The organism is Micromonospora sp. BQ11 (assembly GCF_052068135.1).
Classification (GTDB): domain Bacteria; phylum Actinomycetota; class Actinomycetes; order Mycobacteriales; family Micromonosporaceae; genus Micromonospora.
In genome coordinates, this window is record NZ_JBQHDB010000011.1 from 169,286 (window position 1) to 224,802 (window position 55,517).

General features: G+C 73.4%; 57 protein-coding genes (2 of these 57 running past the window's edge). 31 read left to right on the forward strand and 26 right to left on the reverse strand.

Annotated features, from left to right (window positions below):
* A protein-coding gene (locus tag ACTMSW_RS22820; RefSeq protein ID WP_441182710.1) for a phosphoribosylaminoimidazolesuccinocarboxamide synthase crosses the window boundary here: on the forward strand, positions 1 to 289 show its 3' portion. The gene continues 545 nt to the left of window position 1, outside the view; 289 of the gene's 834 nt are visible here — the last part of the coding sequence; its start codon lies off the left edge, out of view; the stop codon is at positions 287 to 289.
* A 58-nt stretch (positions 290 to 347) separates the two neighbouring features.
* On the forward strand, positions 348 to 1,286 hold the full coding sequence (locus tag ACTMSW_RS22825) for a ribose-phosphate diphosphokinase (RefSeq protein ID WP_441182711.1): 939 nt from the start codon (positions 348 to 350) through the stop codon (positions 1,284 to 1,286).
* Positions 1,287 to 1,422: 136 nt separating this feature from the next.
* On the opposite strand, the gene ACTMSW_RS22830 is transcribed toward ACTMSW_RS22825, so the two are convergent.
* Entirely contained in the window at positions 1,423 to 1,884 is a 462-nt protein-coding gene (locus ACTMSW_RS22830; RefSeq protein WP_441182712.1) for an ATP-binding protein, read from the reverse strand.
* A gap of 120 nt (positions 1,885 to 2,004) precedes the next feature.
* Here ACTMSW_RS22830 and macS point away from each other — a divergent pair, with 120 nt between their 5' ends.
* Positions 2,005 to 3,132: a MacS family sensor histidine kinase gene (gene macS / locus ACTMSW_RS22835; RefSeq protein WP_441182713.1), complete on the forward strand. Its 1,128-nt coding sequence runs from the start codon at positions 2,005 to 2,007 to the stop codon at positions 3,130 to 3,132.
* A 67-nt stretch (positions 3,133 to 3,199) separates the two neighbouring features.
* A complete protein-coding gene (locus tag ACTMSW_RS22840) occupies positions 3,200 to 3,856 on the forward strand; it encodes a response regulator (RefSeq protein WP_441182774.1) in 657 nt (218 codons plus the stop codon).
* Positions 3,857 to 3,906: 50 nt separating this feature from the next.
* On the opposite strand, the gene ACTMSW_RS22845 is transcribed toward ACTMSW_RS22840, so the two are convergent.
* The 3 genes from ACTMSW_RS22845 to ACTMSW_RS22855 all read right to left on the reverse strand — a co-directional run bounded on the left by ACTMSW_RS22845 (position 3,907) and on the right by ACTMSW_RS22855 (position 6,374).
* Entirely contained in the window at positions 3,907 to 4,479 is a 573-nt protein-coding gene (locus ACTMSW_RS22845) for a DUF5709 domain-containing protein (RefSeq protein ID WP_441182714.1), read from the reverse strand.
* 111 nt (positions 4,480 to 4,590) lie between these two features.
* Positions 4,591 to 5,316: an ATP-binding protein gene (locus ACTMSW_RS22850; protein WP_441182715.1), complete on the reverse strand. Its 726-nt coding sequence runs from the start codon at positions 5,314 to 5,316 to the stop codon at positions 4,591 to 4,593.
* Between the two features lie 59 nt (positions 5,317 to 5,375).
* Positions 5,376 to 6,374, reverse strand: coding sequence for an SDR family oxidoreductase (locus tag ACTMSW_RS22855; RefSeq protein WP_441182716.1), 999 nt, complete (start codon positions 6,372 to 6,374; stop codon positions 5,376 to 5,378).
* A gap of 220 nt (positions 6,375 to 6,594) precedes the next feature.
* Between ACTMSW_RS22855 and ACTMSW_RS22860 the strand changes: the two genes are divergently transcribed.
* A complete protein-coding gene (locus tag ACTMSW_RS22860; RefSeq protein WP_441182717.1) occupies positions 6,595 to 7,854 on the forward strand; it encodes a glycosyltransferase in 1,260 nt (419 codons plus the stop codon).
* 50 nt (positions 7,855 to 7,904) lie between these two features.
* Here the strand turns inward: ACTMSW_RS22860 and ACTMSW_RS22865 are convergent, their stop codons facing one another.
* The 4 genes from ACTMSW_RS22865 to aroA form a co-directional block, all read right to left on the reverse strand.
* On the reverse strand, positions 7,905 to 8,768 hold the full coding sequence (locus ACTMSW_RS22865; protein ID WP_441182775.1) for a hypothetical protein: 864 nt from the start codon (positions 8,766 to 8,768) through the stop codon (positions 7,905 to 7,907).
* Positions 8,769 to 8,827: 59 nt separating this feature from the next.
* Positions 8,828 to 9,646: a histidinol-phosphatase gene (gene hisN, locus ACTMSW_RS22870; RefSeq protein WP_441182718.1), complete on the reverse strand. Its 819-nt coding sequence runs from the start codon at positions 9,644 to 9,646 to the stop codon at positions 8,828 to 8,830.
* Between the two features lie 61 nt (positions 9,647 to 9,707).
* Complete coding sequence (rsgA, locus tag ACTMSW_RS22875; protein ID WP_441182719.1) at positions 9,708 to 10,739, reverse strand: ribosome small subunit-dependent GTPase A; 1,032 nt, start codon at positions 10,737 to 10,739, stop codon at positions 9,708 to 9,710.
* 121 nt (positions 10,740 to 10,860) lie between these two features.
* Entirely contained in the window at positions 10,861 to 12,162 is a 1,302-nt protein-coding gene (aroA, locus tag ACTMSW_RS22880; protein ID WP_441182720.1) for a 3-phosphoshikimate 1-carboxyvinyltransferase, read from the reverse strand.
* A 101-nt stretch (positions 12,163 to 12,263) separates the two neighbouring features.
* On the opposite strand from aroA, the gene ACTMSW_RS22885 reads away from it, so the two are divergent.
* The 5 genes from ACTMSW_RS22885 to rsrA all read left to right on the forward strand — a co-directional run bounded on the left by ACTMSW_RS22885 (position 12,264) and on the right by rsrA (position 15,741).
* The gene (locus ACTMSW_RS22885) at positions 12,264 to 12,974 is read left to right on the forward strand and encodes an SOS response-associated peptidase (RefSeq protein ID WP_441182721.1); all 711 of its coding nucleotides are present in this window, start codon (positions 12,264 to 12,266) and stop codon (positions 12,972 to 12,974) included.
* 192 nt (positions 12,975 to 13,166) lie between these two features.
* Positions 13,167 to 13,562, forward strand: a complete 396-nt coding sequence (locus tag ACTMSW_RS22890) for a WhiB family transcriptional regulator (protein WP_441182722.1) — start codon at positions 13,167 to 13,169, stop codon at positions 13,560 to 13,562.
* Between the two features lie 185 nt (positions 13,563 to 13,747).
* Entirely contained in the window at positions 13,748 to 14,362 is a 615-nt protein-coding gene (locus ACTMSW_RS22895; protein WP_441182723.1) for an alpha/beta hydrolase family protein, read from the forward strand.
* Positions 14,363 to 14,609: 247 nt separating this feature from the next.
* On the forward strand, positions 14,610 to 15,452 hold the full coding sequence (locus ACTMSW_RS22900; protein WP_441182724.1) for a sigma-70 family RNA polymerase sigma factor: 843 nt from the start codon (positions 14,610 to 14,612) through the stop codon (positions 15,450 to 15,452).
* A 1-nt stretch (position 15,453) separates the two neighbouring features.
* Positions 15,454 to 15,741: a mycothiol system anti-sigma-R factor gene (gene rsrA, locus ACTMSW_RS22905; RefSeq protein ID WP_441182725.1), complete on the forward strand. Its 288-nt coding sequence runs from the start codon at positions 15,454 to 15,456 to the stop codon at positions 15,739 to 15,741.
* A 95-nt stretch (positions 15,742 to 15,836) separates the two neighbouring features.
* On the opposite strand, the gene ACTMSW_RS22910 is transcribed toward rsrA, so the two are convergent.
* Positions 15,837 to 15,911: a 50S ribosomal protein bL37 gene (locus ACTMSW_RS22910; protein ID WP_369700219.1), complete on the reverse strand. Its 75-nt coding sequence runs from the start codon at positions 15,909 to 15,911 to the stop codon at positions 15,837 to 15,839.
* A gap of 289 nt (positions 15,912 to 16,200) precedes the next feature.
* On the opposite strand from ACTMSW_RS22910, the gene ACTMSW_RS22915 reads away from it, so the two are divergent.
* Both ACTMSW_RS22915 and ACTMSW_RS22920 read left to right on the forward strand, forming a co-directional pair.
* Positions 16,201 to 16,416, forward strand: coding sequence for a biotin/lipoyl-binding carrier protein (locus ACTMSW_RS22915; RefSeq protein WP_088973021.1), 216 nt, complete (start codon positions 16,201 to 16,203; stop codon positions 16,414 to 16,416).
* Positions 16,417 to 16,451: 35 nt separating this feature from the next.
* Positions 16,452 to 16,952, forward strand: coding sequence for a GNAT family N-acetyltransferase (locus tag ACTMSW_RS22920; protein WP_441182776.1), 501 nt, complete (start codon positions 16,452 to 16,454; stop codon positions 16,950 to 16,952).
* A 17-nt stretch (positions 16,953 to 16,969) separates the two neighbouring features.
* Here ACTMSW_RS22920 and ACTMSW_RS22925 read toward each other — a convergent pair whose 3' ends face one another.
* On the reverse strand, positions 16,970 to 17,563 hold the full coding sequence (locus ACTMSW_RS22925; RefSeq protein ID WP_441182726.1) for a TetR/AcrR family transcriptional regulator: 594 nt from the start codon (positions 17,561 to 17,563) through the stop codon (positions 16,970 to 16,972).
* Between the two features lie 112 nt (positions 17,564 to 17,675).
* Here ACTMSW_RS22925 and ACTMSW_RS22930 point away from each other — a divergent pair, with 112 nt between their 5' ends.
* Complete coding sequence (locus ACTMSW_RS22930) at positions 17,676 to 19,265, forward strand: MDR family MFS transporter (protein ID WP_441182727.1); 1,590 nt, start codon at positions 17,676 to 17,678, stop codon at positions 19,263 to 19,265.
* 74 nt (positions 19,266 to 19,339) lie between these two features.
* On the opposite strand, the gene ACTMSW_RS22935 is transcribed toward ACTMSW_RS22930, so the two are convergent.
* Positions 19,340 to 21,181 carry a tetratricopeptide repeat protein gene (locus ACTMSW_RS22935; RefSeq protein ID WP_441182728.1) on the reverse strand — a complete coding sequence of 614 codons (1,842 nt, stop codon included), beginning with the start codon at positions 21,179 to 21,181 and terminating at the stop codon, positions 19,340 to 19,342.
* 189 nt (positions 21,182 to 21,370) lie between these two features.
* Between ACTMSW_RS22935 and ACTMSW_RS22940 the strand changes: the two genes are divergently transcribed.
* Positions 21,371 to 22,402 (forward strand): SIS domain-containing protein, encoded by a 1,032-nt coding sequence (locus ACTMSW_RS22940; protein ID WP_441182777.1) that lies wholly within the window; start codon positions 21,371 to 21,373, stop codon positions 22,400 to 22,402.
* A 48-nt stretch (positions 22,403 to 22,450) separates the two neighbouring features.
* Positions 22,451 to 24,043: a histidine kinase N-terminal domain-containing protein gene (locus ACTMSW_RS22945; protein ID WP_441182729.1), complete on the forward strand. Its 1,593-nt coding sequence runs from the start codon at positions 22,451 to 22,453 to the stop codon at positions 24,041 to 24,043.
* Positions 24,044 to 24,048: 5 nt separating this feature from the next.
* On the opposite strand, the gene ACTMSW_RS22950 is transcribed toward ACTMSW_RS22945, so the two are convergent.
* Entirely contained in the window at positions 24,049 to 25,485 is a 1,437-nt protein-coding gene (locus tag ACTMSW_RS22950) for a glycosyltransferase family 39 protein (protein ID WP_441182778.1), read from the reverse strand.
* A 330-nt stretch (positions 25,486 to 25,815) separates the two neighbouring features.
* On the opposite strand from ACTMSW_RS22950, the gene ACTMSW_RS22955 reads away from it, so the two are divergent.
* The 4 genes from ACTMSW_RS22955 to ACTMSW_RS22970 are packed head-to-tail and all read left to right on the forward strand — an operon-like array spanning position 25,816 to position 29,178.
* Positions 25,816 to 27,528 (forward strand): nitrite/sulfite reductase, encoded by a 1,713-nt coding sequence (locus ACTMSW_RS22955; protein ID WP_441182730.1) that lies wholly within the window; start codon positions 25,816 to 25,818, stop codon positions 27,526 to 27,528.
* Positions 27,525 to 27,683 carry a hypothetical protein gene (locus ACTMSW_RS22960; protein WP_441182731.1) on the forward strand — a complete coding sequence of 53 codons (159 nt, stop codon included), beginning with the start codon at positions 27,525 to 27,527 and terminating at the stop codon, positions 27,681 to 27,683. Before ACTMSW_RS22955 ends, ACTMSW_RS22960 begins: the two co-directional genes overlap by 4 nt.
* Positions 27,680 to 28,444: a phosphoadenylyl-sulfate reductase gene (locus tag ACTMSW_RS22965; protein ID WP_441182732.1), complete on the forward strand. Its 765-nt coding sequence runs from the start codon at positions 27,680 to 27,682 to the stop codon at positions 28,442 to 28,444. The genes ACTMSW_RS22960 and ACTMSW_RS22965 overlap by 4 nt, the downstream gene beginning before the upstream one ends.
* Complete coding sequence (locus ACTMSW_RS22970; protein WP_441182733.1) at positions 28,426 to 29,178, forward strand: sirohydrochlorin chelatase; 753 nt, start codon at positions 28,426 to 28,428, stop codon at positions 29,176 to 29,178. Before ACTMSW_RS22965 ends, ACTMSW_RS22970 begins: the two co-directional genes overlap by 19 nt.
* Before the next feature lie 83 nt (positions 29,179 to 29,261).
* On the opposite strand, the gene ACTMSW_RS22975 is transcribed toward ACTMSW_RS22970, so the two are convergent.
* A complete protein-coding gene (locus ACTMSW_RS22975; protein ID WP_120731728.1) occupies positions 29,262 to 29,519 on the reverse strand; it encodes a WhiB family transcriptional regulator in 258 nt (85 codons plus the stop codon).
* A gap of 447 nt (positions 29,520 to 29,966) precedes the next feature.
* Positions 29,967 to 30,917, reverse strand: a complete 951-nt coding sequence (locus ACTMSW_RS22980; protein ID WP_441182734.1) for a diacylglycerol/lipid kinase family protein — start codon at positions 30,915 to 30,917, stop codon at positions 29,967 to 29,969.
* Between ACTMSW_RS22980 and ACTMSW_RS22985 the strand changes: the two genes are divergently transcribed.
* Positions 30,916 to 31,350 (forward strand): hypothetical protein, encoded by a 435-nt coding sequence (locus ACTMSW_RS22985; RefSeq protein ID WP_441182735.1) that lies wholly within the window; start codon positions 30,916 to 30,918, stop codon positions 31,348 to 31,350. The genes ACTMSW_RS22980 and ACTMSW_RS22985 overlap by 2 nt on opposite strands.
* Before the next feature lie 45 nt (positions 31,351 to 31,395).
* Here the strand turns inward: ACTMSW_RS22985 and ACTMSW_RS22990 are convergent, their stop codons facing one another.
* The 3 genes from ACTMSW_RS22990 to sodN all read right to left on the reverse strand — a co-directional run bounded on the left by ACTMSW_RS22990 (position 31,396) and on the right by sodN (position 32,762).
* Positions 31,396 to 31,803: an ATP-binding protein gene (locus tag ACTMSW_RS22990; protein WP_441182736.1), complete on the reverse strand. Its 408-nt coding sequence runs from the start codon at positions 31,801 to 31,803 to the stop codon at positions 31,396 to 31,398.
* Positions 31,804 to 31,827: 24 nt separating this feature from the next.
* Complete coding sequence (locus tag ACTMSW_RS22995) at positions 31,828 to 32,292, reverse strand: N-acetyltransferase family protein (RefSeq protein ID WP_441182779.1); 465 nt, start codon at positions 32,290 to 32,292, stop codon at positions 31,828 to 31,830.
* A 65-nt stretch (positions 32,293 to 32,357) separates the two neighbouring features.
* On the reverse strand, positions 32,358 to 32,762 hold the full coding sequence (gene sodN / locus ACTMSW_RS23000; RefSeq protein WP_222955761.1) for a superoxide dismutase, Ni: 405 nt from the start codon (positions 32,760 to 32,762) through the stop codon (positions 32,358 to 32,360).
* 69 nt (positions 32,763 to 32,831) lie between these two features.
* Here sodN and ACTMSW_RS23005 point away from each other — a divergent pair, with 69 nt between their 5' ends.
* The 3 genes from ACTMSW_RS23005 (at position 32,832) to ACTMSW_RS23015 (ending at position 35,602) form a co-directional block, all read left to right on the forward strand.
* Positions 32,832 to 33,197 (forward strand): S24 family peptidase, encoded by a 366-nt coding sequence (locus tag ACTMSW_RS23005; protein ID WP_441182780.1) that lies wholly within the window; start codon positions 32,832 to 32,834, stop codon positions 33,195 to 33,197.
* Between the two features lie 140 nt (positions 33,198 to 33,337).
* On the forward strand, positions 33,338 to 34,513 hold the full coding sequence (locus tag ACTMSW_RS23010; protein ID WP_441182737.1) for an NAD(P)-dependent malic enzyme: 1,176 nt from the start codon (positions 33,338 to 33,340) through the stop codon (positions 34,511 to 34,513).
* A gap of 126 nt (positions 34,514 to 34,639) precedes the next feature.
* Complete coding sequence (locus tag ACTMSW_RS23015; protein WP_441182738.1) at positions 34,640 to 35,602, forward strand: zinc-binding dehydrogenase; 963 nt, start codon at positions 34,640 to 34,642, stop codon at positions 35,600 to 35,602.
* A 125-nt stretch (positions 35,603 to 35,727) separates the two neighbouring features.
* Here the strand turns inward: ACTMSW_RS23015 and ACTMSW_RS23020 are convergent, their stop codons facing one another.
* On the reverse strand, positions 35,728 to 36,693 hold the full coding sequence (locus ACTMSW_RS23020) for an alpha/beta hydrolase family protein (protein WP_441182739.1): 966 nt from the start codon (positions 36,691 to 36,693) through the stop codon (positions 35,728 to 35,730).
* A 74-nt stretch (positions 36,694 to 36,767) separates the two neighbouring features.
* Entirely contained in the window at positions 36,768 to 37,631 is an 864-nt protein-coding gene (locus ACTMSW_RS23025) for an alpha/beta hydrolase family protein (protein ID WP_441182740.1), read from the reverse strand.
* 223 nt (positions 37,632 to 37,854) lie between these two features.
* Between ACTMSW_RS23025 and ACTMSW_RS23030 the strand changes: the two genes are divergently transcribed.
* Positions 37,855 to 38,031, forward strand: coding sequence for a hypothetical protein (locus ACTMSW_RS23030; RefSeq protein WP_441182741.1), 177 nt, complete (start codon positions 37,855 to 37,857; stop codon positions 38,029 to 38,031).
* A gap of 35 nt (positions 38,032 to 38,066) precedes the next feature.
* On the opposite strand, the gene ACTMSW_RS23035 is transcribed toward ACTMSW_RS23030, so the two are convergent.
* The 7 genes from ACTMSW_RS23035 to ACTMSW_RS23065 form a co-directional block, all read right to left on the reverse strand.
* Positions 38,067 to 39,185 (reverse strand): acetate kinase, encoded by a 1,119-nt coding sequence (locus tag ACTMSW_RS23035; protein ID WP_441182742.1) that lies wholly within the window; start codon positions 39,183 to 39,185, stop codon positions 38,067 to 38,069.
* A complete protein-coding gene (gene pta, locus ACTMSW_RS23040) occupies positions 39,182 to 41,257 on the reverse strand; it encodes a phosphate acetyltransferase (protein ID WP_441182743.1) in 2,076 nt (691 codons plus the stop codon). Before pta ends, ACTMSW_RS23035 begins: the two co-directional genes overlap by 4 nt.
* Before the next feature lie 68 nt (positions 41,258 to 41,325).
* The gene (locus ACTMSW_RS23045; RefSeq protein WP_441182744.1) at positions 41,326 to 41,505 is read right to left on the reverse strand and encodes a DUF6104 family protein; all 180 of its coding nucleotides are present in this window, start codon (positions 41,503 to 41,505) and stop codon (positions 41,326 to 41,328) included.
* 87 nt (positions 41,506 to 41,592) lie between these two features.
* On the reverse strand, positions 41,593 to 45,357 hold the full coding sequence (locus tag ACTMSW_RS23050; protein WP_441182745.1) for a multifunctional oxoglutarate decarboxylase/oxoglutarate dehydrogenase thiamine pyrophosphate-binding subunit/dihydrolipoyllysine-residue succinyltransferase subunit: 3,765 nt from the start codon (positions 45,355 to 45,357) through the stop codon (positions 41,593 to 41,595).
* Positions 45,358 to 45,664: 307 nt separating this feature from the next.
* A complete protein-coding gene (locus tag ACTMSW_RS23055) occupies positions 45,665 to 46,489 on the reverse strand; it encodes an ABC transporter permease (protein WP_441182746.1) in 825 nt (274 codons plus the stop codon).
* Positions 46,486 to 47,421, reverse strand: a complete 936-nt coding sequence (locus ACTMSW_RS23060) for an ABC transporter ATP-binding protein (RefSeq protein ID WP_441182747.1) — start codon at positions 47,419 to 47,421, stop codon at positions 46,486 to 46,488. The genes ACTMSW_RS23055 and ACTMSW_RS23060 overlap by 4 nt, the downstream gene beginning before the upstream one ends.
* A 67-nt stretch (positions 47,422 to 47,488) precedes the next feature.
* Complete coding sequence (locus ACTMSW_RS23065; RefSeq protein ID WP_441182748.1) at positions 47,489 to 48,151, reverse strand: hypothetical protein; 663 nt, start codon at positions 48,149 to 48,151, stop codon at positions 47,489 to 47,491.
* A gap of 165 nt (positions 48,152 to 48,316) precedes the next feature.
* On the opposite strand from ACTMSW_RS23065, the gene ACTMSW_RS23070 reads away from it, so the two are divergent.
* The 7 genes from ACTMSW_RS23070 to ACTMSW_RS23100 form a co-directional block, all read left to right on the forward strand.
* On the forward strand, positions 48,317 to 49,096 hold the full coding sequence (locus ACTMSW_RS23070) for a GNAT family N-acetyltransferase (protein ID WP_441182749.1): 780 nt from the start codon (positions 48,317 to 48,319) through the stop codon (positions 49,094 to 49,096).
* Positions 49,093 to 50,070: a lysophospholipid acyltransferase family protein gene (locus tag ACTMSW_RS23075; RefSeq protein ID WP_441182750.1), complete on the forward strand. Its 978-nt coding sequence runs from the start codon at positions 49,093 to 49,095 to the stop codon at positions 50,068 to 50,070. The genes ACTMSW_RS23070 and ACTMSW_RS23075 overlap by 4 nt, the downstream gene beginning before the upstream one ends.
* An 87-nt stretch (positions 50,071 to 50,157) precedes the next feature.
* Positions 50,158 to 50,991 (forward strand): DUF4097 family beta strand repeat-containing protein, encoded by an 834-nt coding sequence (locus tag ACTMSW_RS23080; RefSeq protein ID WP_441182751.1) that lies wholly within the window; start codon positions 50,158 to 50,160, stop codon positions 50,989 to 50,991.
* Entirely contained in the window at positions 50,988 to 51,611 is a 624-nt protein-coding gene (locus tag ACTMSW_RS23085; protein ID WP_441182752.1) for a PadR family transcriptional regulator, read from the forward strand. The genes ACTMSW_RS23080 and ACTMSW_RS23085 overlap by 4 nt, the downstream gene beginning before the upstream one ends.
* Positions 51,612 to 51,686: 75 nt before the next feature.
* On the forward strand, positions 51,687 to 52,388 hold the full coding sequence (locus tag ACTMSW_RS23090) for a response regulator transcription factor (RefSeq protein ID WP_441182753.1): 702 nt from the start codon (positions 51,687 to 51,689) through the stop codon (positions 52,386 to 52,388).
* Positions 52,385 to 53,944, forward strand: coding sequence for a HAMP domain-containing sensor histidine kinase (locus ACTMSW_RS23095; protein WP_441182754.1), 1,560 nt, complete (start codon positions 52,385 to 52,387; stop codon positions 53,942 to 53,944). Before ACTMSW_RS23090 ends, ACTMSW_RS23095 begins: the two co-directional genes overlap by 4 nt.
* Before the next feature lie 62 nt (positions 53,945 to 54,006).
* On the forward strand, positions 54,007 to 55,517 hold the 5' portion of the coding sequence (locus ACTMSW_RS23100; RefSeq protein WP_441182755.1) for a trypsin-like peptidase domain-containing protein. It continues 76 nt past the right edge of the window; only the first 1,511 of its 1,587 coding nucleotides appear in the window; it begins with the start codon at positions 54,007 to 54,009; its stop codon lies beyond the right edge, outside the window.

Consider the following 55,517-nt stretch of genomic DNA (forward strand, 5'->3'; position numbering starts at 1 on the left):
GATCCTGGTCGCCGACACGAAGATCGAGCTGGGTTGGGCGCCGGACGGCACCCTGACGATCGGCGACGAACTGCTCACCTCCGACTCGTCCCGCTTCTGGCCGGCCGAGTCGTACCAGCCGGGGCGCGCGCAGTTCTCCTACGACAAGCAGTACGTCCGGGACTGGGCCAGCGAGAGCGGCTGGAACAAGCAGGCCCCCGCTCCGGAGGTGCCGGCCGAGGTGGTCGAGGCGACCCGAGCCCGCTACGTCGACGTCTACGAGAAGCTCACCGGCAACCGCTGGAACTGACGGTCCCGCCCGCCCGTCGGGGCGTCGACGTCCGGGTTGATCCGTACGATGTGCGAACGTGCGCGACATCGCGGTCTTCAGTGGAACCGCCCATCCCGACCTCGCGGCCGAGATCTGCACCCACCTCGGGGTGCCGCTGCACCCGGTGCGGGTCTCCCGGTTCGCCAACGACTGTCTGGAAGTGCAGTTGCAGGCCAACTGCCGGGAGCGGGACGTCTTCCTGATCCAGCCGCTGGTGCCTCCGGTACAGGAGAACCTGGTCGAGCTGCTGCTCATGATCGATGCCGCGCGGGGTGCGTCGGCCGGCCGGATCACGGTGGTGCTGCCGCACTACGCGTACGCCCGCTCGGACAAGAAGGACGCTCCGCGCATCTCGATCGGCGGGCGTCTGGTGGCCGACCTGCTCACCTCGGCCGGCGCGGACCGGGTGCTGGCGATGACCCTGCACTCCCCGCAGGTGCACGGCTTCTTCAGCGTTCCCGTCGATCATCTGCATGCGCTGCGCGAGCTGGCCGCCCACTTCGCCGGGTACGACCTGTCCGACACCGTGGTCGTGTCGCCCGACCTGGGCAACGCCAAGGAGGCCGCCGCGTTCGCCCGTCGGCTCGGCACCCCGGTGGCGGCCGGCGCGAAGCAGCGGTTCAGCGACGACCGGGTCACGATCAGCGCGGTGATCGGCGACGTGGCCGACCGCGACGTGATCGTGCTGGACGACGAGATCGCCAAGGGCAGCACGGTCATCGAGCTGATGGAGCACCTGCGGGAGCGGAACGTCCGCTCGATCCGCCTGGCCTGTACGCACGGTCTCTTCTCCGCCGGCGCCCTGACCCGGCTCAGCGAGCAGGAGGGCGTACTGGAGATCGTCTGCACCAACACGGTGCCCATACCGACCGACAAGCGGGTGCCCAAGCTGAAGGTGCTCTCGGTGGCGCCAGCCCTGGCCGAGGCCATGCGACGCATCCACAACGGCGAGTCCGTCAGCGCCCTCTTCGCCTGACCGGCACCCTCTCCCCGCACATACGCCGCGATCTTGCACTTTCGGGCGCCGATATGGGGGGATCGGCACTTTTTGTCCCGACCGAAAGTGCAAGATCGCCGGGGCCGGGGGCCGGGGGCCGGGGGCGGGGTGGGGGTCAGTCTTGGGGGCTGGTGGTTTCGGGGGTGCTGACGGTGGCGCTGATCCGTACGAGGGTGCCGGCCGTGCCGGTCTCGACCTCCATCGTGTCGCTGAGTTCCCGGGCCAGCCAGAGGCCCCACCCGCCGGCGGTCTCCGGTGCGGGGCGGCTGCGGTCGTTCAGCCGGTGGGCGCTGATGCCGTGCCCCAGGTCGGACACCTCGCAGAGCAGCCGCCCCGACTGCCGCCACAGGCGCAACCAGCCCCGGCCGCCGCCGTGCCGGACCGCGTTGGTGATCAGCTCGTTGACCGCCAGCACGAAGTCGTCCAGGCGCTGGCCGCCGAGCCCGGCGGCGTGCGCGCAGGAGGTGACCGAGTGTCGGAGCTCGGTCACCTGAGCCTGGTCGAAGGCCTGGGCGAGCAGGGGGGCAGATTCGATGGGCACAACCGTACGCGGTGGGTCCGGTTCTGCGTTCGTCATGGCCCCGTCCCCGACAGCGGATCCTCGGCTTTTTCGCGGCTTTTCCACCGTACGTCAGGGTTTCCCGTGCCGCACCTGCCGGTCCTTGTGCATACGTGGGGCTGTGGCATCGTGACAGCCGTGGCGACGTCGTCCGGTGGGTTCGAGGTCCCGCTCTGGCGGGCGATCGGCGTCTACCGGGTCGCCTCCCTCGCATACGTCGTCGTGCTGGCCCTGCGGGACGCCGACCGGTACGCGCACCCGTTCGCCGCCGGTGGCCTGGTGCTGGTGATGGCGGCCTGGACGGCCGTCACCGTGGCCGGTTACGCCCGCCCGGTCTGGCGGCGGTGGCCGCTGCTGCTGGCGGACCTCGGCGTCGTCCTCGGCATCGTGCTGGTCACCCCCTGGGTGGTGGGACGCGCGGCGCTGGCGGCCGGGTCGCCCACCCTGGCGGTGGCCTGGCTGGCGGGCCCGGTGCTCGCGTGGGCCGTCTCCGGCGGACGGCGGCGGGGTACGGTCGCGGCCCTCGTCCTGGCCGCCGCGGACCTCGGCACCCGGGGGGCGGTGACGCCGTCGGCGTTCAACGGCGCGATCCTCATGCTGCTCGCCGGGGTGGTGGTGGGGCACGTGGCCCGGCTCGCGGTCACCGCCGAGGAGCGGCTGCAACAGGCGGTCGAGCTGGAGGCCGCGACCCGCGAGCGGGAACGCCTCGCGCGCGGGATCCACGACTCGGTCCTCCAGGTGCTCGCCCTGGTGCAGCGACGTGGTGCCCACCTGGACGGCGAGGCCGGTGAACTGGCCCGGCTCGCGGGGGAGCAGGAGGCGGCCCTGCGCGCGCTGATCAGCGACGTGGCGCCCGCGCCGGTCACCGACGCCGGCCGGGAGGTGGACCTGCGGGCGCTGCTCAACCGGTACGCCTCCCCGCTCGTCTCCATCTCGGCGCCGGCCGGTGCGGTGCCGCTGCCCGGAGCGGTCGCGCGCGAGGTGGCCGCGGCCACCGGCGCGGCCCTCGACAACGTGGCCCGGCACGCCGGAGGCCGGGCGTGGGTGCTGGTCGAGGACGAGGGGGACACGGTGACCGTGTCGGTCCGCGACGAGGGACCCGGCATCGCCGACGGTCGACTGGCCGAGGCGGCGGCACAGGGACGGATGGGTGTCTCCCGTTCCATCCAGGGCCGTCTCGCCGATCTGGGCGGCACCGCGCGGATCACCTCCGCCCCCGGTGCCGGTACGGAGCTGGAACTGGTCGTGCCCCGGCGGCCGACGTGACCGCCGGTCGTACGGCGGTCGACGTGGCCGCCGGCACCGGACGAATGGGGGGCCCGTGGCGCGGGTGATGGTGGTCGACGACCACCCGATGTGGCGGGAGGGGGTGGCGCGCGACCTCACCGAGGCCGGTCACCTGGTGGTGGCCACCAGCGGGGAGGGACGCCAGGCGGTGCGGGTCGCCGCCGCCGCCCGACCCGACGTGGTGGTGCTCGACCTGCAACTGCCGGACATCTCCGGCGTGGAGGTGATCCACGGGCTGCGCGCCGCGCTGCCGGAGGTGCGGATCCTGATGCTCTCCGCCAGCGGTGAACACCAGCACGTGCTGGACGCGGTGAAGGCCGGGGCCACCGGTTACCTCGTGAAGTCCGCCGCCCCCGCCGAGTTCCTGGACGCGGTGCGGCGGACGGCGGCCGGGGAGACGGTCTTCACGCCCGGCCTGGCCGGGCTGGTGCTCGGCGAGTACCGCCGGTTGGCGGCCGTGCCCTCCGGCGGCGGGGCCGGCGCGTCGGAGACCGCCGGTGGCGTCGCGCCCCGGCTGACCGACCGCGAGACCGAGGTGCTGCGCCTGGTGGCCAAGGGACTGTCCTACAAGCAGATCGCGGAGCGGCTCGGTGTCTCCCACCGCACGGTGCAGAACCACGTGCAGAACACGCTGGGCAAGCTTCAGCTGCACAACCGGGTCGAGCTGACGCGGTACGCGATCGAGCAGGGCCTGGACGGGTGAGGACGGCCGCCGGGCGGGTCGGGCCCGCCGGCGGCCGTCCACGCCGGGCGTCAGACCGAGTGCGGCGGGCGCGTCTCGTGGATGGCCAGCTCCTCCGCCGTCGCGCCGCCGCCGGCCGAACCGGCGTCGTACGCGACGGAGTCGGTCTCCTGGTCGGTGTGCGCTCCCTCGTCCGGCTCCACCAGGCGCCCGACCTGCGCGTCGGCGACGCTGCCGAGCTGGCCGTGGTCGTAGAGGGAGACCGGGGAGTTCGGGTCGGAGGTCGGGCCCGGGTTGATCACGTCCGCGTCGAGCTGCGCCTGGGCGGCCTGCTCCTCGCTGTCGGCCTCGGCGGCGATGTCCGGGTCGACCGGACCGGCCAGCGGGTCGTCGGCGGGCCGTTCGTACTGTTCGCGATCGAGCTTGTAGTCGAGCGACTCGCCGTCAAGCTGTTCCTCGGCGGTGGTCCCGAACCGGTCCACCGCGACCGGCGTCCGGTCGCCGGGCAGCTGCGCCGGTTCCGGGCCGTCCGCCTCGCGTCCGGTCAGGACGTCGTCGTTGGCGGTCGAGTCGTCGTCGGCGGTGTCGGGCAGGCCCTCCGCCTCGGGGTCGGACACGGGGGTCGGGTACTCGTCGTCGCGCATGTCGGATCACTACCCACTGCCCTCCCGGCGTAACCGGTACCGGCGGTAGCCATTGGGGCATAAGCGGGATGAGGGGAACCTTCTCCCATATTCCGGGCGGAAGAAACCGGGTCAGCTGCGGTGAGCGACCTCGTCCTCGGCGTGCAGCACGCACCACACCATCTTGCCGTCCGGCAGCGGCGTGCTGCCCCAGCGGCGGGCGAGCGTGTCGATGAGGAGCAGGCCGCGTCCGCCGGCCGAGTCCAGCGGGGCCAGCCCCCGGAAGGCCGGCCGGCGGGCGGAGTGGTCGCGGACGGCGAGGTGCAGGCTGCTGTCGCGGGGGGCCAACCGGACCGTCATCGGCGTCCGGGCGTGCGCCACCACGTTGTTGACCATCTCGGTGACCGCGATGGAGGCCGGTTCGGCCAGCTCGGCGACACCCCACCGGGCGCAGCCGTCGGTGACCAGCGCCCGGGCCTGCCGCGCGGCGCCCACCTCCGGAGGGAGGTCGGCGGTGAGCACGGCGGCCATCGGGGTCTCGGCCAGCGCGGCCAGCGCCCGGTCGAGGGTCGGCCAGGTCGGTACGCCGCCGACGGCGCCGGTGGGGTCGCAGACCATCAACTCCGCCGCCGGCCAGTCGACGATCTCGCGGCGCACCCCGGCGAAGACGTTCCGGGCGACCGGATCGGTCATGCGCAGGCCGATCAGGTCGACGACCACCGGGCCGGGCCGGTCGGTGAGCCGGGTGATCAGTGCGTCGTGGACCGCGTCGACGCCGGACCTGTCGAGCACGCCGGTCAACCGCACGACACCGGACGACTCGTCCGTCTCCACCAGGCAACGCAGTTCGGTCGGCATGATCGTCTCATTGTGCAACGCCGGCGCGGACCGTGCATCCGGCCGGTCGGCCCTGTTCATCAGCGGTCCGCCCGGGCTCGCCGGGTCATCGCCGCCATCGTCCCGACCGCGGTTCCGGCCGCCGCCAGTCCGAAGGCGGCGGTCATCCGGACGATCTGCCGGCGCCGCCCGTGCCAGCCGCCGTCCCGTCGCGCCCGCGCGTCCGGGTGGAAGACGTTGCCGGTGCTGTCGACCCGGGCGGTGGGCCCGAACTGGGTGCGGTGCACGTACCAGCCGAGAACCCGCTCGGCGACCGCCGGGGCGAGCCGCCACTGGAGGCCGATCAGCCGGGCGGCCCCACCGGCGTACGCCTCGCGGCGCGGCCGGCGCAGCAGGCGGACGATGGTCCGCGCCACCATTTCGGGCGGGTAGACCGGCGGCGGGGGTACGAGTTCCCGGCCACTGTGGTTGGCCGCGTGCCCGAAGAACGGGGTGTCGATGGTCGCCGGCAGGACCGTGCAGATCGAGATGGCACTCCGGCCGGTCACCCGCAGCTCCTGGCGGACCGTGTCGGCCAGTCCCCGGATGCCGTGCTTGGCGGCGTTGTACGCGGACTGGTACGGCATGGCCACCTCGGCCAGCACCGACGCGTTGTTGACCAGCACTCCGCCGCCGGCCGCGCCGAGATGCGGCAGGGCGGCCCGGATGCCGTACACGGTCCCGAGCAGGTTGACCTCCAGCACGCGGCGGAACTCCTCGACCGGGATCTCGTCGAAGAGCCCGACCGCGCTGACCGCGGCGTTGTTGACCCAGCCGTCGATGCGGCCGAACTCGGCCACCGCCCGGTCGGCCAACCGCTCCACCTCGACCGGATCGGTCACGTCGGTCGGGACCACGAGCGCCCGCCCGCCCAGGTCCCGGCAGTGGCGGGCCACCTCGTGCAGGGCCGGCTCGCTGCGTGCCGCGAGCACCACGGCGGTGCCGCGCTCGGCGAGGGCGTACGCGGTGGCCATGCCGATCCCGCTGGAGGCACCGGTGATCACCACGACGGCGTCGGTGAGGTTGCGGGTCAGAGGCATTCTTCGCCGGTACCCCGGTCCGCAGTGGTCATGCGAACCGAGTGGCGGCGAATCGTCGAGGCACGCGTCCGGCCGCCCGATCGGTGCTTGCCGAGCCGCAACTTTCTGCGGCACCCGTCAGCCTCTTTCCGATCTGCCAGGTTTCGGCTCCCGGGCCTTCGGTTAATGGGACGCTCTGACCGGCAGGACCACCGCTGAGAAGATCGCATGGAGGTGCACCATGCGCGTCGGCCTCGTCTGCGCGCACGCCGACCCCACCAGGCGTGTCGACGGATCCGCCGTCGGCACTTACCAGCACATCGCGAAGGTCGCCGCCGAACTGGCCGCACGAGGCCATGACGTCCGGGTCTACGAACGCCGCGACGACCCGAACCTGCCCGAGACCGCCACCCTCGACGGGTACCGCGTGGAGCGTGTGCCGGTCGGGCCGGCCGCCTCGATCTCGACGGCGGAACTCGTGCCGTACGTGACCCGGTACGGCCGCTGGCTGGCCGACCGCTGGGCCGGCGACTGGGCGCCGGAGGTGGTGCACGGGCACTACTGGATCGGTGGTCTGGCCGCCGCGCACGCGGTCCGCGAGACCGACATCCCGGTCGTGCAGACCTTCCACAGTCTCGGCGTCGAGCAGCTACGCCACCTCGGTGGCCGCTACGACGGGCCGGGGGAGCGGATCCCCCTGGAACGGGCGCTGACCCGCGCGGTCGACGTCGCCGTGGCGCAGAGCAACGACGAAGTCGACGAGCTGACCCGGATGGGCCTGCAACGTACGTCGGTGGCGATGGTGCCGCCCGGCGTCGACACCGAGCGTTTCCACCCCGACGGGGAGGCGGCCCCTCGGGACCAGCGCCCCCGGATCCTCTCCGTCGGCGGGCTCACACCCGGCCACGGCGTGGAGGACCTCATCCGGGCCATGCGCCTCGTGGGGGACGCCGAACTCGTGATCGCGGGCGGTCCGCCGGCCGACGAACTCGCCGACCACGCCGAGGCGCGACACCTGCGGGAGGTCGCCGAGCGCAACGGCGTGGCCGACCAGGTGAAGCTGGTCGGGGCGGTCCCGCACGAGCAGATGGCCACCTGGTACCGCTCGGCGGACGTGGTCGCGTGCACTCCGCACTACTCATCCGCCGGTCGGGTCTCCCTGGAGGCGATGGCCTGCGGCGTACCGGTCGTCGGGTACGCGCTGGGCGGCATCGCCGACTCCGTCGTGGACGAGGTCACCGGGCGGCTGGTACCGCCGGGTGACGTTCGGACCCTCGGCGTGACGCTGCGCCGGCTCCTGGCCGACAACGCCAGCCGGTTCGCGTACGGGCACGCGGCGGTGGACCGGGTCCGGTGCAGCTACACGTGGGACCGGACGGCCGGCGCGCTGGAGCGGCTCTACGAGCGGGTCGTCCGACGCCGTCGGCCGGTCGAGATCGCCGTGGAGGAGACCCCGGTGGTGCCCGAGACGGTCATGCCGGGCTCGGTCGAGGCCGCCTGAGCCTCAGGCGGTCGCGGTCCGGGTCGGCCGGGTGATGGCTGAGTGGACGGTCAGCCCGGCCGGCCCGGTGAGCCGACGCCCACCATCGCGCGGTCCGGCTCCCGGACGACGGCCTGGTGGTGCTGCGGCTCGGCGTACCGGGTCAGCCCGATGACCGCCGCTAGCGTGACCAGGAACCCGGTGGCGGCGAGCCACTCCCGGCCGGGCCAGATCTTGTCGTCGAGCAGCAGCAGGCCGACGATCGCCGCGGGCACCGCGCCGGCGGCGTCCATCGCGGCCACCGCCGCCGTGGTCGAGCCGCGCTGCATGGCCAGGCCGAGCAGCAGCTGCCCCACGATCGAGTGCGCGATGAGCAGGTAGAGCAGCGGGTCGCGGGCGAACGCCTCCATCGACGGCGCGGAGGCCAGCGGACGGGCGGCGACCGCGGCGGCCGAGAAGGCCATCCCGGCCAGCGAGCCCAGCGCCACCGAACCGGGGGCGCCGTGCAGGCGTACGGCGAAGAAGCCCAGCGCCCCGATCACGCCGAGCGCCACCACCAGCGCCACCAGGCCCTCCGTGCCGAGCTGCTTGGACGGCGCGGGTCGGGCGGCCAGCACGAGGCCGCTGATCCCGGCGAACAGGAGCACCAGCAGGGCCACCTCGGCGGCCGGCAGCCGCCACTTCAGCACCACCACGCCGAGGACCGCGGTGACCCCCAGCCCGGCGGCCACGCTGGCCTGGACCAGGAACAGCGGCAGGTCCCGGCGGGCCAGGAACGCCAGCACGAAGCCGGCGACCTGACAGCCCAGCCCGAGCAGGTACGTCCGGTGCACGGCCAGCCGCAGCAGCAGCGCCGGGTCGAACGTGTGGTGCACGGTGGTGCGGGCCGCGGCGACCGACTGGAGCAGGTTGGCGACGCCGTACGCGACGATCATCGCCGCGAGGAAGCACCAGCCGGAGGAGACCACCTGGCGAGGATAGAGGCTGCCGGGGGTCAGCGCGCGGTTGCCCGACCGAGCCGGGCCAGGATGTCGGCGTGCAGTGCGCCGTTCGTGGCAACCGCGCTGAGGTCCCCGGAATCGGTGCCACCAGGGGCGGGACGACCCTCCAGCGTCGTGATGGTGCCGCCCGCCTCGGTGACGATCGGCACCAGCGCGGCCACGTCCCACAGCGACAACTCGGGCTCCACCATCACGTCCAGTGCGCCCTCGGCCAGCAGCATGTAACCGTAGAAGTCGCCGTACGCCCGGCTGCGCCAGCTGTCGCGCATGATGGTGAGAACCGCGTCGAGCCGGCCGGCCTCCTCCCACCCGGTCAGGGACGAGTAGCAGAAGCTCGCGTCGGCCAGGTCCCGTACGCCGGAGACCCGGATCGGGGTGCCGCTCGCGGCGTCCGTGCCCGCGTACGCCCCCTCGCCGAGCGCCGCCCACCAGCGACGGCCGAGGGCCGGCGCGGACACCAGCCCCGCGACCGGCCGGTCGCCCTCCAGCAGCGCGATCAGGGTGGCCCAGACCGGCACGCCACGAACGAAGTTCTTGGTGCCGTCGATCGGGTCGACGACCCAGCGCCGGCCATCCGGGCCGGTCGCGGGCTGCTCGCCGTACTCCTCGCCGAGAAGCCCGTCGCCCGGCCGGTGCGTCGCCAGCAGCGCGCGGATCCGGCGCTCGACGGCGGTGTCCGCGTCGGAGACCGGGGTGAGGTCGGGCTTGGCCTCGACCCGCAGGTCGAGCGCGCGGAACCGGGCCGTCGAGACGGCGTCGGCGGCATCCGCGAGCAGGTGGGCGAGGGCGAGGTCGTCGGCGTACCCGGTCATGGGAGGAAACGGTAGCGTGCGTCCGGTACGGGGGGCAGTTGGCAGGTCGGTGGGCGGGGTGTCACCCGGCGGCGGGCGGATCGCCCTCGCCGGCCCAGGACTCGCCGGGCCCGCGGTGCTCGGCCTCGCCGCGACCGTCGCCGTCGCCGGACCGGGAGGCCAGCAGGCGACGGTACGAGGCCAGCCGCCGTTGGTCGGCCTTGCCCGCGGCCACCCACTTGTCCAGGCCGCACTCGGCCTCGTCGGCGGTGTGCGGACAGTTCGCCGGGCAGTCGACCGTCCCTTCGACCAGGTCCGGGAAGCCGTGCAGCAGGCTGTCGGCGGAGACGTGCGCCAGCCCGAAACTGCGCACGCCGGGGGTGTCGATGATCCAGCCCTCGGCGGCGTCGGGCTGGTGGCGCCGGGCGTCGTCCCCCCGGTCGGGTGCCGGCAGCCGCAGCGCCACCGCGCTGGTGGAGGTGTGGCGGCCCCGGCCGATCGCGCTGACCACGCCCACCGCGCGTGCCGCGTCCGGGACCAGGCGGTTGACCAGCGTGGACTTGCCCACCCCGGAGTGCCCGACCATCACCGAGATCCGCCCGGCGAGGAGGCTGCGCAGGGCGTCCAGATCGGAGTCGGGGCGGATCAGCACGTACGGAAGCTCCAGCTCGGCGTAGTACCCGAGCACCGCCTCCGGGCCGGCCAGGTCGGCCTTGGTGAGGCAGAGCAGCGGCTCGATCCCGGCGTCGTACGCGGCCACCAGGCACCGGTCGATGAACCCGGTCCGGGGCGGCGGGTCGGCCAGCGCGCTGACGATCACGAGCTGGTCGGCGTTGGCCACGACCACCCGTTCCAGTCGTCCCTCGGCGGTGGTCTCGTCGTCGTCGGCGGTGCGCCGCAGCACCGACCGCCGCTCGGCGATCCGGACGATGCGGGCCAGCGCCCCGTCCGCGCCCGACGTGTCTCCCACCAGGCCGACCCGGTCGCCCACCACCACCGACTTGCGGCCCAGCTCGCGGGCGCGCATCGCGGTCACCAGGGGTGCGTCCGGACCGGCGTCGGGCAGGACGCAGGTGTACCGGCCCCGGTCCACCGCGATCACGAACCCGTCCACCGCGTCGGCGTGCCGGGGTCGGGTGCGCGTACGCGGTCGCGACGACTTTCCCGGTCGGACCCGGACGTCGTCCTCGTCGTACTCGCGTCGCCTGGTCGCCAGGACCCGCCCCCTTGTCGCGTCAGCTCTTGCCGGTCACCATTCCCGACCATAGCGCCGGGAACTCCGGCATGGTCTTCGAGGTGCAGGTCACGTCGTCCACCTCGATGCCCGGCACGGCCAGACCGGCCACCGCGGCGGCGTGCGCCATCCGGTGGTCGGCGTACGTCCGGAAGGTCCCGCCGCGCAGCGGGCGGGGCCGGATCTCCAGCCCGTCGCGGGACTCGGTGAGGTCCGCGCCCAGCGCGGTGAACTCGCGGGCCAGCGCGGCGATGCGGTCGGTCTCGTGCCCCCGGATGTGCGCGACGCCGGTGAACCGGGACGGCGAGTCGGCGAGCATGGCGAGCGCGGTGAGCGCCGGGGTCAGCTCGCTGACGTCGGACAGGTCGGCGTCCAGGCCGTGCACCGTGCCGGTGCCGCGCACGGTCAACCCGGCGGTGGAGAGGCTCACGTCCCCGCCCATCCGGGTCAGCAGCGTGCGCAGCTGCTCGACCGGCTGCATGCTGCTGCGCGGCCAGCCCTGCAACGTCACCTCACCGCCGGTGACCAGTGCGGCGGCGAAGAACGGCACCGCACCGGACAGGTCCGGCTCGATCTCCCAGCCCCGACCCGTCACCGGCCCCGGCTCGACCGTCCACACGTCGGGGGTGGTGTCGTCCACCGCCGCGCCGGCGGCCCGGAGCATCTGCACCGTCATCCGCAGGTGCGGCGCCGACGGGACCGGCGGGCCGACGTGCCGGACCACCACGCCCCGGTCGAAGCGCGGCGCGGCCAGCAGCAGCCCGGAGACGAGCTGACTGGAGGCGGACGCGTCGATCACCACCTCGCCACCGGCCACCCGGCCGGCGCCGAGCACGGTCAGCGGCAGGCTCCCGGGGCCGGGGGTGTCCACCCGGACGCCCAGGGAGCGCAGCGCCCCGATCAGCGGGCCGAGGGGACGGACGCGGGCCTGCGGGTCGCCGTCGAAGGTGATCCGCCCGTCGGCGAGGCCGGCCACCGGAGGGACGAACCGCATGATCGTGCCGGCCAGCCCCACGTCGACGTGCGCCGGGCCGGCCAGCGGGTACGGACGGACCAACCAGCGCTCGTCGTCGCTGATCGACATGTGCGCGCCCATCGCCCGCAGCCCGGCGGCCATCAGCTCGGTGTCCCGGGCGCGCAGGGGCCCGGCCAGCGTCGACGGCCCGCTGGCCAGTGCGCTGAGCACCAGGGCGCGGGCGGTCAGCGACTTGGAGCCCGGCAGGCGCAGCGTGACGCCGATCGGGTCGGAGGCGGTCGGAGCGGTCCACGGCTGCGGCGGCCGGGTCGCGGTCGGGTTCCCCACGGTTACATTCTGCCGTGCCGACCGACAGGTGACGCCGGCCGTCGCCCCAACTCCCGTTGAGCGGGACAGCCGGACGGCGTGCGGCGCGTTAGCGTGTGCACATGTGCGGGAGGTACGCGACGACCCGGAGCGCCGGTGACCTGACCGCGCTCTTCGAGTCGTCCGACGACACGGAGGGCCGGCTCACCGCCGACCACAACGTGGCGCCCACCGATCCCGTGCCGCTGGTCCGCGTCTCCGCCGAGGGGCACCGCACGCTGTCGCTCGGCCGCTGGGGCCTGCTGCCGCCCTGGTCCCGGTCGGCCGCCGGCGCCGCCCGCATGATCAACGCCCGCGTCGAGACGGTCGCCACCAGCCGCGCGTACGCGCCCTCGTTCGCCCGTCGTCGCTGCCTCGTGCCGGCCGACGGCTGGTACGAGTGGGTCCGCCCGGCCGCCGGTGGCAAGCAGGCCTACTACATGACGCCGCTCGACGGCTCGGTGCTCGCCTTCGCCGGCATCTGGTCGGTCTGGGACGGTCCGGCCGGCCCGTCGACGACGTTCAGCGTGCTGACCACCGCCGCGCTCGGCGAGCTGGCCGAGGTGCACGACCGCATGCCGCTGCTGCTGCCTCGCGAACGCTGGTCCTCCTGGCTGGCGGTGACCGACCGGCCGGAGGCGCTGCTCGACCCGCCCCCGCTCGACTGGCTGGCGGGTCTGGAGATCCGACCGGTGGGTCGCGCGGTGGGCGACGTCCGCAACGACGGCCCGCACCTGACCGCGCGCGTACCGGTGGCCCGGTCCGCCGTGCCCGAGGAGATGACGCTCTTCTGACGGACGGACATTGTCGAGTGTGATTTGCCAGAGTTGCGGGTGAAACGTCGCCCGCGCTCTTCGTCGTATTCCTCGCAGAGTCTTGTCCCCGCCTTGCTAAGTGCGATAGAACACAGCGCCGGCAGTGGGCGCGATTCGCACGGGGCGGACGCCGTCCACCGATCTTGCCGGTCCCACGGGGGAGGTGGGTGGATGACACGGGCACGTATGCCCCGTCCGCACGAGGTGGCCGCCGCACGACGAGATCCGCGACTGCTGCGGGCTCTGCGCGAGCGTCAACACGACGACGGATGGCGGACCAGAGGAACCTGTCAGAGTGTCGACCCGGAAACGTTCTTTCCGGCGCCGAACGAACCGGCCGACGCGGCCGTCGCGCTCTGCCACAGTTGCGACGTGCAGGGCTCCTGCCTCGCCTGGGCACTGGAGGTCGGCGACTGTCACGGCGTGTGGGGTGGCACCACACCGCGGGAACGGCGGGCGATGCTCGTCGCCTGGCGCAGCGAGGTGCAGCCCGACCCGGACGCCGTCGACGAGGCGGGCCCACCGGTCCGGGACCGCCTGCTCACGCTGGTGCCGGTGAGCCGGTGAGCCGGTGAGCCGGTGAGCCGGTGACGGCCGAGCGGTCGTTCATTGCCATGATCGACTCGATGTCATCGATGTCGGGGCATCCGAGCGGGGTTTCACCCCGACTGCCATGACCTTGGGTTGATCTTCGCCGGTGGCCGGGTTCGGGGTCCGTGGGGAGGTGCCGGCCGGAGTCGCACAATGGGCCGGTGACCGTCACCGACGAGATCCTCACTCCGCGCGGCCCGGCCCGCGTCGACACCGACGTGCCGGCCGGGGCGCCGGCCGCCCTGCTGGTGCTCGGGCACGGCGCGGGTGGCGGGGTGGACGCCCCCGACCTGCTCGCGCTGCGGGACGCGGCCGTCGCGGCCGGCGTCGTCGTGGTCCGGGTCACGCAGCCGTACCGGGTCGTGGGTCGGCGCGCCCCGGCTCCGGCGGGCCATCTCGACGAGGCGTGGGGCGTGGTGCTCGGCGTGCTGCGGGACCGGCACGCGGGCCTGCCCCTGGTGGTGGGCGGCCGGTCCAGCGGCGCCCGGGTGGCCTGCCGCACCGCGACGACGGTCGGTGCCGACGGAGTGGTGGCGCTCGCGTTCCCCCTGTATCCGCCGGGGCGTGCGGAGCGTTCCCGGGCGGCGGAGCTGGAGTCCGGCGTGCCGACGCTGGTGGTCAACGGCGACCGTGACCCGTTCGGTGTGCCGGAGAGCGGGCCGGACGTGCGTGTGGTGACCCGGCCCGGCGAGCGGCACGACCTCCGTGGCGACCCACCCGGCACGGCCGCCGTGGTGCGGGACTGGCTGCGCGAGCGGGGCTGGGCCCACGCCTGACGAAGATGGCGGGCCGTGTCCGGGGGCGGCGCAGGGTCGTTGCATCGGATGGTGCCGCCCGCCTGGTTCGGGCGACGGCACCGGTCCTCCCAGGCCCTTCCTGGTCCCAGCGTCGGTCTCCGCCGAGGTCGGCCCGGGACCAGGAAGAGGGCCGGGCGCCCGGGCCGGTACGAGGGCCGGCGGAATGTCCGGCACTCCTCTTCGCGTTACAGCCCCCGGAAGACATTTCTGGCGAGGGGGGTGACCGGTGCCGACCGAGACTCAGGCCCGGGAACGGGACGAGCGGGGAGCGCGGCAGCTACGGCAGCTGCTGGATGGTCCGGACTGGCCCGCGGCGGTGTCGCCGGTCGGGGTGGCCGTCGAGACCAGCGTACCCGTGGTGAGCACGGGCACACCCGGCGGAAGTGGATCTGTGGGCGGGCGGGTGCGCGTATCCTCGGCGGGAAAGCATCCGACGCGAGGGGATGTGCGGTTGACCACCGAGAAGACGGACGAGCGCAGGGCCCGCTTCGAGCGGGACGCGATGCCCTTCGTCGATCAGCTCTACGCCGCCGGCCTGCGCATGACGCGCAATCCGGCGGACGCCGAGGACCTGGTCCAGGAGACGTACCTGAAGGCGTACTCGGCCTTCCACCAGTTCGAGCAGGGCACGAACCTGAAGGCCTGGCTGTACCGGATCCTGACCAACACCTACATCAACTCCTACCGCAAGCGGCAACGGCAGCCGATCCAGGCGCCGACCGAGGAGATCACCGACTGGCAGCTCGCCGCGGCGGAGTCGCACACCTCCAGCGGTCTGCGCTCGGCCGAGACGGAGGCGCTGGACCGGCTGCCGGACAGCGACGTGAAGGAAGCCCTCCAGCAGTTGCCGGAGGAGTTCCGCCTGGCCGTGTACCTCACCGACGTCGAGGGCTTCTCCTACAAGGAGGTCGCCGACATCATGGGTACGCCGATCGGCACGGTGATGTCGCGACTGCACCGGGGCCGTCGTAATCTGCGCAAGCTGCTTGAGGGTTACGCCGCCGAGCGCGGCTTCTCCGGTGCGTCGTCGCCGAAGGGCTCGACCGCCGCCGCCGGCCGGGAGGTGTGACGTGAGCTGTGGGAACCCGCACGAGACCGACTGCCGTGAGGTGCTCGCGGAGGTCTACCTCTACCTGGACCTGGAGTGCGCCGAGGAGCGGCGCCTGCTGATCCGGCACCACCTCGACGAGTGCGGGCCGTGCCTCCGCGAGTACGGCATCGAGCAGGAGGTCAAGGCGCTGGTCGCCCGTTGCTGCGGCAACGAGACGGCGCCGGACCAGTTGCGCGAGCGGCTGCGGATCCGGCTGACCGAGCTGGTGGTCTTCGAGGCCAGCGACTCACGCGAACTGGCCGACTGAGCGTCGGCGTACCAGACACACGGGTGGCCCGGGTCGATTCCGACCCGGGCCACCGTCGTGTCCGTCGCTCGGCCGGCCGCAGCCGGCACCGCGGCTCAGGAGTTGGGGCGCTTGCCGTGGTTCGCGCCGCTCTTCTTCCGGGCCTTCTTCTTGCGGGCCTTCTTCGCCATGGTGACCTCCTCGTGATGGTCGGATCCGCTGCGCAAGAACCCTGCACCGGGGACGCGCCGGTCCTCCCGGCGCCCGGGTCCGACCCGCTGATGGTAGTGCGGCCGGCACCCGCCGCCGTGCGCCGGGGCGGTCCGCGCGTACGCCGCGCCGCCCGACACGCCGGTTGGACGCGACCGTACGGCCCGGTCGGTGACCGGCCATCCGCCTCCGGCGGGCGCTCCGCACCCGCGCGGGCCGGCCGCATGATTGGATACGTCGGCAGGCAGTCGTGAGAGGGAGGGCCGGGACATGGCCGAGGAGATCCGCGCCGAGATGGTGGCGAACGTCTGGAAGGTCGTCGCGTCGGCCGGGGACACCGTGTCCGAGGGGGACACCCTGGTGATCCTGGAGTCGATGAAGATGGAGATCCCGGTCGTCGCCGAGTCCGACGGTGTCGTCAAGCAGCTCGCGGTCAACGAGGGCGACGTCGTGCAGGACGGTGACCTGATCGCGGTTATCGATTGACCGGCCCCGAAATCCGGCCCGTGGGGCCCGCCGACGTGGCGGTCCGGCCCGCCGGCCCGGCCGACTTCCCGGCGGTGGCCCGGCTGACGGTCGCCGCGTACGAGGCGGATGGGCAGCTCAAGGGCGAGAACGGGTACGCCGTCGTGCTCGCCGACGTCGCGTCCCGCGCGGAGCACGGTGAGGTGCTGGTCGCCGTCGACGGGTCCACCGGTCAGGTCCTCGGCTCGGTGACGTTCGTGCTGCCCGGCACGCGGTACGCCGAGCTGGCCGGTCCCGGCGAGGCGGAGTTCCGGATGCTCGCCGTCGACCCGGCCGCGCAGGGGCGCGGCGTCGGGGCCGCGCTCGTCGACGCGTGCATCGCGCGGGCCACCGGCCTGGGCTGCACGGCGGTGGTGATCTGCATCCGCAGTGGGTTCGCGGTGCCCGCCCAGCGCCTGTACGAGCGGCGCGGCTTCGTCCGGCTGCCGGAGAAGGACTGGTCCCCGCTGCCCGGCGTCGACCTGCTCGGGCTGCGTCTGGACCTCGCCCCGGCCTGAGGGTCGGCCCCGGTGCTTCAGGCTGGAGGTGCGCTGTCGTCGGTCGACGTCGCGCCGATGGCGGCGAGCAGTTCGTCGGCCACCTCCAGCGCGATGCGCCGGCGTTCCGCGTCGGTGATGCCGGGTGTGCGTACCGCGAACCAGCTGCTGTGCACGGCGAAGATCGCCAGGGCGGCGCGCAGCTGTGCGGCGGGTGAGTCGTCGCCCCGGGAGAGGACGTCCGCGAGCTGGAGCATCCGGTCGCGCATCAGACGGCCGGCGGCGAGGCTCTTCAGCGCGGTCTGGTTCTGCTCGAAGAAGCGCATCACCGAGGGCTGCTCGCTGTCGAACATGGTGTCCGCGTACCGGCCGATGACGGCGCGCCGGGTGTCGAGGGTGGCCGGCTGCGACCGGGCCCAGTCGATGAGCGCGTCCATGCGGTCCAGCCGGTCCTCGACGAAGCTGGTGACGATCTCGTCCTTGCTCTTGAAGTGGTAGTAGAGCGCGGCCTTCGTCACGTTCAGCCGCTCCGCGATCTCCCGTAACGAGGTCGCCTCGTACCCCTGCTCCGTGAAGAGCTCCAGCGCGACGGCCTTGATGCGGTCGCGCGTGCCGCCTGTGCTCTCCCTCACGTGCCCCACCCAATTCGCTTGACCGGCCTTCGGTGCCCAACTTACCGTGCGGCTAGTAAGGTGACTAGCCGGGCGGCAAGTAAGTGCGGCACTTCTCGCGGGGAGCTTACCGATGACAGAACCAACGCAGACCGAGGTGAGGCCGAACATCCGGCTCATCCTCTTCGGTCTGATGATCGCCATGATGCTGGCGATGCTCGACAACATGATCGTCAGTACGGCGCTGCCGCGGATCGTCGGTGAGTTCGGCGGGCTGGACCACTTCACCTGGGTGGTCACCGCGTACGTGCTCGGCACGACCGTCTCGACCCCGATCTGGGGCAAGCTCGGCGATCTCTACGGCCGCAAGTCGGTCTTCCTGACCTCCGTGGTCGTCTTCCTCGTCGGCTCGGCGCTCTGCGGTATGGCCGGCTCCGACCTGCTCGGCGGCCCGAACGACGGCATGGTCGAGCTGATCGCCTTCCGGGCCGTCCAGGGACTCGGGGCCGGCGGTCTCATGGTCGGCGTGATGGCGATCATCGGTGACCTGGTGCCGCCGCGGGAGCGGGGCCGCTACCAGGGCATGATCGCCGGCATCATGGCGATCGCGATGGTGGCCGGCCCGCTGGTCGGCGGCTTCATCACCGACAACCTGTCCTGGCGCTGGGCCTTCTACGTCAACCTTCCGCTCGGCGGCGTGGCCCTGGTGCTGCTCATCGCCACCCTCAATCTGCCCCGGCACCGCACCGAGCACCGGATCGACTGGCTGGGCGCCGCGCTGCTCTCGGTGGGCATCACCGCGATCGTGCTGATCACCACGTGGGGTGGCAACGAGTACGACTGGACCTCGCCGCAGATCGGCGGCCTCGTCGTGCTGGCCGTGGTCACGTCGGCGGCCTTCGTGGTCGTCGAGCGGCGGGCCGCCGAGCCGATCCTGCCGCTGGGGCTGTTCGCCAACCGCAACTTCGCGCTGATCTCGCTGATCGGCTTCCTGCTCGGCTTCGCGATGTTCGGGGCGATGAACTTCCTCCCGCTCTACCAGCAGACCGTGCAGGGGGCGTCGGCCACCAACTCCGGCCTGCTGCTGCTGCCCCTGATGTTCGGCATGCTCGTCGTCTCGCTCGTGGTCGGCCGCGCGATCACCAGGACCGGGCGCTACCGGGCCTACCCGATCATCGGTGGCGTGGTCATGGCCGTCGGCCTGGCCCTGCTGACCCGGCTGGACGTCGACACCGGCAAGGTCGAGTCCTCGCTCTACATGGTCGTGCTCGGCGTCGGCATGGGCTTCCTCATGCAGACCACCATGCTCATCGCGCAGAACAGCGTGGAGCAGCGGGACCTGGGCGCCGCCAGTGGCGCCGCCACCTTCTTCCGGTCGATCGGCGGCTCGTTTGGCATCTCGCTGTTCGGGGCGATCTTCGCCAACCGGCTGGCCGACTCGCCGGCGGGCGCCGCGTTCGGCGGTGGCGGCGGCGAGGCGGGCGCGGCGATGGACCTGGAGCGGCTGCGGGAACTGCCGGGACAGGCCCGCGAGCTGATCCTCGGCGGCCTGGCCGATTCGATCTCGCACGTCTTCTTCTGGGCGGTGGTCTTCACCGTCGCCGTGCCGGTGCTCGCCTGGTTCATCCGGGAGATCCCGCTGCGCACCTCCAACGACACCCCGCCCCGGCAGGCCGGCGAGGAGCAGGCCGAGATCGCCCTCGCCAAGGCCCCCACGCCCTGATCCCGTCCCACCGCACGCAGTACCGCGCCGCGCCGTCCCCGTCCGGGGTCGGCGCGGCGCTGCCGTGCGACGGGTCAGCGGCGGCGGACGACGGTGCCCAGGAAGCGCCGGACCCGGTTCAGGAGGGCGCGGACGCCGCGCGCGTCGGTGGTCGGCGGGCGGATGCCGGCCAGCGCGGTGGCCAGGGCCCGTGCCCCGGGGGCCAGGTCGGGGGTGGCCAGCGCCAGGTGGGCCACCGAGACCGCGATCGGCACCGGACGCAGCCGCGCCACCTGGGCCACGTCGTCGAGCCGGTCCGCCACCACCCGGGCCACGTCGGCGCGTACGGCGGGGTGCACCCAGGCGGCGGTGACCAGAGCGAACAGGGCTGCCTCGGTGACCCAGTCCTCCACGCCCCACACCAGGTCGAGCAGCACGCGGCGGCGGGTCGAGTCGTCCCACGGTTCGTCGGTCCGGTGGTGCAGCAGACCCAGGCAGGCCCAGACCTGCACGCTGCGTACCCACAGCGCCGGGTCCTGCCCGCCGAGCACCCGGCCCAGCGCGGTGGACGGCGCCTCCGGCGGGTGGACCAGGAGACCGAGCAGGTCCGACAGGTCCAACGTGGCCAGGCCGACCGCGCCGTCGTACGCCGCCGGGGGATGCGGCCACGCCGGGTGGGCGAGTTGCCGTACCCGCTCGCACGCCTCGGGTGAGGGTGCCGGTACCGCCGGTTCGACGGTCGTGTCCGTGTAGCGCCAGAGCCGCCGGGCGGTCGGCCGGCGGGGTTCGCGTGGGTCCGGGTCGACCCCGTCGGCCATCTCGACGCGCAGGCCGGGCGCGGTCGTCACGAGGGTACGCAGGGCGCTCGGCGGCACCGGCACGTCCAGCCGCACGGCGACGCCCAGGCCCAGGTGGTCGTCCGCGACGACGCGGCGCAGCGCGTCGGCCACCGGCCCGTCGGCCGGGGTGACCTGTCCCAGCCACGGCAGGCCCCGGCAGCACTCGGCGAGGTCGCCGTGCTCGTGGCTGTCGTCGGGATGGTCCCGCACGAAGTCGGCGAGCGCGACCAGGTGGGCGACGTCGCCGTCGCGCTGGTGGCGCAGCCGGTGCGCGGTGTGCACGGCACAGTCGAAGGAGGGGTCCCGGGCGAGGGCCCGGTCGATCCAGTCCAGCGCCTCGTCGAGCCGGCCGTCGTCGGCGAGGGTGCCGGCGATGTCGGCGTACACGGCCAGGTCGTCAGGGTCGTGCGCGACGGCACGGGTCAGCGCGGCCAGGGCGTCACGGGTGCGGCCGGCGCTGCGGTACGCGTACCCGAGCCAGACCTCGCCGATCTTGGACGGCGCGACGCGTACGCCCCGGGTGGCCCAGCGGACCGCGAGCGGGACCTCCCCGAGCCGCCGGGCGAGCGCGGACGCCGCGCCCAGCAGCAGCCCGTGCTCGGGGTGGACGGTGACCGCGTTGCGGGCCAGCGTCAGGTACGCGGCCAGCGCCGCCCGGCCGGCCCGGGGCACCGGGTCGGGTGCGGCGGCACAGACCTGCATGAGGACCCGGGCGGTCCGGTCCGGGTCGAGGCGTTCGGCGAGGTCGGGTGTGGTCACCCAGGGCACGCCGGCCCAGTCCGTGCCGGGGGCGTGGTTGGTCGCCGCGACGAGCAGGTCCAGTCCCTCGGCGGGCCGGCCGGCGGCGGCGAGCAGGTGGGCCCGGGCGACCACCGTGCCGACGAAGGCGTGGTGGTGCAGCGGGAAGAGATCGACGGCGCCGTCCCCGCCGGCCGCGACCAGCCGGGCCAGGGTCTCGTGCACCTCGGGCAGCGTCGGGGCCTGCGCCAGCGCGGCGGCGACGTGGGCGGCGGCGTGCTCCAGGTCGCCGGTGTCCAGGGCCCGTCGGGCCAGCACCAGCTCTTCCGCCGCGGGCAGCGCCCGGTCGTCCTCGGCCACGTCGTCCTCTCGCTCTCCACCTGCTCGGTGAGGTCGGGCCAGCCTAGGTGATGTTGGACCGCGGTAGTGATCAGGTGCGCAGTCTTGATCGTTCGATTGCTCTCACCAGATCAAAGATGCAAGACTGAGCACCAAACGCGCGGCTATCGCGCATCGGGAGGAGTTTCTGTGACGCGTCCAGGGGCCGGCATGGCGGCCGACATCGACGAGCAACCCGCCGGTTACCAGCGGTTGCTCTCCGCCGAACACGCGGGAGAGATCGCCCGGGTGGCCGCCGTGATCGCCGAGCGTCGGCCCCGGCACGTGGTCTTCACCGCCCGGGGCACCTCCGACCACGCGGCGCTCTACGGGGCGTACCTGACCGAGATCCGCCTGGGCCTGCCCGCCGGGCTCGCCTCGCCGAGCGTGGTGACCCTCTACGACGCCCGGCCCGACCTCTCCGACGCGCTGGTCGTCGGCGTCAGCCAGAGCGGCGGCTCGCCCGACCTCGCCGAGGTGCTGCGCAGCGCCCGCGCCTCCGGCGCGCTCACCCTGGCCGTCACCAACGCCCCCGACTCGCCGCTGGCCGACGTGGCCGAGCTGAGCGTCGACATCGCCGCCGGCCACGAGCGGGCGGTCGCCGCCACCAAGACGTACACCGCCGAACTGCTCGCCCTGCTGCTGCTCGTCGAGGGCGTCCGGGCCGGCGACGGGGTGCTCCCGGAGGACGAGCGTCGCGCGCTCGCCGCCCTGCCCGAGCTGGCCGCCCGCACCCTGGACGACCCCACCCCGGCCCAGCTCGCCCCGCGCTACCGGTTCGCCGCCCAGTTGGTCACCACCGGCCGCGGGTACGCGTACCCGACCGCGCGCGAGGCCGCGCTCAAGCTGATGGAGACCTCGTACCTGCCGGCGCTGGCCTTCTCCGGCGCCGACCTGCTGCACGGCCCACTCGCGATGACCGACCCCGACGTGCCGGTCCTCGCCGTGGTGGGCTCCGGCCCCGGCGGCCGGTCGATGGGCGAGGTGCTGCCCCGCCTCGGCGAGCGGCGCGCGGACGTCGTCGTGGTCGGCTCGGCCGACGTGGAGGGCGCCACCCGGATGGCCGTGCCCGACGTCGACGAGCGGTACGCCCCGCTGCTGGATATCCTTCCGTTGCAGCGGCTGGCGATGGCGCTGGCGCTGGCCCGGGGCGAGGACCCGGACGCGCCCCGGGGCCTGAAGAAGGTCACCGCGACGAGGTGACGCCCGCCGGCCGCGACGGACGCCGCGCGGCGTGGCACGCTGGTCTGCGTGTCCACGCTGCGCGACCTCGCCGAGGAGCACACCCAGCTCCGTCCGGCCGACATCGACCACCTGCACCGGATCGCCGGCGACTGGCAGTTGCTCTCCGACCTCTCCTTCGCCGACCTGCTGCTCTGGGTGCCGGTGGACGCCGACGGAACCTTCCTCTGCGTCGCCCAGGTGCGGCCGACGACCGCGCCCACCGCGTACCAGGACGACCAGGTGGGCCGGATCGTCGGCGGGCCCGAGGTGGCGCACCTGGAGGTGGCCCACCGGCAGGGCCGGATCTGGCGGGAGGGCGACCCGGTCTGGTACGGCGACGTGCCCGCCCGGCACGAGGCCATCCCGGTCCGGCTGCGGACCGCCGGCGGTGAGGCCGGTGAGGTCGTCGCGGTGGTCGGGCGGGACACCAACCTCTCCACCGCGCGCACCCCGAGCCAGCTGGAACTCAACTACCTGACCACGGCCGACGACCTGGCGCAGATGATCGCCGACGGCACCTTCCCGCCGCCCCGGCACCCCGGGGAGACCACGTCGGCTCCCCGGGTCGGCGACGGGCTGGTCCGACTCGACGCCGGCGGCAAGGTCACCTACGCGAGCCCGAACGCGCAGTCCGCGTACCGGCGTCTGGGCCACGCCTCCCACCTGGTGGGCGAGGATCTCGCGGTGCTGCACCGCCGGCTGGCCGCCGACCCGCTGGAGGGCACCGACGCCGCCAACGGCATCCTCGCCGCGTTGCGCGGTGAGGCACCACCACGACGCGAGATCGACGCACGGGGAGCGACCATGCTCACCCGGGCGCTGCCGCTGATGCCCGCCGGCGTGCCGATCGGCGCGCTGGTCCTGGTCCGCGACATCACCGAGGTACGCCGACGCGACCGCGCCCTGATCACCAAGGACGCCACCATCCGGGAGATCCACCACCGGGTGAAGAACAACCTCCAGACGGTCGCCGCGCTGCTGCGCCTCCAGGCGCGCCGGGTCTCCATGCCGGAGGCCCGGGTCGCGCTGGAGGAGTCCGTCCGTCGGGTGGCCTCCATCGCCCTGGTCCACGAGACGCTCTCCATGTCCAGCGACGAGGCGGTCGAGTTCGACGGGATCGTGGACCGGGTGGCCAGCGCGGCGACCGAGGTGGCGGCGACCGAGTCGACGGTGGGCATGCGTCGCAAGGGCAGCTTCGGCGTCCTGCCCGCCGAGGTCGCCACCTCCCTGGTGATGGTCCTCAACGAGCTGCTGCTGAACGCCGTGGAGCACGGCTTCCCGCCGGCGCCCGAATCGTCCCCGACCGCCGCCGGGCCGTCCGGTCCGGAGGGGTCGGTGGTGCCGGTGGTGCCCGTACCGGAAGCCGGGGCCCCGGTGCCGGAGGTCGTGGTGTCGGCGCACCGCTTCCGCAAGATGCTGCACGTCTCCGTGGCGGACAACGGGCAGGGACTGCCGCCGGACTTCGACGCCGAGCGGGGCGGCAACCTCGGCCTGCAGATCGTCCGCGCCCTGGTCACCGGCGAGCTGCGCGGCACCATCGAACTGCGGGCCGGCGCCCACGGCGGCACCGAGGCCGTCCTGGTCGTCCCGCTGACCCGGACGCCCGGTTCCGGCCCCTGACCGGGTCATCGCCGGCCGAGCAGGGCGACCGTGAGGCCGGGGCGCTGCCGGACCTCCTCCACGCGGAACCCCGTCCGCAGCGCGTCCCCCTTCGCGCCGGGCACGGCGGCCAGCGGATCCGGCCGGCGGCCGGCCACGACCAGCCAGACCCGGTCCACCCCGGCGAGGCACGGGGCCGGGCGGTCGCACTCGGCGGCCCACAGGTCGCCGCGGCTCACCTGGTCCTCGGTCACCAGCACGTCGCGGGGGAGACGGTCGTCCAGGTGGTACGCGAGCCCCAGATCGAGGAAGAGCCAGCTCTCCCGGGGCGAGTAGACGACGGCGTCGCCGGGCTGCCGTTGCTCCCCGACGATCCGCGCCGCGCCCCGGTAGTCGACGGTCGCGCCGCGCGGCCACTCGTGCGTCCGGCGCAGCGCGAACTGGTCGGGCAGGCCGAGGAGACCCGCCAGGACCACCACCGCCAGCGCCGGCGGCAGGGCCACGGCGGCCAGTGCCGCACCGGCGAGGACGCAGGCGAACGGCACCACGAAGACCAGGTACCGGGGAACCCACAGCGGCGTGACCGACCCGGCGGCGAACAGCACCACCACGGGCAGCAGCACCGCGCAGCCGGGCAGCAGCGCACGCCGGCCCAGCCGCGCCGCGCCGAGCGCGGCCAGCCCGACCAGGAGCCCGCCCACCACGCCGCTCTGCGCGACCCCGCCGGCCAGCGCGGCCAGGTCCGCGGGCCGGGCGATCTCCACCCAGTCGAGCTGCCGCCCGCGCTGGGTCCGGGCGAGCAGGACCAGGGGGGTGACGACCAGGGCCGCCGGCAGCACCGCGAGGACCCAGCGACCCAGCCGCCGTGCCCGCTCCGGCGTCCCGCCCGGCCCCGGCGCGAGCACCCCCACCGCGTGGGCCGCGAGCAGGGTGAGCGCGACCAGGTGGACCAGGCCGAGCGCCGCGACGACGAGGGCGTACGCGGTCCAGTGCCCCGGCCCGCCCCGGCGCAGCGCCGCGACCAGCAGCAGGGTCGCGGCCACCGCGAGCAGGGTGGCCAGCGCGTACGGACGGGCCTCCTGGCCGTACCGTGCGGTGCCGGGGAGCACCGCGAACAGCAGGCCGGCGAGCAGTCCGGCCCGGGAGCCGGCGAGGCGCGCGCCGAGGACCGCGGTCAGTCCGGCCGCCACGGTCATCGCGAGCGCGGACGGCAGCCGCAGCGCCGTCACCGAATCGCCGGCCGGCGCCACCCAGCCGTGCATGAGCAGGTAGTAGGGGCCGCTTGCGGCGTCGATGGTCCCGGCGAGCCGGACCAGATCGCCGACCGGACGGGTGGCGGCGCTCCAGGTGGCCAGTTCGTCGCGCCAGGGCTGCGCGTGGCCGATGCCGGTGAGGGTGACCGCCAGGGTGAGCAGGGCCGGCGCGACCCACACGGGCCACGCTGGAATCCGCATCCTGGACAAATCGCCCACAGCTGGAGCGTCCCACACGGGATGCCGCGCCAGCGCCCGTGATGTGGGATCCCGCACGCGCTCATTGGCTCGCCCTGTGAGCGTGTGGCAGCATGGCGTGCATGACCGCCGCTGTCGTCCGCCGCTTCGTGGCCCGTCGCCACGTCGACTACGGCCGCGTGCGCAGCGCGATCTGTCCGGCCCACTGACGACGCCCGACCACTCTGTCTCGGGCGCGCTCCGCGCCGGCTGTTCCGACACCGTTGTCTCCCGCCCGTTGTGACGGGCCGGCCGCCGCGCTCCGCGTATCCCGAGGCACCGCAAACAACGGAGGACGCCGCGATGGCGGTCAGCAGCAGCACGGCCCGGCCCGAGGACCCGACGGCACGTCCCGTCCGGGCCCCCCGCCGCCCGCGCGGCGAGGGTCAGTGGGCGCTCGGTCACCGTGAGCCGCTCAACCCCAACGAGCGGATCAAGAAGGACGACGACCCGCTCAACGTCCGCGCCCGGATCGAGAACATCTACGCCCACCGGGGCTTCGCGTCCATCGACCCGCAGGACCTGCGCGGTCGGTTCCGCTGGTGGGGGCTCTACACCCAGCGCAAGGCCGGCATCGACGGCGGACGCACCGCCGTGCTGGAGCCGCACGAGCTCGAGGACGAGTTCTTCATGCTCCGGGTGCGCATCGACGGCGGCCAGCTCAACCTGGCGCAGCTCCGCGTGGTCGCCGACATCTCGCGGGAGTTCGCCCGGGACACCGCCGACATCACCGACCGGCAGAACATCCAGTACCACTGGATCCGCGTCGAGGACATGCCGGAGATCTGGCGCCGCCTGGAGTCGGTCGGTCTCCAGACCACCGAGGCGTGCGGCGACTGCCCCCGCATCGTGCTGGGCAGCCCGGTCGCCGGGGTGGCCGAGGACGAGCTGCTCGACCCGACGCCGGCCATCGACGAGATCGTCAGCCGGTACGTCGGCGACAAGGCGTACTCGAACCTGCCGCGCAAGTTCAAGACGACGATCTCCTGGCTGCCGGACACCCCCCACGAGGCGAACGACATCGCCTTCCTCGGCGTGGAGCACCCGGAGCACGGCCCCGGCTTCGACGTGTGGGTCGGCGGCGGCCTCTCCACCAACCCGATGCTGGCCAAGCGGCTCGGTGCCTGGGTGCCCCTGCACGAGGTACCGGACGTCTGGGCCGGCGTGGTCGGGATCTTCCGCGACTACGGCTACCGCCGGCTGCGCAACCGGGCCCGGCTGAAGTTCCTGGTGGCCGACTGGGGCGTGGAGAAGTTCCGCGAGGTGCTGGAGAAGGAGTACCTGGGCCGCACCATGCTGGACGGTCCCGCCCCGCAGCTGCCGGAGAAGCCGATCGACCACATCGGCGTGCACCGGCAGCGCGACGGCCGCAACTACGTCGGCGCCGCCCCGGTGGTCGGACGGGTGTCCGGCGGGCAGCTCACCGCGTTGGCCGACATCGTCGAGGCGCACGGCAGCGGGCGGGTGCGGCTCACGCCGTACCAGAAGCTGCTGGTGCTGGACGTGGCGCCGGAGCGGACGGACTCCCTGGTGGAGGCGCTGCGGGGGATCGGCCTGGAGGCCCGGCCGTCGGCGTGGCGGCGCGGGACGATGGCCTGCACCGGCATCGAGTACTGCAAGCTCGCCATCGTCGAGACGAAGGCGCGTGGCGAGGAACTGGTGGCCCGGCTGGAGGAGCGGCTGCGCGAGTTCGACGCGGACATCTCCATCCACATCAACGGCTGCCCGAACGCCTGCGCCCGCACCCAGGTCGCCGACATCGGCCTCAAGGGTCAGCTGGTGGTCGGCCCGGACGGCCAGCAGGTGGAGGGCTTCCAGGTGCACCTGGGTGGCGGCCTCGGCATGGCGCAGGGGCAGACCGCCGGGTTCGGCCGCAAGCTGCGCGGCCTGAAGACCACCGCCGACGAGCTTCCCGAGTACGTGGAACGACTGGCCCGCCGCTACCTGGCCGGCCGGACCGAGGGCGAGACGTTCGCCAACTGGGTGATCAGGGTCGACGAGGAGGAACTCAGGTGAGTGAAACCCGTTCCGTGCCGCTGTACTGCCCGTACTGCGGCGAGGAGGACCTGCGGCCGAACGAGACCGGCCACGGGGCGTGGGAGTGCCACGCCTGTGCCCGGGTCTTCAGCGTGAAGTTCAACGGCCTGCTGAGCCGGGGGGTGACCCGGTGAACGCGCTGCGGTCCGTCGCCGACCTGGGTCTGGTCGGGCTCGGCGGCCCGAAGCCGGCCGATCCGACCCGGCGGAGCCCGGAGGAACTGCGCGCGCTGGCCGAGGCGGCCGGCCGTGACCTGGAGGGCGCCCCCGCCCTGGAGATCGCCCGCTGGGCGGCGGAGACCTTCGGCGACCGCTTCTGCGTCACCAGCTCGATGGCGGACGGCGTGCTGGCCCACCTGGTGTCCCGGGTCGCGCCGGGGGTGGACGTGGTGTTCCTCGACACCGGCCTGCACTTCCCGGAGACGCTGCGCGTCCGTGACGAGGTGGCCCGCACCCTGCCGGTCACCGTCCGCTCCATCCGGCCCCGGCTCACCGTGGGTCAGCAGGACGGGGAGTACGGGCCCCGGCTGTTCAACAGGTCCCCGGACGAGTGCTGCCAGCTGCGCAAGGTCGAGCCGCTGGAGCGGGCCCTCTCCGGGTACGACGCCTGGGCCGCCGGCCTGCGCCGGGACGAGTCGCCGACCCGCGCGAACACGCCGGTGGTGACCTTCGACGCCCGGCGGGGCAGGGTCAAGGTCAACCCGATCGCGGCCTGGAAGCAGGCCGACGTGGACGCGTACGTCGCGCGCTGGAAGGTGCCGGTGAACGAGCTGTTCCGGCAGGGCTACGGCTCGATCGGCTGCTGGCCCTGCACGCGTCGCACCAGGGCGGGGGAGGACCCCCGAGCCGGCCGTTGGGCCATGTTCGAGAAGACCGAGTGCGGCCTGCACGTCTGACTCCGACCGCGGATCCCGTGGTGCTGGTCGCCCATGGGAGCCGGGATCCGCGGGCGGCCGAGGCGACCCGCGCGCTGGCCCGGGCCGTGTCGGTCGTCCGCCCCGGCGTGCCGGTGGTGGCGAGCTGGCTGGACCACACCGAGCCCGGGCCCACGGCCGTGCTGCGGGACCTGGCGAAGGCCGGGCACGCCCGTGCGGTGCTGGTGCCGCTGCTGCTCACCGCCGCGTACCACCGTCGGGTGGACATCCCGGCGGCGGTCGACGCCGCCCGCGAGGCGGGGGCGACCATCGCGGTACGGGTCACCGACGTGCTCGGACCCTCCGGCGGGACGGTCGACGAGGGGCTGCTGACCGGTCTGCGGCGACGGCTCGGCGAGGCCGGGGCGGAGGGCTTCGACGGGTTGGTGCTGGCGGCCGCGGGCACCCGGGACGCCCGGGCACGAGCCTCGGTGGGTCGGGTCGCGGCGGCCCTGGGTGACGCACTGTGCGTGCCGACCCGGGTCTCGTACGCCTCGGCGGCTCCGCCGGCCGTGGACGCCGCCGTGGCGCACCTACGGTCGCGGGGAGCCCGCCGGGTGGCGGTGTCGGCGTACTTCCTGGCGCCGGGCCTCTTCCACGACGCGGTGACGGCGCGGGCGCGCGCGGCCGGCGCGGTGGCGGTCTCCGCCCCGCTGACCGACGCCCCGGAACTGGCCGACCTGGTCCACCGGCGGGTCGACGAGTCGGCCGGCTGACCGGGCTTCCCGCGGTCCGGGTCGGAACAGCGGAAAGCCCCGATCGGGCGGACCCGATCGGGGCTTTCCGACTTCGCGTCGGATCAGGCGGAGTGAGCGCGCAGCACTCGGATGCCACCGCGACGCTTGACGGCGCGGCGCTCCTCTTCGCTCATCCCGCCCCAGACACCGGCGTCCTGGCCGGACTCCAGCGCCCACTGGAGGCACTGGTCGGTCACAGGGCAGCGCCGGCAGACGGCCTTCGCCTGCTCCACCTGCAGGAGGGCCGGACCGGACGTCCCGATCGGGAAGAACAGCTCCGGGTCCTCGTCGCGGCAGACGGCATCGTGGCGCCAGTCCATGGCGGCAACACTCCTCATTCTGGATGGGTGGCAGATATTGCAGTGGTGCTTTTCCTATATGCATCCGCACGCCGACAGTGACGGTTCGCGTCCGACCATTCGGCGGTGCGTGAGCAGGCTGTTGTAGCCAGGGACCTGCTGGAACAGCTCAACCTATCGAGCATATCCAGGCAATGTCCCGGTAACTCAAGTTCGCTTGTGAATACTTTCACGAACAGTCGCGATGTCAAGGGTGGCGCAGGGAAAAACTCCGGGCGGTGAGCAAGCCCACAACCCATTTGTCCAGATTTGCCGGGCGTTCAGTTACCCGGAGTACCACAGTCGAGGATCAATATAGTACAGTGCTCGTGACATTGCTGACATTTCCGGCACCTGTTTCCCCCTCGGCGTGGCGGCTGCGTACGCGGTGCGGCTGCGAGCGCGTTGACCTAGGGCAGTACCCGAGACCTAGCAGATTACTCTCAGTGCGGCGGGAACGGATGTGAATCTGACTTTCTCCCGGTCACCGAGATAGTCGCCGTCCAGCTGGAAGGCCTGTGCACGGCTCGAGAGCAGGGTGAACTCCGCCACGTCGTGCAGCCGGAGCACCTGACGCCCGTGCGGATCCGCTTGCCGGGAGAAGAACTGCGTCACAGTCCGTGTCGTACTGGCGACGCGGAGCTGACGCAGGGCGAGGACGTCCAGTCCCAGGTCGAACGACGCGCCCGGATTCGGATTGACCTCGCGGTCGCCGATGTACGTCCAGGGCGCGGTGTTCTGGATGATCACCGTGCCCAGTTCCTCCTCGGCCGGCTCACCGGGGCGCTCCAGCGTCACGGCCGGATGCCGACGGTCGGAGGCGAGGAAGTACTGCCGGACGAAGGACCGGAAGTAGAGCGAGGGCGTGGAGACCCGGCCCCGGCGACGGGCCTGTTCCACCCGGTGGATCACGGCGGCGTCCAGACCGAACCCGGCGCAGAAGGTGAAGTAGCGGTCGTCGGCCCGGCCCAGCCCGATCGTCCGGTGCCGGCCCAGTCGCATGCCCTCCAGGATCATGCTGGTGCCCTCCGGCCACTCCCGGGGCAGGCCGAGCGCGCGGGCGAAGACGTTCGTGGAACCGCCGGGCACGGTGGCCAGGGCGGGAAGGCGTTCGGCCGGCGTGGCCCCCGGATGCATGGTCGGAGGCACCGCGGTCATGAGGCCGTTGACCACCTCGTTGACGGTGCCGTCGCCACCCAGGGTGACGACCACGTCGACGCCCTCCTCGGCTGCCTCGCGGGCCAGCACGGTGGCGTGGCCCCGCCGACGGGTGTACCGCACGGAGAGGTCCACCTCGCTGCGCAACGCCCGGACCAGCACGTCCCGGCTGCGCTCACTGGTGGTGGTGGCCTTGGGGTTGACGACCAGAACGGCCCGCATGGGCGGCACTGTACCGCGCGGGGCCACCGGTATCGTGACGCCCGTGGCCATCGACTCCGACCCGATTCCCGTCACGCTCCGCTGGGCCGTACGGATCCTGCGGGCCGAGGCGGTCGCCGTCGGGCTCATCGCGGCCTGGCTGGTCTGGGCCGATCTCACCGCCGAGACCACCGACCTGCCGTCGGCGCTGCTGGTCACCGCGTTCGCGGTCGGTGCGGCGGCGGCGCTCTGGGCGCTCGGTGGTGCGTTGGCCCGCCGCCGGGCCGGCGCCCGTGCCCCGGCGATCGTGCTCCAGCTCATGCTGCTGCCGATCGGGTGGTTCATGATCCAGGGCGGCCTGGGCTGGCTCGGCGTGCCGCTGATCGTCCTCGGGCTCGGCACCACCGCACTGCTGGTGAGCACCCCGACCAACCGCGCCCTCGGCTTCGAGTGACCATCCGCCCGCCGGGTGGGCGCCGGTCACGGACCCGGGGACCGGTCAGTAGCCGGAGCCGCGCCGGGTCAGCAGGGAGATGGTGGCCCGGCCGCCGGCGGCCTGCGCCGACGCGGACGTGGTCAGCGCGGTCAGCACCTTCCACGCGAAGGACGACTCGGCCGGAAGCTTCGCGCCCCGGACCGTCGGGACGGTGACCTCGACGGTGAGCGCGTCCTCGGTGACCGCGAAGCGGCAGTCCAGCTCGGCGTCGCGGGTGGCGATGGCGAGCAGCATGGCGCACGCCTCGTCGACGGCGATGCGTAGGTCCTCGATCTCGTCGAGCGCGAACTGCAACCGTGCGGCGAGACCGGCGGTCGCGGTGCGGAGCACCCCGAGGTAACCGCCGTCCGCGGGCACGGTGAGGTGCACGATGTCGTCGTCGGTCGTCGGTTGCCCGGTCAGTTGAGTCACGGCTCATCCCCCCGGTCGGGGACTCTACCCGGTTGGCCGGGCCGACGTGTGGGCACGGCCACTCGCCTGCGCGGCGAGGTCGGTGAGCGCGTCCCCGGCAAGGCGGTACGGGAGCCAGTCGTCGACCGTCCGGGCGCCGATCGCGGCGTAGAAGCCGGCGGCCGGGTTCCAGTCGAGCATCACCCACTCCAGCCGGCGGTAGCCCCGCTCCACGCAGATCGCGGCGAGGGTGGCCAGCAGCAGCCGGCCGGCGCCGGTGCCCCGCGCCTCGGGACGGACGTACAGGTCCTCCAGGTGGATGCCGTGCACGCCCTCCCAGGTGGAGAAGGTGAGGAACCACAGCGCGAAGCCGACCGGCCGGTCGTCGGCATCGACGGCCACGTGCCCGTACACCGCGGGCGTGGGGCCGAAGAGCGCGGTGGCGAGCTGCTCCGGGGTGAGGTGGCACTGCTCCGGGGCGCGCTCGAAGGCCGCCAGCTCGTGCACCATGGCGACGACGGCCGGCACGTCCTCGGGACGTGCCGGCCGGATCGTCGGTGCCGGAGGAGCGAAGGTCACGCCTTCTTGGTCTCCCAGAAGATCTTCGAGATCTCGTCGATCTTCTGCAGCAGCTCGTCGGCCTTGGCGGGATCGGTCGCACCCTTGGCGCCGGCCGCACCGGCGGCCTTGGTGGCCTCGTTGAAGAGCTGGTGCAGGTGCGGGTACTTCTCGAAGTGGGCCGGCTTGAAGTAGTCGGTCCAGAGAACCCACAGGTGGTGCTTGACCAGGTCGGCGCGCTGCTCCTTGATCAGGATGGCGCGGGTGCGGAACTCCGGGTCGGTGTTCGCCTGGTACTTCTCGCAGATCATTTTGACCGACTCGGCCTCGATCCGGGCCTGCGCCGGGTCGTAGACGCCGCACGGCAGGTCGCAGTGGGCACTCGCGGTCACGCGGGGCGTAAGGATGCGCGGAAGTCGCATCGGATTCCTCCATGGGAAGTTTGCGATGATCCAAGACGACATTACTCCTGGAGCCGCTTCCCGAGGTGGCTGGAGGTGAAACCGATGACCGCGCGACGGCCGGGGTCCGCCCCCCGGCTGCGGTGGCCGCTCACCGCCGTACTCGTGACGGGTCCGTCCATGTCCCCGACGCTGCGGCACGGCGACGCGGTGCTGGTGCGGCGCGGCGGTCGCGCCGTCCGGCCCGGGGACCTGGTGGTCGCCGTCTTCCGCACCCGGCCCGAGCTGCTGGTGGTCAAGCGCGCGGTCCAGACCACCGACGGCGGCTGGTGGCTGCGCGGCGACAACGACCTGGTGACCGACGACTCCCGGGCGTACGGGGTGGCCGACGTGCGTGGGCGGGTGGTCGCCCGCTACTGGCCCAGGCCGCGACTCTTCGGGCGGCAGCAAGTATGACCCTACTCACATACCATGGCGAGGCTCGACACTATGCTCGCAGGTGTCCGGGTGACCCCCCGCACCATGTGCCGCCGCTCGTCGCCTCACCTCGCGTCCCGACCGGCCGCTCCATCTGTTCGACAGATCCTGGAGTCACCATGTCACCGTCCACCGTGGACCCCGCTGATCCCGTCTTCCGGCTGCACCGAGGCGGCAAGATGGCCGTCGCCTCGACCGTCCCGCTGACCAGCCGGGAAGACCTCTCCCTCGCGTACACCCCGGGTGTGGCCCGGGTCTGTGAGGCGATCGCCGCCGACCCGACCCTGGCCGACGACTACACCTGGGCCGGGCACACCGTCGCCGTCGTCACCGACGGCTCGGCCGTACTCGGACTCGGCAACATCGGCGCCCGCGCCGCGCTGCCGGTCATGGAGGGCAAGGCCGTGCTGTTCAAGCAGTTCGGTGGCGTGGACGCGGTACCGGTCTGTCTGGACACCCAGGACGTGGACGAGATCGTGGCGGTGGTGAAGGCCCTCGCGCCGTCGTTCGGCGGCATCAACCTGGAGGACATCAGCGCACCGCGCTGCTTCGAGGTGGAACGTCGTCTCGACGAGGCGCTGGACATCCCGGTCTTCCACGACGACCAGCACGGCACCGCGATCGTCGTGCTCGCCGCACTGCGCAACGCGGCCACCCTGCTCAACCGGAAGCTCGGCGACCTGCGCGTCGCGGTGAGCGGCGCGGGCGCCGCCGGGGTCGCCGTGACCAAGATGCTCGTCGCCGGTGGCATCAACCCCGACCAGGTCGTGGTCTGCGACTCCAAGGGCATCATCGGCCGGCACCGCGACGGCCTGACCGGCACCAAGGCCGAGCTGGCGGAGCTGACCAACGCCGACGGCCGGCAGGGCGACATCACCGAGGCGCTGCGCGGCGCGGACGTGCTGATCGGCGTCTCCGGCGGGCAGATCCCGGAGACGGCGGTGGCCGGCATGGCGCCCGGCGGCATCGTCTTCGCGCTCGCCAACCCGACGCCGGAGGTGCACCCCGAGGTGGCCGCCCGGCACGTCGCGGTGGTCGCCACCGGCCGCAGCGACTACCCCAACCAGATCAACAACGTGCTGGCCTTCCCGGGCGTGTTCCGGGGAGCGCTGGACGCCCGCGCGACCCGCATCACCGAGGGCATGAAGGTGGCCGCCGCCGACGCGATCGCCGGGGTGGTGGCCGAGTCGCTCACCGCCGAGGCGATCGTCCCGTCCCCGCTGGACCCCCGGGTCGCCCCGGCGGTGGCCGCGGCGGTGGCCGAGGCCGCCCGCCGCGACGGCGTCACCCGCTGACGGGAAGGACGAACGGTCCGGGGGCGCTCCGGCGCAGCATGCGTCGCCGGACCGTTCGCAAGGGCCCCTTCTTAACGCCTGGTGCAGAGGAAGGGGCCCTTCTTAACGGCCGCTCAGCTTGTTACCGTGCCGATCATGCGTGCCGCCTTCGCCTCCCGCTTCGACGACGCCGACCCGATCGCCGCGCTCACCGTCGGTGACCGGCCCGAGCCGGCCCACCCGGACGACGACTGGGTCACCGTGCAGGTCACCGCCAGCTCGCTCAACCACCACGACCTCTGGTCGCTGCGGGGGGTGGGGCTGCGTGAGGACCAGCTGCCCATGATCCTCGGGTGCGACGCCGCCGGGATCGACCCGGACGGCAACGAGGTGGTCGTCTACCCGGTGGTCGTCACCCCGGGCGACCCGCGCGGGGTCTCCATCCTCTCCGAGCACTTCCCCGGCACCCTTGCCGAGCGGGTGGCCGTACCCCGGTCGAACCTGGTTCCGCTGCCGGTGGGCCTGGCGGCGACGGACGCCGCCTGCCTGCCGACGGCCTGGCTCACCGCGTGGCGGATGCTGACCACCAAGGGCCGCGTCGACGACGCCGAGGCCGTGCTGGTGCAGGGCGCCGGGGGTGGCGTCGCCACCGCGGCCGTCGCGCTCGCCGCCGCCATGGGCAAGAGGGTGTACGCGACCAGCCGCGACGCGGCCAAGCGCGAGCGGATCACCGAGCTGGGCGCGACCGCCGTCGAGCCGGGCGCCCGGCTGCCGGAGCGGGTCGACGTGGTGATCGAGACGGTCGGTGCGGCCACCTTCGACCACTCCCTCAAGTCCGCCGCGCCGATGGCCCGGATCGTGGTCTCCGGCGCCACCGCCGGGCACGAGCCGAAGGTCAACCTGCGCCGCGTCTTCGCCATGCAGCTGGAGATCCTGGGCACCTCGATGGGCACCCCGGACGAGCTGACCGCGCTGCTCGCGTTCTGCGCCGAGCGGGGCGTGCGCCCGGTGGTGGACAGCGTGGTGCCGTTCAGCCGGGTCGAGGACGCCTTCGCCCGCCTGCACTCCGGCGACGTCTTCGGCAAGGTCGTCATCGACCACACCACCTGACCGCCCCGGCTGGCGCCGCGCCCCGTCGCGTTGCGAGGTCGCTCTTTCACGGAAATAGTGGCCTCGCGGCGCGAAACGGCCACTATTTCCGTGAAACTGCGCAGGGACGCGACCCCGGGCGGGGGTCAGAGGCGGTTGTCGAGGGTGGCGATGTCGTCGCGGGCGGCGTCGGTGGGGATGCGGCGCTTGGCGGCCTCGTCGCCGTACAGCGACCAGCGCAGGAACTCGACCGTGGTGTCCGAGACCACCCGCAGCGCCGGCCCGTCGCCGAGCAGCGCCCGGCCGTGGTCGCCCTTCGGCAGGCTCAGCATCGCCTTCGGCCACGGCACCTTGTCGTACGCGGCGCGGCCGGCGGCGTAGTCGACCACCTCGTCCGCCTGGCCGTGCACGAACAACTGCGGGGCGGCGGCGCCGGCGAACGCGGTGCCCACCCCGAGCGCGGTACCGGCGAACACCACTCCGGCGTCGAGCCGCTCGTCCCGACCCGTGGTGAACAGCCCGATCGTGGTCACCCCGCCGGCCGAGTGCCCGGCCGCCGCCACCCGGTCGGTGGCCAACCGGCCCCGCAGCGGGTCGCCGGACCGGCCGTCCAGGGCGAGGACCTGGGTGAGGGCGTACGACACGTCGGCGGGCTGGTTCAGGACGTCGAGGACGTTGCCGTCACCGCCGCGCGAGGTGCGCGGGAAGGTCGGGGCGGCCACCACGAACCCGGCCGCCGCCCAGCGCGTGAGCAGCGTGTCGTAGTCGGCCGGGCGGCCGCCCAGCCCGTGGCTGAACATGACGACGGGGAACTTCCCCTTCGCCGCGTCCGCCGACCGCTCCGGCTCGCCTCCGGCCTTCCCGGCCGCCGGGTACCAGACGGTCACCGGCAGGGGGCGGTCGCCGTCGCGGTTCAGCTTCAGCTCGCGTACGCCCACCGCGAAGGCCCGCTCGGGCGCGGACCCGGCCGGGACGCGCGGCGAGGGTGTGGCGACCTTCGGCGGCTCGGCCGGCACCGCCGGACGGGCCGTCGGGGCGGCATCTGTGGAGCAGCCCACCAGGCCGGCGGTGACCAGGGCGGCGAGCAGGGCAGCGGTGACGCGGGACGACATGAATCCGATTGTGCCTCGCCGGCGAGGACGGCCCGGCCGGGATCGACGCACCGTGCCGGCGGGCTCGCCGACGGTCAGGGGGTGAGGCGGTCCTCGTAGGCGGTGACGCCGGGGGAGCGGGCGTCGACCGGGAGGCGGCGTCCGGCCGCCGGGTCGTCGTAGAGCGTCCAGCGGAGGAAGTCGATGGTGGTGGCGAGCACCGGGTCGAAGCCGGGACGGCCCGGGATCAGGTACTCGCCGTGGCCCTGCCCGAGAACGCTCAGGAAGGCGGCCGGGCCGGTCGTGCGGTCGTACGCGGCCCGGCCGACGGCCACCGGCACGATCCGGTCGTCGGTGCCGTGCACGAAGAGCACCGGGGCGGTCGGCCCGGCGAAGCTTCCGGCCAGCCCACCCCCGGCGAGCACGATGCCGGCCCGCAGCCGGGCCGAGTGCCCGGCGGCGAACATGCCGGCGGTGGTGAAGCCGCCCGCCGAGTGCCCGGCGGCGGCGATCCGGGTCAGGTCCAGGTGCCCGGCGAGCGGGTCGGCACCCCCGGAGTCCAGCCGGAGCAGGTGCCGGACGACCCGCCAGGCGTCGGCGGGCTGGTGGCGTACGTCGGCGCGGTCGAACCGGACCGCGCCGCGCCGGGTGTGCGGGTAGGTGGGCGCGGCGACCACGAACCCGGCGGCGGCCCAGCGGGTGGTCAGGCCGGCGTGCAACTCCGGCAGGCTCTGCAGCCCGTGGCTGTAGACCACGAGGGGGAACCGCCCGTCCGCCACCGCACCGGCACGGGTCGGATACCACACGGTGACCGGCAGGGGTCGCGTCGCACGCGCGTCGATGGTGAACGTCCGCACCGCGACCGCGTACGTCCCGGTCGGTGCCGCACGGGCCGGCGCCGGTCGGTCGGTCGCGGCGGTGGCCGGGCCACAGCCGGCGACCAGCGCCGTCAGCAGCATCGCGACCAGCCGTCTTCCGCCCGGCGCAAGCCGCCCGGTGCCGCCGCGAAAGCCCCCGCCCCCCACGGGTCCACGGTAGGGGTCCACCGGGCCCGGGTGGCCCCGCCGTCCGGATCGGCTCCGCGCGCCACCCGGCCGGATCCGCCCGACCGGCCGGCCGGACCTCGCGCCACGCCGTGGACGGGTGGGGCAGACCTCGACCGGCTTCGCTATGGTCACCGGCATGCCTGAGAACTTCACCGACCCGAGCGGCAACACCGCGGCATTCCGCGCCTTCGCGAACCCCGCCGAGCCGGAGGCTCCGGCCGCCCCGTCCCGGACGCCGCTGCTCGTCGCCGTGGCCGTGGCCGTGGTCGCGGTGGTCCTCGTCGCCGTCGTCGTCTGGCTGGCCCTGAGCTGAGCCGCTGCACGGCCCCCGAGGCCCGCGGTCACGGGTCAGGCCACGGCCACCGCCCGGGCGGAACGGGCGATCTCGCGCTCCTCGTCGGTGCCGACCACGCAGACGGTGACCTCCGCGCCGTCCGGTGAGATGACACGGTCGCCGCTGCCCGCGTTGCGCTCCGGGTCCACGGCGATGCCGAGCCGCTCCAGCCCGGCCAGAGCGGCCGCACGTACCGGCGCGGCGTGCTCCCCGACGCCGGCCGTGAAGGTGACCGCGTCCACCCGGCCCAGCAGCGCGTAGTACGCCCCGACGTAGCCGGTGATCCGCCGGCAGTAGACGTCGAAGGCCAGCGCCGCGGCGGGATCGCCGTCGGCCCGTCGCGCCAGTACCTCCCGCATGTCGTTGGCGCCGGTCAGCCCGAGCAGGCCGCTGCGGTGGTTGAGCAGGTCGTCGATGTCGTCGACGCTCAACCCGCCCTCGCGGCGCAGGTGAAAGACCACCGTCGGGTCCACGTCGCCGCTGCGGGTGCCCATCACCAGGCCCTCCAGCGGGGACATGCCCATCGAGGTGGCCACGCTGCGGCCACCGGCGACCGCGCACGCGCTGGCCCCGTTGCCCAGGTGCAGGGTGATGGTGTTGACCTCGTCGTACGGTCGGCCGAGCAGGTCGGCGGTGCGCCGGGAGACGTACGCGTGCGAGGTGCCGTGGAAGCCGTACCGGCGGATGCCGTACCGCTGCGCGGTGTCCCGGTCGACGGCGTACGTGGCGGCGGCCTCCGGCAGGGTGGTGTGGAACGCGGTGTCGAAGACCGCGACCTGCGCGACGTCCGGCAACGCGGCCCGGGCGACCTCGATGCCGGCCAGGTTGGCCGGGTTGTGCAGCGGCGCGAGCGGCACCAGGTCGCGGATCGCGGCGAGCACCGCCTCGTCGATCAGGACGGGCTCCCCGAACAGCATCCCCCCGTGCACCACCCGGTGGCCGACGGCGGTGAGCCCGCTCAGGTCCAGCCCCTCCAGCACCTCACGGATGGCAACGGAGTGGTCGGCCGGCCCGCCGCCGGGCTCACCGATCCGCTCGACGGTGCCCTTGTCGACCCCCTCGTCACCGTCGTAGAGCCGCCACTTCACCGACGACGACCCGCAGTTCAGCACCAGCACCCGGTCGGCGGTCACGCGCCCTCCTCCGACGACGACGCGGCCTGGATGGCGGTGATGGCCACCGTGTTCACGATGTCCGGGACGGTGGCGCCCCGGGACAGGTCGTTCACCGGCCGGCGCAGGCCCTGCATCACCGGCCCCACGGCCAGCGCCCCGGCGGAGCGCTGCACGGCCTTGTACGTGTTGTTGCCGGTGTTGAGGTCCGGGAAGATGAAGACCGTCGCCCGGCCGGCGACCTCGCTCCCGGGCAGCTTGGTGGCCGCCACCGCCGGGTCGATCGCCGCGTCGTACTGGATCGGTCCCTCGACCAGCAGATCCGGTCGGCGCTCCCGCACCAGCAGGGTGGCCGCGGCGACCTTCTCCACGTCCGCGCCCGCGCCCGAGCTGCCGGTCGAGTACGACAGCATGGCGATCCGCGGCTCGATGCCGAAGCGGGCGGCGGTGTCCGCCGAGGAGATCGCGATGTCGGCGAGCTGGGCGGCGTCCGGGTCGGGGTTGACCGCGCAGTCGCCGTACACCAGCACCCGGTCGGCGAGCAGCATGAAGAAGACGCTGGAGGCGATGGAGACCTCCGGCACGGTCCGGATGATCTCGAAGGCGGGCCGGATGGTGGCGGCGGTGGTGTGGGTCGCGCCGGACACCATCCCGTCGGCGTGACCGCACTGCACCATCATCGTGCCGAAGTAGTTGGGCTGCGCCACGATGTCGTGGGCCAGGTCGACCGTGACGCCGCGGTGGGCACGCAGTCGTGCGTACGCGGCGGCGAACTCGTCCCGCCACTCGCTGGTGGCCGGGTCGACGACCCGCGCCCCACCGATGTCGATGCCCAGCTCGCGGGTGCGGCGGGTGATGTCGTCCGGCCGGCCGAGCAACGTCAGGTCGGCGACCCCCCGGCGCAGCAGGATCTCCGTGGCGCGCAGGATCCGCTCCTCGCCGCCCTCCGGCAGCACCAGGTGCCGGCGCTGCGCCCGCGCCCGGTCGAGCAGGTCGTACTCGAACATCAGCGGCGTGACCCGCTCCGAGCGGCTCACGCGCAGCCGGCGGGCCAGGTCGTCGGTGTCGACGCACCGTTCGAAGACGCCCAGCGCGGCCTCGACCTTGCGCGGGTTGGCGGCACTGGGACGGCCCTCGATCCGGCTGGACGCGGCCACCGTGTGGTAGCTGTCGCTGGTCACGGAGAGCACCGCCAGCCCCGTGTTCAGTCCCTCCACCAGCCGCATCGCCCGTGGATCGGGCTGCTCGCCGAGGGTGAGCACCAGCCCGGCCACCGACACCTGCCCGGCGACGTGCGCGGCACTCGCCGCGACCAGCAGGTCCGCCCGGTCGCCCGGGGTGATCACCAAAGCTCCCTCGGTGAGGTGGTCCAGCAGGGTCGGCACGTGTGCCGCGCCCACCACGTAGTCGAGCACGTCCCGGCTGAGCGCGGCCTCGTCCCCGGCCAGCAGGGTGGCGCCGAGGGCCGCGGCCACCTCGGCCACCGTCGGCGCCGACACGGTCGGGACCTCCGGGATGGCGTACGCGGGCACCGGCAGGTCGGGCAGCGTCATCGGCCCGGGTACGCGGTTGGCGATCACCGCCAGCACCGTCGCCCCCAGGTCCTCCAGGTCGTGGTACGCCCCGCGCGCCGCTGCGGCGATGGCCGCCGGCTCCTGTCCGAGGCCGTCGACCACCGGCACCACCACGCTGCCGAACTCGGTGGCCAGCCGGGCGTTGAAGGCCAGTTCACGGGGGCCGGCGCCGTCCCCGCCGTCGGCGAAGTCGCTGCCCACCACGACCACGGCCGGGCAGCGCCGCTCGATCTCGCGGTACCGGGCGACGATGCCGGAGATCAGCTCCTCCCGGCGGCCGTCCGCGACCAGGGCGGTCGCCTCGGCGTACGTGGTGCCGGACAGGTCGGCCGGTGGCAGGTCGACCCGGTAGCGGTCGCTGAGCAGGGCGAGGATGGGATCGGGCCCGTGCCCGCCGACCAACGGCCGGAACACCCCGATCCGTTCGACCTGCCGGGACAGCAGCTCCGCCAGGCCAAGGGCGACCGTCGACTTGCCCCCGCCGGACCCCACACTGGTCACATACACGCTCCGGGCCACGCACCCACCCTAGGAGATCGCAAAGCCCTCCGCCCGGGTCCTCCGCCCCGCACCTCGGCCGGGTGGTCCTACTCGTCGTCCTCGTCGTCGAGGCGGGCCAGGTAGGTGGCGAAGCGCTCGATCGGGGTCTCGAACTCGGGGTTCAGGTCGACGAAGTCGCGCAGGCGCTCGGCCAGCCACTCGATGCTGACCTGTTCGTCGCCCCGGCGCTCGACCAGTTCCTCGATGCCACGGTCGGTGAAGTACACGCGTACGTCCTTTCGATCTCCTGCCCGGCACGACGTCGGGGCAGGGACCGGCGTACGGTCCCTGCCCCGACTCCGGGCCTGCTCAGGTTACGGGCGGGGGAGGGCCGCCTCGATCAGCGCGGCCTGCTCCACCTCGTGCATCTTGGCGGAGCCGACCGCCGGGGCGGCCGCGGCCGGCCGGGAGATGCGGCGCAGCCGGACCTCGTCCAGGTGCTCCAGCAGGTTGAGCGCGACGAACGACCAGGCGCCCTGGTTGGCCGGCTCCTCCTGCACCCAGGCGTAGTCCTCGGCGTTCGGGTACTCGGCCAGCGCGGCCCGGATCTCCTCCACCGGCATCGGGTAGAGCTGCTCCATCCGGATGATCGCGGTGTCCGTGATGCCGCGGTCGGCCCGGGCCTGGAGCAGGTCGTAGTAGATCTTGCCCGAGCAGAGCAGCACCCGCTTCACCTGCTCCGGCGCCGGGGCGGCCGAGTCCGGCAGCACCGGCGCGAAGGTGCCGGTGGTGAAGTCCTCGACCGAGGAGACGCAGAGCTTGTGCCGCAGCAGCGACTTCGGCGTGAACACGACCAGCGGCTTGCGCTTCGGCGACAGGGCCTGGCGGCGCAGCAGGTGGAAGTAGTTCGCCGGGGTGGTCGGGATGGCCACCCGCATGTTGTCCTCGGCGCACATCTGGAGGAACCGCTCCGGCCGGCCGGACGTGTGGTCCGGGCCCTGACCCTCGTGGCCGTGCGGCAGCAGCAGGGTGACGGCGGAGCGCTGGCCCCACTTGACCTCGCCGGAGGAGATGAACTCGTCGATGACCGACTGGGCGCCGTTGACGAAGTCGCCGAACTGGGCCTCCCAGCAGACCAGCGCGTTGACGTTCTCCACCGAGTAGCCGTACTCGAAACCCATGGCCGCGTACTCGGACAGCAGCGAGTCGTGCACGAAGAACCGGGACCGCTCGCCGTCGCCGGTGAGCGAACTCAGCGGCAGGTAATCGTCGCCGGTCTTCGCGTCGACGACCGAGGCGTGCCGCTGCACGAACGTGCCACGGCGGGAGTCCTGACCGGCGAGCCGGACGGTGACCCCGTCGTGCAGCAACGAGCCGAGCGCGATGATCTCGCCGTAGCCCCAGTCGATGTTGCCCTCGACGGACATCTTGGCCCGGCGGTCGAGCAGCTGCTGGATCCGCTTGTGCGGGGTGAAGCCGTCCGGCAGGTTGACGTGCGCATCGCCGACGGCCCGGACGACCGAGGCGTCGATCGCGGTGTCGACCTGCGGCTCCGGCTCGTCCTCCCGCTTCGGGCGGCTGAGCTGGCGCGGCGTGGTGGCCGCGTCCCGGGTGGCCTTGAACACCCGCTCCAGCTGCGCCTGGTAGTCGCGCAGCAGCTCCTCCGCGTCCTCGACGGTGATGTCGCCGCGGCCGATCAGCTCCTCGGTGTAGAGCTTCCGCACCGAACGCTTCGAGTCAATGATCTTGTACATCTGCGGGTTGGACATCGACGGGTCGTCGCCCTCGTTGTGCCCGCGCCGGCGGTAGCAGACCATGTCGATCACGACGTCCTTGTTGAACGCCTGCCGGTACTCGAAGGCCAGCCGGGCGACCCGGACCACGGCCTCGGGGTCGTCACCGTTGACGTGGAAGATCGGTGCCTGGATCATCCGGGCCACGTCGGTGCTGTAGAGGCTGGACCGGCTGTACTCCGGGGCGGTGGTGAAGCCGACCTGGTTGTTGACCACCACGTGCACGGTGCCGCCGGTGCGGTAGCCGCGCAGCTGGGACAGGTTGAGCGTCTCGGCGACCACGCCCTGGCCGGCGAACGCCGCGTCACCGTGCACCGCCAGCGGCAGCACGGTGTAGCCCTCCAGCTTGAGGTCGATCCGGTCCTGCTTGGCCCGGACGATGCCCTCCAGCACCGGGTCGACGGCCTCCAGGTGCGACGGGTTCGCCACCAGGGAGACCTTGACCGCGTGCTCCCCGTCCGGGGTGGTGAACTTGCCGTTCTGGCCGAGGTGGTACTTCACGTCGCCGGAGCCCTGCGTCGAGCGCGGGTCCAGGTGCCCCTCGAACTCGGAGAAGATCTTCTCGTACGGCTTGCCGACGATGTTCGCCAGCACGTTGAGCCGGCCGCGGTGGGCCATGCCGATGACGACCTCGTCGAGCCCACCCTCGGCGGAGGCCTCCAGCACCTCGCCGAGCAGCGGGATCAGCGACTCCCCGCCCTCCAGCGAGAAGCGCTTCTGCCCGACGTACTTGGTCTGGAGGAAGGTCTCGAACGCCTCGGCGGCGTTGAGCCGGTTGAGGACGTGCTTCTGCTCGTCCGCCGACGGCTTCTCGTACTTGCGCTCGATCCGCTCCTGGATCCAGCGCCGCTCCTCCGGGTCCTGGATGTGCATGTACTCGATGCCGACCCGGCGGCAGTACGAGTCGCGCAGCACGCCGAGGATCTCGCGCAGCTTCATCCGCTGCTTGCCGGCGAAGCCGTTCACCGGGAACTCGCGGTCCAGGTCCCACAGGGTCAGCCCGTGCTGGAGGACGTCCAGGTCCGGGTGCTTGCGGATCTTGAACTCCAGCGGGTCGGTGTCGGCCATCAGGTGGCCGCGCACCCGGTACGCGTGGATCAGCTCGTGCACCCGGGCCGTCTTGTTGATCTGGCCCTCGTTGTTGACCGCCACGTCCCGCATCCAGCGCACCGGCTCGTACGGGATGCGCAGCGACGTGAAGATCTGGTCGTAGAAGTTGTGCTCGCCGAGCAGCAGCTCGTGCATGACCTTCAGGAACTCGCCGGACTGCGCGCCCTGGATGATCCGGTGATCGTACGTGCTGGTCAGCGTGATGACCTTGCTGACCGCCAGCTCGGCGAGGGTGGCCTCGGACATGCCCTGGTAGGGGGCCGGGTACTCCATGGCGCCGACGCCGATGATCGCGCTCTGCCCCTGCATCAGGCGCGGCATCGAGTGCACCGTGCCGATGCCGCCGGGGTTGGTCAGCGAGATCGTGGTGCCGGAGTAGTCCTCCATGGTCAGCTCGTTGCGGCGGGCGCGCCGGACCACGTCCTCGTACGCCTGCCAGAACTGCCGGAAGTCCATCTGCTCGCAGGCCTTGATGGACGGGACCACCAGGTTGCGCGTGCCGTCCGGCTTGGTGAGGTCGATGGCGATGCCCAGGTTGACGTGCTCCGGGCGGATCATCACCGGCTTGCCGTCGACCTCCGCGTAGGAGTTGTTCATCTCCGGGTGGGCGACCAGGGCCCGGACCAGCGCGTACCCGATCAGGTGGGTGAAGCTGACCTTGCCGCCACGGCCACGCGCGAGGTGGTTGTTGACCACGATGCGGTTGTCGACCAGCAGCTTGGCCGGGACGGCGCGCACGCTGGTCGCGGTGGGCACGCTCAGCGAGGCGTCCATGTTCTGGACGATCTTCGCGGCGACGCCGCGCAGCGGCGTGGTCTGCGGGCCACCGGCGGTCGGCGCGGTCTGCTTCGCGGCGGGCTTGGCCGGGGCGGCCTTCGCGGGCGCGGGCTTCGCCGGGGCGGCCTTCGCGGGCGCGGCGGCGGCCGGCTTGGCGGCGGGCTGCGCCGGCTTCGGCTCGGGCTTCTTCTCCGGGGCCTTCGGAGCGGTCTGGGCGACGCCGGCGGCCGGCTCCGGCTGGCCGTCGGGCTGCGGCTTCGCCGGCGTGGCGGCGGTCTTCTCGGCCCCGCGCGGGGTGGCGGCGCCCGGCGCCGGCCGGTAGTCGGCGAAGAAGTCGTGCCAGGCCGGGTCGACGCTGGCGGGGTCGGCGAGGTAGCGCTGGTACATCTCCTCGACGATCCACTCGTTCGGGCCGAAACCCGCCAGTGGGTTCTCCTGCGAAGTCTGCTGGGTCGACACGGCCGGTAATCGCCTCTTTCACGCGGGTTTGTGTGTCACGCGGTCCCCGGCGACACCGCACCTGCCGGCGCGCACGGGTCGGATCCCAGGCTACGCCGTGCGGATGCCGGCGGCATTTCCGCCTCCGTTGCGTGGTCCGTTTCACAGAAGATGCCAGAAGTTCGGTAAACGCTGCGTGTTCCGTCAACTGCTGCTAACGCCCGACCTGTTCCCGGCGCCCACCTCGCCGGCGGCCGACGTGGCGGTCGACCGCGTACGGCCCGGACGGGGGCGGTGCCACGTGCACCGCCCCCGTCGCCAAACCGGATCAGGAGATGTCGCGCCGCCGCACCATGAGCGTGCCGACCACGCCGGCGACCAACGCATACCCGATCAGCACCGCCGCACCCGCCCACTGGGGCGGGTTGCCGGGGATTCCGTCGGTGCCGGTCACCATCAGCGACGAGGCCAGCGACGGCACCGCGAGCTGGAGCTTGTTGATCCAGTCGCCGTACCGTTCCGCGAGCACCGAGATGATGATCACCGCGCCGATCGAGCCGCCCAGGTAGAGCAGGATCCCGGTGACGGTCGCGCCGATCTGGCTGCGGATCAGCACACCGAGGCCGACACCGAGGATCGCCCACAACAGGTAGGCCAGCCCGTTGAGGCCGACCGCCTCCCAGACGGCACCGCTGTAGCTGGGATCGAGGCCGATCCCGCCCAGCACCGCCGCTCCGGCGAGCAGGTTGGCGGCCGTCGTCACCAGCCAGAAGAGCACCCCGAGGGCGGCCGCGGCGACCAGCTTGGCGAGCATCACCGCGGTGCGGTGCGGCACGGTGAGGAACGTGGTGGTCACGGTCTGGTGGAAGAACTCGCTGGTCACCACGATGATGCCGAGCAGCATCACCATCATCAGACCGAAGAACTGACCGTTGGTGAAGAGGTTCGCGGCCACGGCCTCCGGTTGCGAGACCGCCTCGATGGTGGCGGCCTGATCCTCCGGTGCCTCGGCCATGTTCCCGTTCACCAGCGCGTCGGACTGGAGGTAGTTGAAGAACAGCGTGATGCCCCAGAGCGGCAGGTAGATCAGCGCCAGGATCCACCAGGTGCTGGTGGTGCGGATCTTGAGCAGCTCGGATCGGACCAGGTTCATCGGATGCCCGCCTTTCCGGCCGTCAGCTCCAGGAAGACCCCTTCGAGGTCGGGCCGTTCCGTGGTGAGTTCGTGCAGTTCCACACCGGCGGCCAGGGCGGCCCGGCCGACGGTCGGCGCGTCCACGCCGCCGACCAGCAGGACACCCTGCTCGTCGACGTCGACCGTGGCCGAGGTGTCGCGCAGGGCGCTGGTCAGCTTGTCGGCCTGCGGGGTGCGGACCCGCACCCGGACGCCCTGTGCCATCGACCCGATCACCTCCTCGACGGTGCCCTGGCGGACCAGCTTCCCGCCGGCGATGATCACCACGTCGTCGGCGAGGAGCTGCATCTCCGACAGCAGGTGACTGGAGACCAGCACCGTCCGCCCCTCGTGGGCGAGGCCCTTGAGGAACCCGCGCATCCACCGGATGCCCTCCGGGTCCAGGCCGTTGGCCGGCTCGTCCAGGATCAGCACCCGGGGATCGCCGAGCATGGCCGCGGCGATGCCGAGTCGCTGCTTCATGCCGAGCGAGTAGCCCTTGAACTTGCGCTTCGCCGCCGGGGTCAGCCCGACCAGGGCCAGCGCCTCGTCGGCCCGGGCCTTCGGCAGGCCGGCCGCCGCGCAGATCACCCGCAGGTGGTTGATCCCGGTGCGGCCCTTGTGCGCGCTGGACGCCTCCAGCACCGCGCCGACGTGCCGCAGCGGGTCGGTGAGGTCCGCGTACCGGTGCCCGCCGATCGTCGCCGTGCCGGCCGTCGGGGTGACCAGGTTGAGCAGCATGCGCAGGGTGGTCGTCTTGCCGGCACCGTTCGGGCCCAGGAAGCCGGTGACCCGGCCGGGCTCGACGGTGAACGACAGGTCGTCGACCGCCCGGACGGTCTTGTACTGCTTCGAGAGGCCGGACACCACGATCTGGCCGTCGCTGGTGGGGCTTCGCTGCCCGTCAGACATCGTTCTCCTTTTCTCGGGTGACGTCGGGGTACGCCGCCGCCCAGCCTTGCCGGGCTGCGCAGCCGGGTCAATTCACGGACGGAGTCACCGCGATCCAGGTGGCCCGGGCCCAGGCGAGGAGGGCGCCGTCCGGCGCGTACAGGCTGGTGTGCACGGCGGCCTTGCGGCCCTCGGCGCCGACCAGGGCGGCGGTCACGACGCACTCGTCGCCGGCGGTCGGCAGGTCCGCGACCACGGCGGCGATCCGGCCCAGGACGTACGGCCGCCCGGGCGCGATCACCGACCAGCCGCCGGGGCAGTCCAACGCCGCCCACACCAGCGGGCCGGTCACCGGCGCGGGCACCGTGAACGGCGCGGCGGTACGCCCGTCGGTCAGCCGCCCCGGGAAGATCCGCAACCCGTCGGCGCGGTCGGGACCGCAGACGTAGCAGCCGGGAAACGGGTGGTCCACCAGACCGGGGTACGCCGCGGCGGCGGCCCGGGCGGTGGCGAGGTCCACCGGCGGCACCACCGACCGGAACTCCGGCACCGGCCGTACCTGCGCGACGAGGGTGCCGTCCGGGTCGTGGACCTCTCCGTCGGACAGGGTCAGCGGGGTCCGCAGCGGTGGCGGCCGGCGCAGCGTCACCTCGACCGGCCCCGGACCGCCGGCCGCGGTGGCGAAGACGCCCGCGCTCCAGCCGCCGTTGCCCGAGCCGGGAGGCCCGTTGTGGCCGGACTCGATGATCATCCAAACCTCCGCAGCCGCGCCCGGCCCGATCGCCGGTGCGTCGCAGGCAGCTTCGCATGTCGCAGTACCGGCGCGTACGCCCGGTGGCGAGCCGCCGACCGGCGTTCACCCGATCGACACTCCTCATCCCGACCCCCGGCAACCCAGGCCCCCTACACAGTTCCCATGGCCGTTCTGCACGCCGCTGGCGCATCCCTGACGACCAGCGGATACACCCTGCTGATCGCCGACGACCCGACCCAGGTCGCGGCCGCGCAACGCCTGCGCCACGAGGTGTTCGCCACCGAGCTCGGCGCCACCCTGCGCCCGGCCGCCCCGGGCCTGGACGCCGACCACATCGACCCCCACTGCGACCACCTGATCGTGCGCCACGACGGCACCGGGGACGTCGTCGGCACGTACCGGCTGCTGCCGCCGGGCCGCACCGACCGGCGGTACTCGGCGGACGAGTTCGACCTGGGACCGCTCGACGCGCTGCGCGACGACCTGGTCGAGGCGGGCCGGTCCTGCGTGCACCCGGACCACCGCTTCGGCGCCGTCATCAACCTGATGTGGGCCGGCATCATCCGGTACCTGCACCTGCGCGGGTCGCGCTGGCTCGGCGGCTGCGCCTCGGTACCGGTCGCCGACGGCGGGCGGGCGGCGGCCGAGGTGTGGGCCCTGGCGCGGGAGCAGCACCTCGCGCCGCCGCCGCTGCGTCTCCGTCCGCTGCGGCCGTGGTTCGCCGAGCCGGAGGTGCCCGGGGCGGAGACCGCCGTCGGGGGCGCCGAGGGCCGGGCGCTGGTGCCGCCGCTGCTCCGCGGCTACCTGCGCCTGGGTGCGTGGGTCTGCGGCGAGCCGACGTACGACCCGGACTTCGGCACGGCCGACTTCTACGTGCTGTTCTCGCTGGACCGGATGAACCCCCGCTACCTGCGGCACTTCCTGGGCGGGGCCGAGCGGTGACCGCCGTCGCGTACGACCTGTGGCGGCCCACCTCCGGGTGCGGCGCGGCCTGCCTGCCCGCCTCCGGCGCGGTACCCGGCGTGCCGGCCGCCGTACGGGCCGGCCGGCTGGCGGCGGTGCTCGGCATGCTGGTCGCCGGCACCGGCCTGGCGCTGCTGCTGCCGCTGCTGCCGTCCCGGGAGCGGCACGCGGCCGTACGCGGCTGGGCGCGGCTCACCGCCCGCGCCTTCGGCGTGCGGGTGGTCGTCCAGGGCCGGCTGCCCCGGCGGCGTGCGCTGCTGGTCGCGAACCACGAGTCCTGGCTGGACGTCCTCGCCGTGCTCGCCGTCGCGCCGGCCCGGATGATCGCCAAGAGCGAGGTCCGGGCCTGGCCGCTGATCGGTCAGCTCGCGGGTGCCGCCGGCACGGTCTTCGTGGACCGGGGTCGCCCCCGGGACCTGCCGGTCATGGTCGGGCGGGTGGCCGAGGCGCTCCGCTCCGGCCGGTCGGTCGCGGTCTTTCCGGAGGGGACGACGTGGTGCGGGGACGGCGGTGCGTGCCGGCCCGGCGGCGGTTTCCGGCCGGCCGTGTTCCAGGCGGCCATCGACGGCGGCGCTCCGGTCGTGCCGTTGCGGATCGCGTACCGCTGCGCCGCCACCGGCGTGGGGACGACGACGGCGGCCTTCGTCGGTGAGGAGAACCTGTGGCGGTCGGTGCGTCGCGTCCTGGCCGCCCGGCGCCTGGTGGTCGAGGTGACCGTGGCCGCCGCCCTGCACCCGGCCCGCGACGCCGACCGGCGGATGCTCGCCCGGGCCGCCGAGTCCGCCGTCCACCTGGTGCCGTCGCCGACCGGCGCGGTACCTGCCCGGTTCCGCCCGACGTCTCAGCCGGCCCCGGTCGCCCTGTCGGTGACGCCGCCGCCACCCGCGTGGTCGCCACCCGCCGGTGCCGCGGTGGGCACCGAGCCGGCCCGGGAGCTCGATCTGGCCGCCTGACGCGACACCCTTGTCATATCGCGATGTATCGCGTTACCGTCAGCCCGTCGACGCGCTCCCCTGAGCGCGTCACCGAGGGGAGGACCCGTGACGCACCGGATCGTCGACGACCCGCAGCGGCTGACCCTGGACGGGCCCGTCGACCGGCTGGACGTGCGACTGCTCAGCGGCCGGCTCAACGTGGTGGCCACCGGCGGCCCGACCCGGGTCGACGTGACCCGGGTCGGCCGACGGCCGGTGCACGTCGAGCACCGGGACGGCCGACTCGTGGTCCGGCAGGAGCACTCCCGAGGCTGGACGGAGTTCCTGCGGCGGCTGGGCCCGCTCGCCCGGTGGCCGCGGGTGGACATCTCCGTCGCGGTTCCCGCCGACGTCGCCGCCGACCTGGTCCTGGTCGACGGCTCCCTGGTGGCGTCGGGGCTGAGCGGTGCGGCCCGGGTCGAGGTGACGGCCGGCCGGATCACCCTGAGGGGGCTGCGCGGGCGGACCACCGCGAAGATCACCGCCGGTGCGGTCGAGGCGCTCGGCGTGGCCGGTGAGCTCGACCTGCGAACGGTCTCCGGCGAGGTGACCCTCGCCGACAGCACGGCCGGACACGTCCGTGCGCAGACCGTCTCGGGCGCGATCACCTGCGATCTGGACAATCCTCGTGACAGCGACATCCACCTCACCACCATCTCCGGCGGCATCACCGTCCGGGTCCGCGAGGACAGCGACCTGACCGTCCGCCTGCACACCACCTCCGGTCGGGTCACCAGCGGCTTCCCGCACCTGCGCGCGGAGGGCGGCCTCCCCGTGCTGCGCACCAGCGAGGGGGTGCTCGGCACCGGTGCGGGTAAGCTCTGGGCCTCCGCCACCTCGGGCAGCATCGCGCTGCTCGCCCGCCCGGTGGACGTCGACGAGGAGAGGGAGCTGCCGTGACGGCCGTGTTCAGTCACGGGCGGCTCCGGCTCTACCTGCTCAAGCTCCTCGACGACGGGCCCCGGCACGGCTACGAGCTGATCCGCCTGCTGGAGGAGCGCTTCCTCGGCCTGTACGCGCCCAGCGCGGGCACCATCTACCCCCGGCTGCAACGGCTGGAGGGCGACGGGTTGGTGACCCACACCGCCGCGGGCGGCCGGAAGGTCTACGAGATCACCGACGCCGGCCGGGCGGAGCTGCGCCAGCGGGCCGACGAGCTGACCACGCTGGAGTCGGACATCACCGCCTCGGTGCAGGACCTCTCCGCCCTGGCCGGCGAGATCCGCAGCGAGGTGCGTGGCTCCGTCCGCGACCTCAAACGGGAGCTGCGGGAGGCGACCCGCCAGACCCGGCGTACGCGCTGGGCGCCGCCCGCGCCCGGCCCGGTCCCCCCTCCCGCCCCGGGGCCGGCCGCGTCCGACGACGAGCGACTGCTGGCCGAGTTCGACCGGCGGCTGGCCGCGTTCGGCACCGAGGTGAGCGCGTTGGTGCGGGCCCGTCGACTCACCGACCCGCAGCTGCGGACCGCGATCCGGCTGCTCGACGGTGCGCTCGACGGGCTGCGCCGGCTGCTGCGCTGACGACCGCAGCCGGTTCACAGGTTCTTTCCAGCGCCCGCCCAGCGCGGGTGCAGAGAGAGCGCGGATGATGGGCCCATGGCCGCTATCCAGACCGAGGCGCGACTGCTCGTCGTCGAGGACGATCCCAACATCCTCGAACTCCTCTCCGCGAGCCTCCGGTTCGCCGGGTTCGACGTGGCCACCGCGACCAGCGGCAGCGCCGCACTCAACGCGGCCAAGGACCACCGGCCCGACCTGGTGGTGCTCGACGTGATGCTGCCCGACCTGGACGGCTTCGAGGTCATCCGGATGCTCCGCGAGGGCGGCACGCGTACGCCGGTGGTGTTCCTGACCGCCCGGGACGCGACCGACGACAAGATCCGCGGGCTGACCCTGGGCGGCGACGACTACGTCACCAAGCCGTTCAGCCTGGAGGAGTTGACCGCCCGGATCCGGGCGGTGCTGCGACGCACCAGCAGCGGGGAGACGGCGCCCTCACGGCTCACCTTCGCCGATCTGGAGCTGGACGAGGAGACCCACGAGGTGCACCGGGCCGGGCAGCGGGTGCAGCTCTCGCCGACCGAGTTCAAGCTGCTGCGCTACCTCATGCTGAACGCGAACCGGGTGCTCTCCAAGGCGCAGATCCTCGACCACGTGTGGAACTACGACTTCCGCGGCGACGACAACATCGTCGAGTCGTACATCTCCTACCTGCGCCGCAAGGTCGACAACACCCAGCCCCGGCTGATCCACACCCTGCGCGGGGTCGGGTACGTCCTGCGCAAGCCGGCGGCGTGACCCCGGTCGAGCAGGCGAAGTCCAAGCTGCGCGGAGTACCGCTCCGGGTCAAGCTGGTCGCCTCGGTCCTCGCCCTGGTCTCCGGTGCGCTGCTGGTCATCAGCGTGTCCACGACGTTCTTCCTGCGCAGCTACCTGGTGGGCCAGGTCGACGAGGACCTGCGACTGGCGGAGCGGACGATCAGCCGAGCCGTCGAGATGCTCAACGAGGGGCAGCAGGCGCGGTTCGGCCTGCCCACCGACTTCATCGTCCTGGCGGTGGTGGAGGGCCGGCCCAAGGCCGGCCACTTCAACTCGGACCTGCGCTCGGAGGACCTGCCTCCGTCCCCGCAGTCCGAGGAGGGCTTCGCGGAGCTTGTTGGCGAGCCCATCACCGTCCGGTCCCAGGACGGTCACAGCCGCTGGCGGATGCTCTACACCCGGCTGCCCAACGGGCAGCTGGCCGCCGTCGGGCAGCACCTCACCGACGTGGACCTGGCGGTCAAGCGACTGGTGTGGATCGACGTCGTGGCCGGCACCTCGGTGCTGTTCCTGCTCGCGTCGATCGGCGCGGCGGTCGTCCGGACCAGCCTCAAGCCCCTGGTGGAGATCGAACAGACCGCGGCGGCCATCGCCGGCGGTGACCTCAGCCGGCGGGTGCCCGACCCGGAGGAGGGGAAGGAGTGCGCCACCTCCGAGCTGGGCCGGTTGTCCCGGGCGCTGAACGCCATGCTGACCCAGATCGAGGCCGCCTTCACCGCCCGCGCCGCCTCCGAGGCCGCCGCCCGGTCCGCCGAGGTCACCGCCCGCGACGCCGCCGGCTCCGCCCGGGCCGCCGAGGCGCGGGCCCGACGGTCCGAGGAGCGCATGCGCCAGTTCGTCGCGGACGCCTCGCACGAGCTGCGGACCCCGCTGACCACCATCCGGGGCTTCGCCGAGCTGTACCGGCAGGGCGCGGCCCGCGCTCCCGAACAGACCGCCGACCTGCTGCGCCGCATCGAGGACGAGGCGGCCCGGATGGGCCTGCTGGTCGAGGACCTGCTCCTGCTGGCCCGGCTGGACCGGGAACGGCCGGTCACGCTCGCCCCCGTGGAGCTGCCGGTACTCGCCAGCGACGCCGTCGAAGCCGCCCGGGTGATGGCGCCCGAGCGGCGGATCGAGCTGGACATCGAGCCGGGCTCCGGCCCACTCGTCGTGCACGGCGACGACGCCCGCCTGCGCCAGGTGATCGGCAACCTGATGACCAACGCGCTCACCCACACCCCGACGGACGCCACGGTGACCCTGCGGCTGCGCAGCGAGCCGGGGAACCTGGCCGTGGTGGAGGTCGCCGACACCGGGCCGGGTCTGTCCCCCGAGCAGGCCGAACGGGTCTTCGAGCGCTTCTACCGGGCGGACGCCGCGCGTACCCGCCGAGCCGGCGGCGTCACCGGCACCGGGCTGGGCCTGGCGATCGTCGCCGCGCTGGTCGCCGCCCACCACGGCACCGTCGAGGTGACCGGAACGCCGGGCGGGGGAGCGACGTTCCGCGTCCGCCTGCCGTTGGCGCCCGATCCCGAGCTCGACGACGGCGAGTGACTTTCAGAAAACGTCCAGGCAGGTTCCAGGCGCATCGCAGTGGCAGGAGAGAGGGTGGTCCCATGACCGAGTACGAGTCCGACCCGCAGCGCCGGCCGGCCCCCTCCGACGCCGAGCCGTCGCACCCCACCGCCGAGCTGCCTCGCGTCGAGCGCGCGCAGTCCGACTCCGGCCCCGCCGCCCCGGGCACCGGTCCCGCCGCCGACGGCGGGACCACCGACGCGGCCCGGACCGTCGAGGTCCAGGCGGTCGATGACGGCTTCCCCCGTACGTCCGAGGCCGGCCCGGCCACCGGTGGCGCCGCCACCCCCGACGCGCCCCGCGCCGGCGAGGGCCACGGCGGGCCCGTCGCGGCCCCCTACCCGGCTCCCGGACAGCAGCACCCGGGGCAGGCGCACCCGTTCGGCCAGTACGGCCACCCGGTCCATCCCGGCCAGCCGCAGGCGGGCCGGTGGCCGGCCGGCCCCTGGTACCCGGGCCCCCAGCCCGGCTGGAGCGGCGGGGGTCAGCCGGGGTACGGCCAGCCGCAGCATCCGGGTCAGCACCACGCCGGCCAGTCGATGCCCCCGTGGGCGCAGCAGGCGCGCCCGCACGACCCGCGGCCGGGACGGATCGCCAAGGTCGCCGGCGCCGGTGTCGCCGTACTGGCCCTGATGTTCGGCTCGGGCGTCGCCGGTGGTGCGCTCGCGCTCGCCGTGGGCGGCAACTCGAGCATCACCCGCACCTACTCCGCCGCGCCGGTCATCAACAGTGAGGACCTGCCGGGCATCGCCGCGTCGGTGCAGCCCAGCGTGGTTTCGATCGCCACCGACAACGGTGAGGGTTCCGGCGTGATCCTGACCGCCGACGGCTACGTGCTCACCAACAACCACGTCATCGCGTCGGCCGGCGGCGGCAGCGTCCGGGTGATCTTCGCGGACGGCAAGACCGCCGAGGCGCGGATCGTCGGCACCGACCCGAAGACCGACCTCGCCGTCCTGAAGGCGTCCGGCGTGAGCGACCTCAAACCGGCCACGTTCGGCGACAGCGACGGCATGCAGGTCGGCGACCAGGTGCTCGCCCTGGGCAGCCCGCTGGGCCTCCAGGGGTCGGTCACCGCCGGCATCCTCAGCGCTCGGGACCGGACCATCCAGGCCGGCAGCGGCCAGCAGCAGGACCCGCGACAGGGCGCCACCTCGATCGCCGGGCTGCTCCAGACCGACGCGCCGATCAACCCCGGCAACTCCGGCGGTGCCCTGGTCAACACCCGGGGCGAGGTCATCGGCATCAACACCGCGATCGCCACCGCCGGGCAGGGCAGCAGCGGCAACATCGGCGTCGGCTTCGCCATCCCGAGCAACAAGGCCAAGGACGTGTCCGGCAAGTTGCAGCGCGGCGAGAAGGTCAGCCACCCGTCGCTCGGCGTCAGCGTCAACGGGGCCGAGGGCGGCGGTGCGCTGGTCGCCGCCGTCGCACCGGGCAGCGCCGCCGAGAAGGCCGGCCTCCAGCGCGGCGACGTGATCACCCGGTTCGGCGACAAGGTGATCAACGACTCGGACGACCTCGTCGGTGCCGTGCAGGCCGGTGCGGTGGG

Excerpts from the sequence above, each read along its gene's own strand:
- ACTMSW_RS22830 (WP_441182712.1), bottom strand. The coding sequence starts at position 1,884 with ATGACGAACGCAGAACCGGACCCACCGCGTACGGTTGTGCCCATCGAA.
- ACTMSW_RS22840 (WP_441182774.1), top strand. The coding sequence starts at position 3,200 with ATGGTGGTCGACGACCACCCGATGTGGCGGGAGGGGGTGGCGCGCGAC.
- ACTMSW_RS22845 (WP_441182714.1), bottom strand. The coding sequence starts at position 4,479 with ATGCGCGACGACGAGTACCCGACCCCCGTGTCCGACCCCGAGGCGGAG.
- ACTMSW_RS22850 (WP_441182715.1), bottom strand. The coding sequence starts at position 5,316 with ATGCCGACCGAACTGCGTTGCCTGGTGGAGACGGACGAGTCGTCCGGT.
- ACTMSW_RS22855 (WP_441182716.1), bottom strand. The coding sequence starts at position 6,374 with ATGCCTCTGACCCGCAACCTCACCGACGCCGTCGTGGTGATCACCGGT.
- ACTMSW_RS22860 (WP_441182717.1), top strand. The coding sequence starts at position 6,595 with ATGCGCGTCGGCCTCGTCTGCGCGCACGCCGACCCCACCAGGCGTGTC.
- ACTMSW_RS22865 (WP_441182775.1), bottom strand. The coding sequence starts at position 8,768 with ATGATCGTCGCGTACGGCGTCGCCAACCTGCTCCAGTCGGTCGCCGCG.
- hisN (WP_441182718.1), bottom strand. The coding sequence starts at position 9,646 with ATGACCGGGTACGCCGACGACCTCGCCCTCGCCCACCTGCTCGCGGAT.
- ACTMSW_RS22885 (WP_441182721.1), top strand. The coding sequence starts at position 12,264 with ATGTGCGGGAGGTACGCGACGACCCGGAGCGCCGGTGACCTGACCGCG.
- ACTMSW_RS22890 (WP_441182722.1), top strand. The coding sequence starts at position 13,167 with ATGACACGGGCACGTATGCCCCGTCCGCACGAGGTGGCCGCCGCACGA.
- ACTMSW_RS22915 (WP_088973021.1), top strand. The coding sequence starts at position 16,201 with ATGGCCGAGGAGATCCGCGCCGAGATGGTGGCGAACGTCTGGAAGGTC.
- ACTMSW_RS22930 (WP_441182727.1), top strand. The coding sequence starts at position 17,676 with ATGACAGAACCAACGCAGACCGAGGTGAGGCCGAACATCCGGCTCATC.
- ACTMSW_RS22940 (WP_441182777.1), top strand. The coding sequence starts at position 21,371 with ATGGCGGCCGACATCGACGAGCAACCCGCCGGTTACCAGCGGTTGCTC.
- ACTMSW_RS22955 (WP_441182730.1), top strand. The coding sequence starts at position 25,816 with ATGGCGGTCAGCAGCAGCACGGCCCGGCCCGAGGACCCGACGGCACGT.
- ACTMSW_RS22975 (WP_120731728.1), bottom strand. The coding sequence starts at position 29,519 with ATGGACTGGCGCCACGATGCCGTCTGCCGCGACGAGGACCCGGAGCTG.
- ACTMSW_RS22985 (WP_441182735.1), top strand. The coding sequence starts at position 30,916 with ATGGGCGGCACTGTACCGCGCGGGGCCACCGGTATCGTGACGCCCGTG.
- ACTMSW_RS22980 (WP_441182734.1), bottom strand. The coding sequence starts at position 30,917 with ATGCGGGCCGTTCTGGTCGTCAACCCCAAGGCCACCACCACCAGTGAG.
- ACTMSW_RS22995 (WP_441182779.1), bottom strand. The coding sequence starts at position 32,292 with ATGGTGCACGAGCTGGCGGCCTTCGAGCGCGCCCCGGAGCAGTGCCAC.
- sodN (WP_222955761.1), bottom strand. The coding sequence starts at position 32,762 with ATGCGACTTCCGCGCATCCTTACGCCCCGCGTGACCGCGAGTGCCCAC.
- ACTMSW_RS23010 (WP_441182737.1), top strand. The coding sequence starts at position 33,338 with ATGTCACCGTCCACCGTGGACCCCGCTGATCCCGTCTTCCGGCTGCAC.
- ACTMSW_RS23020 (WP_441182739.1), bottom strand. The coding sequence starts at position 36,693 with ATGTCGTCCCGCGTCACCGCTGCCCTGCTCGCCGCCCTGGTCACCGCC.
- ACTMSW_RS23025 (WP_441182740.1), bottom strand. The coding sequence starts at position 37,631 with ATGCTGCTGACGGCGCTGGTCGCCGGCTGTGGCCCGGCCACCGCCGCG.
- ACTMSW_RS23030 (WP_441182741.1), top strand. The coding sequence starts at position 37,855 with ATGCCTGAGAACTTCACCGACCCGAGCGGCAACACCGCGGCATTCCGC.
- ACTMSW_RS23055 (WP_441182746.1), bottom strand. The coding sequence starts at position 46,489 with ATGAACCTGGTCCGATCCGAGCTGCTCAAGATCCGCACCACCAGCACC.
- ACTMSW_RS23060 (WP_441182747.1), bottom strand. The coding sequence starts at position 47,421 with ATGTCTGACGGGCAGCGAAGCCCCACCAGCGACGGCCAGATCGTGGTG.
- ACTMSW_RS23065 (WP_441182748.1), bottom strand. The coding sequence starts at position 48,151 with ATGATCATCGAGTCCGGCCACAACGGGCCTCCCGGCTCGGGCAACGGC.
- ACTMSW_RS23070 (WP_441182749.1), top strand. The coding sequence starts at position 48,317 with ATGGCCGTTCTGCACGCCGCTGGCGCATCCCTGACGACCAGCGGATAC.
- ACTMSW_RS23090 (WP_441182753.1), top strand. The coding sequence starts at position 51,687 with ATGGCCGCTATCCAGACCGAGGCGCGACTGCTCGTCGTCGAGGACGAT.